The sequence below is a fragment of the Paenibacillus faecis genome, from assembly GCF_008084145.1.
Lineage (GTDB): Bacteria > Bacillota > Bacilli > Paenibacillales > Paenibacillaceae > Fontibacillus > Fontibacillus faecis.
This window is the reverse complement of the sequence record NZ_VSDO01000001.1, coordinates 1-57,671: the sequence shown is the minus strand read 5'-3', so window position 1 is coordinate 57,671 and position 57,671 is coordinate 1. Positions and strand designations below refer to the sequence as shown.

50 protein-coding genes, 1 rRNA gene, 1 pseudogene and 1 riboswitch are annotated in these 57,671 nt (G+C 54.2%); of the genes and pseudogenes, 32 read left to right on the top strand and 20 right to left on the bottom strand.

What is annotated here, in order from left to right; genetic code table 11:
- Positions 1 to 174 precede the first annotated feature (174 nt).
- The 4 genes from FRY98_RS00255 to namA all read right to left on the bottom strand — a co-directional run bounded on the left by FRY98_RS00255 (position 175) and on the right by namA (position 4,969).
- Entirely contained in the window at positions 175 to 1,365 is a 1,191-nt protein-coding gene (locus FRY98_RS00255; protein WP_170286984.1) for an IS4 family transposase, read from the bottom strand.
- 966 nt (positions 1,366 to 2,331) lie between these two features.
- Positions 2,332 to 3,162: a 1,4-dihydroxy-6-naphtoate synthase gene (locus FRY98_RS00250; protein WP_148449598.1), complete on the bottom strand. Its 831-nt coding sequence runs from the start codon at positions 3,160 to 3,162 to the stop codon at positions 2,332 to 2,334.
- Positions 3,159 to 3,890 (bottom strand): futalosine hydrolase, encoded by a 732-nt coding sequence (locus FRY98_RS00245; protein ID WP_148449597.1) that lies wholly within the window; start codon positions 3,888 to 3,890, stop codon positions 3,159 to 3,161. Before FRY98_RS00245 ends, FRY98_RS00250 begins: the two co-directional genes overlap by 4 nt.
- A gap of 71 nt (positions 3,891 to 3,961) precedes the next feature.
- Positions 3,962 to 4,969: an NADPH dehydrogenase NamA gene (gene namA / locus FRY98_RS00240; protein WP_148449595.1), complete on the bottom strand. Its 1,008-nt coding sequence runs from the start codon at positions 4,967 to 4,969 to the stop codon at positions 3,962 to 3,964.
- A gap of 153 nt (positions 4,970 to 5,122) precedes the next feature.
- Positions 5,123 to 5,227, top strand: a riboswitch (guanidine-I (ykkC/yxkD leader).
- 80 nt (positions 5,228 to 5,307) lie between these two features.
- On the opposite strand from namA, the gene FRY98_RS00235 reads away from it, so the two are divergent.
- A complete protein-coding gene (locus tag FRY98_RS00235) occupies positions 5,308 to 5,670 on the top strand; it encodes a DMT family transporter (RefSeq protein WP_276508676.1) in 363 nt (120 codons plus the stop codon).
- Between the two features lies 1 nt (position 5,671).
- Positions 5,672 to 5,986 carry a DMT family transporter gene (locus FRY98_RS00230; RefSeq protein ID WP_148449591.1) on the top strand — a complete coding sequence of 105 codons (315 nt, stop codon included), beginning with the start codon at positions 5,672 to 5,674 and terminating at the stop codon, positions 5,984 to 5,986.
- Positions 5,987 to 6,589: 603 nt separating this feature from the next.
- Here the strand turns inward: FRY98_RS00230 and FRY98_RS00225 are convergent.
- Positions 6,590 to 6,781, bottom strand: coding sequence for a hypothetical protein (locus FRY98_RS00225; protein ID WP_148449589.1), 192 nt, complete (start codon positions 6,779 to 6,781; stop codon positions 6,590 to 6,592).
- Positions 6,778 to 7,950: a DUF4062 domain-containing protein gene (locus FRY98_RS00220; protein ID WP_170286983.1), complete on the bottom strand. Its 1,173-nt coding sequence runs from the start codon at positions 7,948 to 7,950 to the stop codon at positions 6,778 to 6,780. The genes FRY98_RS00225 and FRY98_RS00220 overlap by 4 nt, the downstream gene beginning before the upstream one ends.
- Positions 7,951 to 8,161: 211 nt before the next feature.
- Here FRY98_RS00220 and FRY98_RS00215 point away from each other — a divergent pair, with 211 nt between their 5' ends.
- On the top strand, positions 8,162 to 8,758 hold the full coding sequence (locus tag FRY98_RS00215; protein WP_148449585.1) for a nitroreductase family protein: 597 nt from the start codon (positions 8,162 to 8,164) through the stop codon (positions 8,756 to 8,758).
- 111 nt (positions 8,759 to 8,869) lie between these two features.
- Here FRY98_RS00215 and FRY98_RS00210 read toward each other — a convergent pair whose 3' ends face one another.
- Positions 8,870 to 10,684: an SgrR family transcriptional regulator gene (locus tag FRY98_RS00210; RefSeq protein ID WP_148449583.1), complete on the bottom strand. Its 1,815-nt coding sequence runs from the start codon at positions 10,682 to 10,684 to the stop codon at positions 8,870 to 8,872.
- Positions 10,685 to 10,828: 144 nt separating this feature from the next.
- On the opposite strand from FRY98_RS00210, the gene FRY98_RS00205 reads away from it, so the two are divergent.
- Positions 10,829 to 11,008: a hypothetical protein gene (locus FRY98_RS00205; RefSeq protein ID WP_148449581.1), complete on the top strand. Its 180-nt coding sequence runs from the start codon at positions 10,829 to 10,831 to the stop codon at positions 11,006 to 11,008.
- Here FRY98_RS00205 and FRY98_RS00200 read toward each other — a convergent pair.
- The 3 genes from FRY98_RS00200 to FRY98_RS00190 are packed head-to-tail and all read right to left on the bottom strand — an operon-like array spanning position 10,983 to position 13,397.
- The gene (locus tag FRY98_RS00200; RefSeq protein ID WP_148449580.1) at positions 10,983 to 11,966 is read right to left on the bottom strand and encodes an electron transfer flavoprotein subunit alpha/FixB family protein; all 984 of its coding nucleotides are present in this window, start codon (positions 11,964 to 11,966) and stop codon (positions 10,983 to 10,985) included. The genes FRY98_RS00205 and FRY98_RS00200 overlap by 26 nt on opposite strands.
- 42 nt (positions 11,967 to 12,008) lie before the next feature.
- Complete coding sequence (locus tag FRY98_RS00195) at positions 12,009 to 12,776, bottom strand: electron transfer flavoprotein subunit beta/FixA family protein (protein WP_148449578.1); 768 nt, start codon at positions 12,774 to 12,776, stop codon at positions 12,009 to 12,011.
- A gap of 39 nt (positions 12,777 to 12,815) precedes the next feature.
- A complete protein-coding gene (locus tag FRY98_RS00190; RefSeq protein ID WP_148449576.1) occupies positions 12,816 to 13,397 on the bottom strand; it encodes a TetR/AcrR family transcriptional regulator in 582 nt (193 codons plus the stop codon).
- Positions 13,398 to 13,597: 200 nt separating this feature from the next.
- On the opposite strand from FRY98_RS00190, the gene FRY98_RS00185 reads away from it, so the two are divergent.
- The 8 genes from FRY98_RS00185 to FRY98_RS00150 all read left to right on the top strand — a co-directional run bounded on the left by FRY98_RS00185 (position 13,598) and on the right by FRY98_RS00150 (position 25,992).
- Complete coding sequence (locus FRY98_RS00185) at positions 13,598 to 15,772, top strand: (Fe-S)-binding protein (RefSeq protein ID WP_148449575.1); 2,175 nt, start codon at positions 13,598 to 13,600, stop codon at positions 15,770 to 15,772.
- A 31-nt stretch (positions 15,773 to 15,803) separates the two neighbouring features.
- Positions 15,804 to 18,200 carry a 3-hydroxyacyl-CoA dehydrogenase/enoyl-CoA hydratase family protein gene (locus FRY98_RS00180; protein WP_148449573.1) on the top strand — a complete coding sequence of 799 codons (2,397 nt, stop codon included), beginning with the start codon at positions 15,804 to 15,806 and terminating at the stop codon, positions 18,198 to 18,200.
- Between the two features lie 22 nt (positions 18,201 to 18,222).
- Positions 18,223 to 19,404 carry an acetyl-CoA C-acyltransferase gene (locus FRY98_RS00175; RefSeq protein WP_148449571.1) on the top strand — a complete coding sequence of 394 codons (1,182 nt, stop codon included), beginning with the start codon at positions 18,223 to 18,225 and terminating at the stop codon, positions 19,402 to 19,404.
- 24 nt (positions 19,405 to 19,428) lie between these two features.
- The gene (locus FRY98_RS00170) at positions 19,429 to 21,213 is read left to right on the top strand and encodes an acyl-CoA dehydrogenase family protein (RefSeq protein ID WP_148451129.1); all 1,785 of its coding nucleotides are present in this window, start codon (positions 19,429 to 19,431) and stop codon (positions 21,211 to 21,213) included.
- Positions 21,214 to 21,245: 32 nt separating this feature from the next.
- Positions 21,246 to 22,955: a long-chain-fatty-acid--CoA ligase gene (locus FRY98_RS00165; RefSeq protein WP_276508680.1), complete on the top strand. Its 1,710-nt coding sequence runs from the start codon at positions 21,246 to 21,248 to the stop codon at positions 22,953 to 22,955.
- A gap of 4 nt (positions 22,956 to 22,959) precedes the next feature.
- Positions 22,960 to 23,382 carry a PaaI family thioesterase gene (locus FRY98_RS00160; RefSeq protein ID WP_148449569.1) on the top strand — a complete coding sequence of 141 codons (423 nt, stop codon included), beginning with the start codon at positions 22,960 to 22,962 and terminating at the stop codon, positions 23,380 to 23,382.
- Between the two features lie 938 nt (positions 23,383 to 24,320).
- Positions 24,321 to 24,776: a MarR family winged helix-turn-helix transcriptional regulator gene (locus tag FRY98_RS00155; RefSeq protein WP_148449568.1), complete on the top strand. Its 456-nt coding sequence runs from the start codon at positions 24,321 to 24,323 to the stop codon at positions 24,774 to 24,776.
- Positions 24,777 to 24,801: 25 nt separating this feature from the next.
- On the top strand, positions 24,802 to 25,992 hold the full coding sequence (locus FRY98_RS00150) for an MFS transporter (protein WP_263639314.1): 1,191 nt from the start codon (positions 24,802 to 24,804) through the stop codon (positions 25,990 to 25,992).
- A 24-nt stretch (positions 25,993 to 26,016) separates the two neighbouring features.
- On the opposite strand, the gene FRY98_RS00145 is transcribed toward FRY98_RS00150, so the two are convergent.
- Positions 26,017 to 27,162, bottom strand: coding sequence for a hypothetical protein (locus FRY98_RS00145; RefSeq protein ID WP_148449567.1), 1,146 nt, complete (start codon positions 27,160 to 27,162; stop codon positions 26,017 to 26,019).
- A 133-nt stretch (positions 27,163 to 27,295) separates the two neighbouring features.
- Between FRY98_RS00145 and FRY98_RS00140 the strand changes: the two genes are divergently transcribed.
- The 3 genes from FRY98_RS00140 to FRY98_RS00130 are packed head-to-tail and all read left to right on the top strand — an operon-like array spanning position 27,296 to position 31,171.
- Positions 27,296 to 28,807, top strand: a complete 1,512-nt coding sequence (locus FRY98_RS00140) for a spore germination protein (protein ID WP_148449566.1) — start codon at positions 27,296 to 27,298, stop codon at positions 28,805 to 28,807.
- 12 nt (positions 28,808 to 28,819) lie between these two features.
- A complete protein-coding gene (locus tag FRY98_RS00135; protein ID WP_148449565.1) occupies positions 28,820 to 30,055 on the top strand; it encodes a Ger(x)C family spore germination protein in 1,236 nt (411 codons plus the stop codon).
- Positions 30,056 to 30,079: 24 nt separating this feature from the next.
- The gene (locus FRY98_RS00130) at positions 30,080 to 31,171 is read left to right on the top strand and encodes a GerAB/ArcD/ProY family transporter (protein WP_170286982.1); all 1,092 of its coding nucleotides are present in this window, start codon (positions 30,080 to 30,082) and stop codon (positions 31,169 to 31,171) included.
- Between the two features lie 19 nt (positions 31,172 to 31,190).
- On the opposite strand, the gene FRY98_RS00125 is transcribed toward FRY98_RS00130, so the two are convergent.
- Both FRY98_RS00125 and FRY98_RS00120 read right to left on the bottom strand, forming a co-directional pair.
- The gene (locus FRY98_RS00125; RefSeq protein ID WP_148449564.1) at positions 31,191 to 32,048 is read right to left on the bottom strand and encodes an SDR family oxidoreductase; all 858 of its coding nucleotides are present in this window, start codon (positions 32,046 to 32,048) and stop codon (positions 31,191 to 31,193) included.
- Between the two features lie 142 nt (positions 32,049 to 32,190).
- Positions 32,191 to 32,370 carry a hypothetical protein gene (locus FRY98_RS00120; RefSeq protein ID WP_148449563.1) on the bottom strand — a complete coding sequence of 60 codons (180 nt, stop codon included), beginning with the start codon at positions 32,368 to 32,370 and terminating at the stop codon, positions 32,191 to 32,193.
- A 342-nt stretch (positions 32,371 to 32,712) separates the two neighbouring features.
- Here FRY98_RS00120 and FRY98_RS00115 point away from each other — a divergent pair.
- Positions 32,713 to 33,855, top strand: a pseudogene (locus FRY98_RS00115) (family 8 glycosyl hydrolase); the annotation flags it as partial.
- On the top strand, positions 33,832 to 34,284 hold the full coding sequence (locus FRY98_RS28725) for a discoidin domain-containing protein (protein WP_225040749.1): 453 nt from the start codon (positions 33,832 to 33,834) through the stop codon (positions 34,282 to 34,284). The pseudogene FRY98_RS00115 and the gene FRY98_RS28725, both read left to right, overlap by 24 nt.
- Before the next feature lie 28 nt (positions 34,285 to 34,312).
- Here FRY98_RS28725 and FRY98_RS00110 read toward each other — a convergent pair whose 3' ends face one another.
- Both FRY98_RS00110 and FRY98_RS00105 read right to left on the bottom strand, forming a co-directional pair.
- Positions 34,313 to 35,164: an AraC family transcriptional regulator gene (locus FRY98_RS00110; RefSeq protein ID WP_148449561.1), complete on the bottom strand. Its 852-nt coding sequence runs from the start codon at positions 35,162 to 35,164 to the stop codon at positions 34,313 to 34,315.
- Positions 35,165 to 35,989: 825 nt separating this feature from the next.
- A complete protein-coding gene (locus FRY98_RS00105; protein ID WP_148449560.1) occupies positions 35,990 to 39,316 on the bottom strand; it encodes a DEAD/DEAH box helicase in 3,327 nt (1,108 codons plus the stop codon).
- Between the two features lie 155 nt (positions 39,317 to 39,471).
- Here FRY98_RS00105 and FRY98_RS00100 point away from each other — a divergent pair, with 155 nt between their 5' ends.
- From FRY98_RS00100 to FRY98_RS00070, 7 genes are all read left to right on the top strand, one after another.
- Positions 39,472 to 40,452: an aldo/keto reductase gene (locus tag FRY98_RS00100; RefSeq protein ID WP_148449559.1), complete on the top strand. Its 981-nt coding sequence runs from the start codon at positions 39,472 to 39,474 to the stop codon at positions 40,450 to 40,452.
- Positions 40,453 to 40,618: 166 nt separating this feature from the next.
- Positions 40,619 to 41,383: a MerR family transcriptional regulator gene (locus FRY98_RS00095; RefSeq protein ID WP_148449558.1), complete on the top strand. Its 765-nt coding sequence runs from the start codon at positions 40,619 to 40,621 to the stop codon at positions 41,381 to 41,383.
- 113 nt (positions 41,384 to 41,496) lie between these two features.
- Positions 41,497 to 42,900: a protoporphyrinogen oxidase gene (hemG, locus tag FRY98_RS00090; protein WP_148449557.1), complete on the top strand. Its 1,404-nt coding sequence runs from the start codon at positions 41,497 to 41,499 to the stop codon at positions 42,898 to 42,900.
- Positions 42,901 to 43,314: 414 nt separating this feature from the next.
- Positions 43,315 to 44,256, top strand: coding sequence for a glycosyltransferase family 4 protein (locus FRY98_RS00085; protein ID WP_148449556.1), 942 nt, complete (start codon positions 43,315 to 43,317; stop codon positions 44,254 to 44,256).
- A 42-nt stretch (positions 44,257 to 44,298) separates the two neighbouring features.
- On the top strand, positions 44,299 to 45,408 hold the full coding sequence (locus tag FRY98_RS00080) for a class I SAM-dependent methyltransferase (protein ID WP_249043302.1): 1,110 nt from the start codon (positions 44,299 to 44,301) through the stop codon (positions 45,406 to 45,408).
- Between the two features lie 18 nt (positions 45,409 to 45,426).
- Positions 45,427 to 46,122, top strand: a complete 696-nt coding sequence (locus FRY98_RS00075; protein ID WP_148449554.1) for a galactosyltransferase-related protein — start codon at positions 45,427 to 45,429, stop codon at positions 46,120 to 46,122.
- 23 nt (positions 46,123 to 46,145) lie between these two features.
- Complete coding sequence (locus FRY98_RS00070) at positions 46,146 to 46,910, top strand: glycosyltransferase (RefSeq protein ID WP_225040907.1); 765 nt, start codon at positions 46,146 to 46,148, stop codon at positions 46,908 to 46,910.
- A 79-nt stretch (positions 46,911 to 46,989) separates the two neighbouring features.
- Here the strand turns inward: FRY98_RS00070 and FRY98_RS00065 are convergent, their stop codons facing one another.
- Positions 46,990 to 49,548, bottom strand: coding sequence for a glycosyltransferase (locus FRY98_RS00065; RefSeq protein WP_148449553.1), 2,559 nt, complete (start codon positions 49,546 to 49,548; stop codon positions 46,990 to 46,992).
- A gap of 212 nt (positions 49,549 to 49,760) precedes the next feature.
- Between FRY98_RS00065 and FRY98_RS00060 the strand changes: the two genes are divergently transcribed.
- Together FRY98_RS00060 and FRY98_RS00055 are read left to right on the top strand one after the other, a co-directional pair.
- On the top strand, positions 49,761 to 50,492 hold the full coding sequence (locus FRY98_RS00060; RefSeq protein ID WP_148449552.1) for a hypothetical protein: 732 nt from the start codon (positions 49,761 to 49,763) through the stop codon (positions 50,490 to 50,492).
- A gap of 29 nt (positions 50,493 to 50,521) precedes the next feature.
- A complete protein-coding gene (locus tag FRY98_RS00055; protein ID WP_148449551.1) occupies positions 50,522 to 50,722 on the top strand; it encodes a hypothetical protein in 201 nt (66 codons plus the stop codon).
- Positions 50,723 to 50,742: 20 nt separating this feature from the next.
- Here FRY98_RS00055 and FRY98_RS00050 read toward each other — a convergent pair whose 3' ends face one another.
- From FRY98_RS00050 to FRY98_RS00035, 4 genes are all read right to left on the bottom strand, one after another.
- Complete coding sequence (locus FRY98_RS00050; protein WP_148449550.1) at positions 50,743 to 50,994, bottom strand: glycosyltransferase family protein; 252 nt, start codon at positions 50,992 to 50,994, stop codon at positions 50,743 to 50,745.
- A gap of 14 nt (positions 50,995 to 51,008) precedes the next feature.
- On the bottom strand, positions 51,009 to 52,061 hold the full coding sequence (locus FRY98_RS00045; protein ID WP_148449549.1) for a glycosyltransferase family 2 protein: 1,053 nt from the start codon (positions 52,059 to 52,061) through the stop codon (positions 51,009 to 51,011).
- Positions 52,062 to 52,230: 169 nt separating this feature from the next.
- Positions 52,231 to 53,463, bottom strand: coding sequence for an aminopeptidase (locus FRY98_RS00040; protein WP_148449548.1), 1,233 nt, complete (start codon positions 53,461 to 53,463; stop codon positions 52,231 to 52,233).
- 83 nt (positions 53,464 to 53,546) lie between these two features.
- A complete protein-coding gene (locus tag FRY98_RS00035; protein WP_148449547.1) occupies positions 53,547 to 53,732 on the bottom strand; it encodes a hypothetical protein in 186 nt (61 codons plus the stop codon).
- Between the two features lie 87 nt (positions 53,733 to 53,819).
- Here FRY98_RS00035 and FRY98_RS00030 point away from each other — a divergent pair, with 87 nt between their 5' ends.
- The 6 genes from FRY98_RS00030 to FRY98_RS00005 all read left to right on the top strand — a co-directional run.
- Positions 53,820 to 54,620 carry a sulfite exporter TauE/SafE family protein gene (locus tag FRY98_RS00030; RefSeq protein ID WP_148451125.1) on the top strand — a complete coding sequence of 267 codons (801 nt, stop codon included), beginning with the start codon at positions 53,820 to 53,822 and terminating at the stop codon, positions 54,618 to 54,620.
- 76 nt (positions 54,621 to 54,696) lie between these two features.
- Positions 54,697 to 54,966: a hypothetical protein gene (locus tag FRY98_RS00025; RefSeq protein ID WP_148449546.1), complete on the top strand. Its 270-nt coding sequence runs from the start codon at positions 54,697 to 54,699 to the stop codon at positions 54,964 to 54,966.
- A 45-nt stretch (positions 54,967 to 55,011) separates the two neighbouring features.
- The gene (locus FRY98_RS00020; RefSeq protein WP_148449545.1) at positions 55,012 to 55,437 is read left to right on the top strand and encodes a VOC family protein; all 426 of its coding nucleotides are present in this window, start codon (positions 55,012 to 55,014) and stop codon (positions 55,435 to 55,437) included.
- Positions 55,438 to 55,642: 205 nt separating this feature from the next.
- Complete coding sequence (locus FRY98_RS00015) at positions 55,643 to 56,167, top strand: TetR/AcrR family transcriptional regulator (RefSeq protein WP_148449544.1); 525 nt, start codon at positions 55,643 to 55,645, stop codon at positions 56,165 to 56,167.
- Positions 56,168 to 56,246: 79 nt separating this feature from the next.
- Positions 56,247 to 57,200 (top strand): NAD-dependent epimerase/dehydratase family protein, encoded by a 954-nt coding sequence (locus FRY98_RS00010; RefSeq protein ID WP_148449543.1) that lies wholly within the window; start codon positions 56,247 to 56,249, stop codon positions 57,198 to 57,200.
- A 399-nt stretch (positions 57,201 to 57,599) separates the two neighbouring features.
- Positions 57,600 to 57,671, top strand: a 16S ribosomal RNA gene (locus FRY98_RS00005); the annotation flags it as partial.

Below are 57,671 nucleotides of genomic sequence, written 5' to 3'. Positions count from 1 at the left end.
TTTTTAGCCACTAGCGTTGCATTAAGTAATTTGATTATGAATAATTCCCCTAAATTTACTTTTAATCAATATTTTTACATTATGTTTTTCTTGGTTAAACAAAAAAAGCTAAGGGGGAAAAGGCCCTACGCATTATCCTTTTTTTTGAAAATTACTATTCCTGTTCATTTGTCATTAGCGTATGATCAGTCTCGGCTCCATTGACTTCTTTGCTTTTTTTGGTGGCCTGCCATTTCGCTTGGTTCGCCCCTTCGAGGTTCGTGTTGGCTTGCGGTAGAGGGCTTTCATCAGATCTTCCCACGGCTTTTCCGCATAGATACGAATCAGTTGAAGAAGATCCCACATCGATTTTTTACAGTCCAGGGTCAACTTGACGAGCAAGCATAAAGCATAGGCGATTAAAGCGATATACATTTGGTTCCAGATGACTTCTGGCGTATATCCATGTGGTTTAACTAATCGAATATGCTGTTTGACCCACTTAAAAAACAACTCGATGTGCCAACGATTTCGGTAAATCTCAGCGATTTGGTGTGCAGACAAGTCAAAACGGTTCGTTACAAGGCGATAAGTACGCTTCTGGTCATCATAAAACTCAATTAGGCGAAAAACCCCAGGCAAGCCCGGAAGCTTCACATCAGCATCACGGATGAAACCCTTCTGTCTTTTGGGCAGTTCCCTTTCCCGGATGATCGTTAGCCGGCTATTTTCCTTGACGCGACATACAAATTTGATCTTGTCCTCTAGCCATTGTTGAAAATGCTCGTACACTTGGTAACCACGATCCATCACATAAGTCGCGTCTTTGTCGACCGTGAATTCAAGAGCCACTTCATGGTCCGCGATATCCTTGGTGGAGGCGATGATTTTACCCGGATACATGGTTTTGGAGTCCACCACGACCAAGGAGGTGTGCATCTTCGCGCCGTGATTGGTTTCTGAACAGTAGCACCATTTTGCGAGAATAGGTGGCAGAGTAACTCCCGTCGAATCTAAGAGATTTAGTTTACCAATACCCGGAGTAATTCCCTTCAAGTTCTTCGTTTGCTGCTTGATTCGTTCCATGATCGAGAAAAAGAGCGTTTGAAGATTTGCCATAGGCAGTTGCTTCATTTTTCGTGATAACTGGGCAGCACTGATACTTTCGAGTTGAAGGAATTTCTGAAAATCGCGATTGGCGGCTAAATGCTCTGCTATCACTTTATAGGAACCGCGCTGGTGCAACTGAGCCTCAATAAACAGAAGAGTCGCAGAACCGACAAAAAATTTCCGGGCACGATAATCCAAAGATGTATTACGAGAAGGGTCCACATTTAATAACTTTAGACATTGACAAATGACAGTTTGATTAGGTACGTTATCCATAGTCATCTCCTTATTGTTGAGGCGTTTTTATGGATAACGCGAGGGTAACTCAACAATAGGAGATGTCTTCTTTTTTGTCTGCGAAATTTAATGCAACGCTAGTGTTTTTTAGCCGCTATTTTTCCCGAAAAAGCGAATTTGGGTGAAATAGCAGCCCAAAAGGCCGCTATATAACGGGCGGCAAGTGAGATTGCGGGATGGGCAACACCATGTCAGGTTTAAAACAACGCCAGTGCTTTTTGACCGCTATTTTCTCAGTGGAGGCGAATCCGACCGGAATAACGGCCCAAAATGCCGCTAAGTCAGCAACAGCGGGAGCTGGGGAAATTGTGGTGGGGGCTTGAAGAATTGAGTCCGCTAAGCCGAGGCGAAAAATCTTAAAAAAACTCCTACTACAATGGGTGCTGGCAATAGGTGGAATACCTCCGGATAATCAACGAGGCGGTGTATCGTTATAATCCTCAAAGGGATATGAAATCAGATCTTATATGTAAAAAAGAAATGGCGACCATTTGGTCGCCATTTTGAACTAGTGCCCCATCAGATAACCTTGTTAACATAGAATTCCTGCAAATATGCATGCTTTTTCTTGTGCGAGAACAAAAAATGGAAAATTCCTGCGATTCTGCAGGAATTTTCGGCGAAACCGGCTCGTTTCTCTAAAATCGCAGGAAATGCCTGCAGATTTGCATCTTTTTTCGCAATCCCTCGTGAATCAGCCTAAAATACCTGCAGATTTGCATCTTTTTTTGGAGTTGGAGATGTTGGAAAGTTCGCCATGCACCTTGATCGGCGTGAGCCAATACGACTTGGATGTCTATGGGCGTGAAATTGCGTTTTTATCGAGCACCTCACTCCAAAGCATAGTTGTATTAGCGACATATTCTCATTTTCTCCACTACGATGTCTGATGAGGTATTAGAGCGAATCTCGTTATCTAACCAACATCCAAGGGGAATTTTTAATTTACTTTAACAAGGCGAGGTCCACTTCGGGCACCAAACCTTCGCGCGCGGCACGCGCCAACAGCGCGGTTACCGCAGCGTAGCCGTCCTCTCCCAGGTTTGCCGTGTATTCGTTAACGTATAAGTCGATGTGCGCGCGGGTTACGTCCGGCGACATCTCCTGGGCGTGCTCCAAAACGTAAACCGCGGAGGCTTCCGGATGCGCCCAGGCGTATTCGACCGAAGCGCGAATCCAGGCGGAAAGGGAAGCGAGATCCAAATCCCGCCGCGCGATAATCGCACCGAGCGGGATCGGAAGTCCCGTATCGGCTTCCCACCAGCTGCCGAGATCGGCCAGCATTTGGAGGCCATACGACGGATAGGTGAACCGCGCTTCGTGGATGACAAGACCGGCGTCGATGGAGCCGTTTTGCACGGCCGGCATGATTTCGTCGAACGGAAGGACGACGATTTCTCCAATCCCGCCGGGCACATGGCGCGCGGCCCACAGCCGGAACAGCAGGTAAGCGGTGGAACGCTCGCTCGGCACCGCGACGCGTTTACCGGCGAGGCTCTCGGCTCCTTGACCCTTCTCCCGGGTCAGGACCAGCGGGCCGCAGCCGCGGCCGAGCGCGCCTCCGCAGGGGAGAAGAGCGTATTTGTCCAACACCCAGGGGAGAGCGGCATAAGATATTTTAAGAATTTCGGGTCCCTGGCCTTCGGCCGCCAGACCGTTGGTAATGTCGATATCCGCATAGGTGACGTCGAACTCCGGGGCACCCGGAATCAGCCCATGCACCAGGGCATGAAAAACAAACGTGTCGTTCGGACACGGAGAAAACGCGATATTCATGATTGCAGCACCTCCGGTAAGTATGAGCAGGCCAGTTCCAACGCCTGCAGGGCGTCGCCGATCTTCCACAGCTCGCGCTGACGGGGGCCGACGGCGTTGGAAATCGCGCGGATTTCCAGCACGGGGAGGCCCAAACGCCGGGCCGCTACGGCCACGCCGAAGCCTTCCATCGCTTCGGCCGCAGCGCCGGGCACCCGCGCGGCCAGCAGTTCGGCGGTGGCGGCCGTGCCGGTAACCGTCGACAGCGTCAGCACGGGCCCGCTGCACACGGGCAGGCCGGCGGACTCTAGCGCCGCCGTCCAGCGCGCAGCCAGCCCTTCGGTGACCGGCACGCGTGCCGAGCCGAAGCCGAGCTCGTCCACGGCGGCGAAGCCGTCCGCCGTCTCCGCGCCCAGGTCGGCGGCGACGATGTCGCTCGCGACGACGAGCGAGCCGACGGGCGCGCGGCCGGGGAAGCCGCCGCCGATGCCGGCGCAGACGACGAGCTCATAGCCGCCGTCCGCGGCTAGCTCGGCGGCCGTCGCTGCGGCCGCCAGCGCGGAGCCGACGCCGGCGAGCCGCACGTCGAAAGCGGGCCCCCCGTCACGGGCGGGGGCCGAAGCTGCGCCGCCGCGGCTCAGCCCGCGCAGCACCGCGTTCCGCTCCGCTTCGACCGCGGTCATGATCAGCACGCGCCGCGGAGCACCCCCCTGCGGGGCCGCCGTTTCCTGCGTAGTGGAATCCTTCATCAGCTTTCTTCACTCCTTAGCATTGTCTTTGTTCCTTGCTACTCCTTGCTATGATTCCACTGCCAAACGGCCTAGGCCCGGCCATACGGCGCAGGCCGGTCGATCTCGGCCCCAAGCTCCTTGGCGGCGTTCCAGGCCCAGTAGGGGTTTCTCAACAGCTCGCGGCCGAGAAACACCAGGTCGGCCCGTCCGTTGCCGAGGATTTCTTCGGCTTGTGCGGCGGTCGTGATCAAGCCGACGGCACCGGTGGCTATGCCGGCCTGTTTGCGGATTTGATCGGCCAAATCGACCTGGTAACCCGGGAAAACCTCGATTTTGGCGGGAACGACCCCGCCGGAGCTGCAGTCGATCAGATCTACGCCCTGGGCTTTCATTTTACGGGAGTACTCGATATACTGCTCCAGCGAGTTTCCGCGATCGTCGTACTCCTTGGCGGAAAGACGGACGAAGATCGGTCCGTCCCAAACCGTTTGGACCGCGTCGATGATCTCGCCGAGCAGCCGGTACCGGTTCTCCGGCGTCCCGCCGTACTCGTCCTCGCGTTGGTTCACCAGCGGGGACAAAAACTGGTTGATCAAGTAGCCGTGCGCAGCATGCAGTTCGATAATATCGAAACCGGCTTCCTTGGCGCGGCGGGCGCCCTCCCGAAACCCGGCGATCACTTCGCGGATCTGTTCCCGGCTTGCCGGGGCGGGCATCTTCATTTCCGGAAACGGAACCGCCGACGGGGCGATAATCGGCTCTTCCAGCTTGGCTTTACGGCCGGCATGAGCCAATTGAATCGCCGCTTTGGCTCCATGCTGGTGGATCAAATCCACCACATTTTTCAGCCCGGGAATATGGTCGTCGGTCCAAATGCCGAGGTCGCGATAGGAGATACGGCCCTCCGGCAGGACCGCCGTGGCTTCCACAACAATTAGTCCCACCCCGCCGACAGCGCGGGTGGCGTAGTGGATCCGGTGCCAGTCGGCCACCTTCCCGTCATGATTCGGGGAAGAGTACATGCACATCGGCGACATGACGATCCGATTTTTTAGGGTAACGTTCCTCAGCGTGTACGGAGCAAACAGTTTGGCCATGTTGATTCCACTCCCTTTTTCACGAAATATATATTCAAAACGTGATTTTCTTCTCCTTGTATATGTTAGATCAAACCAAATACTTGTACAAGTCGAAGGGACAGCTAGCGCTGGGACCTTGACCTATGGCGCCCGGTCGTGTATTATATATTTCACTTTGTTCCCTAGGGTTCCGCGGCGACGCTTGCGCCGGTCCGGTCCGAGAGGGAGCGTGCGGCGAATACGCCGCGGACACGGAGGGATAAAAGCCCGGGAGGATATCGAAGGAGATATCTTCCCGGGTTTTTCGCTGCATGTGAATGAGAACAATTTTTAAAGGCAAAGAGGAGGGGGAGCTTGTGAATCGTTACTGGAATTTGATCTGGATCGCGGGTGCTTTGGAAATCGGATGGGTGATCGGGCTGAAGCATTCCTATAACGTCTGGACTTGGGGAGGAACGATCCTCGCTTTGGCGCTGAGTACCTATCTGTTAATCCGGTCGACCGCCAAGCTGCCGGTGGGGACGGCGTATGCGGTATTCACGGGGATTGGCACGGCGGGGACGGTGTTGGCCGAGATGGTCATTTTCGGCGAGCCGTTCCGTATTCTGAAAATTTTACTGATTTTGCTGCTTGTATCCGGAGTAATCGGATTAAAAGTCGTTACAGCCGACGGCGGCCCGGAATCGGGGCCTGAGGCTGAGCCGGGAGGGGGAAGATAAGATGGCTTGGTTATTATTGGTTTTGGCCGGCATGGGCGAGGTCATCGGCGTAGCCGGAATCAGCCGGTTAAATCGTTCCCGCGATCCGCTGTCCTTTGTTCTGCTGATCGGCGGCTTTGTCCTTAGTTTAACGTTTCTGTCGATCGCGATGCAGTCCATTTCGATGGGAACGGCCTATGCGGTTTGGACCGGCATGGGAACGGTGGGGAGCACGCTGGTCGGGATGTTTTTGTACGGGGAATCCAAGGACGCGAGGAGACTCCTGTTCATCGCCATGGTTTTGTCGGCGGCGGTAGGTTTGAAGTTAATCGCCTGAATTACCGAGTCATGTGGGAAGCATAACCACCCGTCAAACGTGGTTTGCTCTTAGGCTATAAGCCTTTATTACCGGTTCGAGTTTAAAGGCGCTAGCATTCACTTCGTTCAAGCTACTATGCCATTGCCGCTTTTGCCTACCCCGTCAGACAACCTTGATAATATACAATTCCGCATATGTGCATGTTTTTTTCTTGTTCAGGGCCTAACATTTCAAAATTCCTGCAAATCTGCAGGAATTTTTGACGAAACCGGCTCGTTTCTCTAAAATCGCTGGAAATTCCTGCTGATTTGCATCTTTTTTCGCATTCCCGTGGGGACCGGCCAGAAATACCTGCAGATTTGCATCTTTTTGGAGTTGGAAGCTTGGAAGCAAGCACACTAGGCGCCTCTTTGTATGTGACATCTCACTTCGATTAGTCATTAAGCCACCTTTTCGTTTCGGTATAAATAGTAGCTTGAACACTCCTATGATAACCAATCCATTAGCTGGTTTTTTGCTGCAAGCATCACTACGCACGCTTCGCGTGCTCAACTGGCTAATGCCAAACAAAAATAGCCCGTCCAGTGTCCCGGACGGACTATTCACCTGGCGGCCGCTAGGCTAGGCTCTCTTCGTGGCCTGGGCGAACCGGTCCTTGATCTGCTTGTTATTGCGCTTCATCGCCGTGCGCTGCTCGCGAAGGATTTGCGACGAGTTTTTCGACGCGGGAGCGAACAATAGCGCTTCTTTAGGCTGGGCTCCTACGGCTTTGCTGACCCGACCGTTTTTGGATACGAACACTCCGGCACTCATGGCTGCATTCCTCCCAAGCATAATTTGATCAATTCGATGATGAGCGGATTTTTACTCATTATAGCATGGTTGATACTCTCTTTGTAGTGGATGAATTTCTTATAATTCCAGTCCGGATCGGCCGGATAATGCAAGGTGATTACATAGGAGCCGGATCGGATACAGTGGTAGAACATTTTTTTCGCTTCTTTAAAAAACACCTGTTCACCAGGGTCCCCCAAGTCCAGCGTCAGTACGGCGTACGAACTTTTGTCGTCCAGTGAAAAGGCCGGTACGGATGCCGCATCGCCCGTTTTGGCGACCAAGCATAGTTCTCTATCCCGCAGTACATAAAGGGTTGCGGCGCAGCAATCCTCGTATCGGCCGACGCATTCGGACATATAGGGGCCGTAACGCTGCTCGATATCTCCGCCCTCCAGTTTGCCCACGACGAGCCCAAGAAATTTATCCGGTTGCCGAAGACCCGTAATATGAAGGGCGGGGAGTAATCCGGCCAGCAATTCAAAGGCTGCGTCAAAATCATCCAGCCTTGCGGCGTTCTGCTCAATGGACTCTTCCAAAGGAAGCAGGAGGGAGCCCCGGCGAAGCAAATCGCTGAAATAAGCTTTCCAGTCGATCGTTACGCCTAACGACAAGTCGTCGATATAGACCTTCCGCATCATCATGTCTTGGAGAAAATACCAAACGTAGGGATCGATCTCCCGGGGAACGCGCTCATCCCGCTTTAGCATTTCCATCATATGAGGCGGGGAGGGAAAACGGTCCTCCTTGGCAATGGATTGATCGATGTAGTGGTCCAGCAGAGGCTTCACCCGGCCGAAAAAAGCGGACTTCACTTCGACATCGCCGAACACGAGGATGGTTTTCTCCTGTTCGTAAGCTTTAATGAACTCCATATGGGTTATCGTTCGCATCGCTTTGGAATCGTATGTACCCGCCTTGCCGCCGATAAAGAGCAGATAAATGTCGCACTCCGCAACCGCTTCCAAACATCGGACCACCGGGTCGACATGGGCTGGCCAAGGCCCGAGATTCTCCTCCCACATCAGAGGCTCGTGTCCCATAGCCTCCAGCTCCTTGAATACTTTGCGACGAAGCGGTTTAAGACCATCTTCGTTGACGGAGCTGATGAATATTTTGGTTCTTGCCATCAGCAAGCTCCCTTCCATCGCTATTTCTCCCATTATAACCCAAATTCAACTGCCCGTTGAGATTAAAGTTTTTCAAAAAATAGACTTGCAAACCAAAAATAATTTAAGTAATATAATAACGTCAGCTACTAAATAAATGTAAGTATGAGTGGTACGAGTGAGCGGATGAAGATTAATCCTGGGCTCACTGGGTAAACTAACCTAAAATATCGAAGGAGAGATTGAAGAAATGAGCGAATTTTTGAATGCGATCAAAAAAAGACGCAGCGTATATGCGTTGAACCAAGAAATCCCGGTTTCCGAGGACCGGATTGAGGAAATCGTCAAGGAAGCCGTACTGCACACGCCGTCTTCCTTTAACTCGCAAAGCGCTAGAGCGGTCGTTTTGTTTGGCGAGCAGCACCACAAGCTTTGGGACTTGACCAAAGAGACGCTGCGCAAGGTCGTACCGGCCGACAGCTTTGCACCGACGGAAGAAAAGATGGCCTCTTTCCGCAGTGCCCGCGGTACGGTGTTGTTCTTTGAAGACCAAACGGTCATCAAAGGGCTTCAGGACCAATTTGCGGCCTACGCCGAAAACTTCCCGATCTGGTCCCAACAATCCAACGGCATGCTTCAATTTGTGGTATGGACGGCGTTGGCGCAAGAGGGCGTAGGCGCTTCCCTCCAGCACTACAACCCGTTGATCGACGAAGAAGTGAGCAAAGAATGGAATGTGCCGGCCAGCTGGAAGCTGATCGCGCAAATGCCTTTCGGCGGAATCGCCGCAGCGCCTGGAGATAAGGACTTCGCGCCGCTGGACACTCGCTTGAAAGTATTCAAATAAATTCGAGAAAAAAAGTTTCGAGCCTGCAAGGATCCGTACGGATTCTGCAGGCTCTTTGCGTTCGGACCAGGGAAGCCCGCCAGTTCTAATACGGGGAGATCCGGGAAAAATTTAGGCTGGAGCCGCATCCGGCTTCTCCGCCGTCGTCAGCCAAATGTTTTTAAAATCCATCCACCCCAAGTTATTAATGACGATCCCCCGGACGGAAGGATGGACGTAGGTATTCAATTGCCGGTGAACCAGGAACAGGATTTGCGCTTCCTCCTGCAGCCGGATTTCGATCTGCTCCAGCAGAGCCCGGCGTTTTTCTTTGGAGGGGCTCGCGTAAATATCGTTCACAACCTGATGAATCCACCTGCGGAGCCCGGGGGCGAGATGTTGGAAGATGACGCTGTTTTGCTGCAGTAAGCTCTCCAACTCGCAGATCTCGTCGTCGGCAAAAACGAGGCATATTAGCTGGGCGTCCGCTTCCTGAGCCGTTTCGATCCGCGCCAGCATGCCCCTGTCTCCGTAACGGATCTCCACCGGTATACCGATCGAAGCACATTGGCTGGCAATCCACTCGGCTTCATCCCGTTCCGCTTCGGACGCGATCAGCCGGATGGGGGACCCGTCGTAACCGGACTGTGCCAGCAGCTGCTTGGCCGCCTCCGGGTCGGGCCGGCGGTAACCGAGTGCGGCTTCTCCCATAGGCAGAAAGCCGCGGGCGGGATAACCGGGTCTACCCGTGCTTCGGATCAAATCGGACCGGTCGATGATCAGATTGACGGCCTGACGGAAGGAAAGGGACTCCTGCGGCCCGCCTTTGTTCCGGTTCCAACTGATCAGACTGCACCCTTGGCTGAGCGTTTCGATCCGCTGCCAGTCGCCTCCCGCATCGGCCGGTACCCTTGCGTCATTGGCGATCAACTGCTCCCATTTTAGTCGGGAAAGGTTCGGAATATTCTCCGGCATAAAAATCAGCTTAACCCCATCCAGATAAGGCCTGCCGAGGAAATAGCGCGTATGGACCTCCAGCTCGATTCCATTGCTGCCCCAATGGGTAATCCGAAAAGGTCCCGTTCCGCTCGGGAGCCGCCAGAAGCTGCTCTCGTCCAACCCGTTCAGGTCCGACGGGATAATGGAGGCGCAGGAAGAGCAGAGCAGGCGGGGGAACAGCCAGTTCGGCTGGCGCAGTGCAATTCGAACCGTGCGCGAATCGATCGCCGTTACGGTCTCCATCGTCTCCATCATCCAGGCGTTCATGGTTCCGTTCCGCAGCCGCTCCAACGTATAAACGACATCTTCCGCCGTCAGCACTTTTCCGTGGTGAAAGAGAACGCCTTTTCGAAGGTAAAACGTCCATAGACTGCCCGTGTCGTCGCTCTCCCAATGGTGGGCCAGCATCGGCTTGATTCTTTGCTGGTCCGAGTCATACTCCATCAGGCGGTCGAAACATTGCCTCACCAGATGGGAATCGAAGCCGAAGTACAGCTTCGACGGATCGAGCGTGAGCGGAGCGCGATAGACCGGGAGGCGGAACACATCCTTCGCCTGGGTTTCGGCCCCGACTTTTTCCATGCCGAATTGGCCGTTCAGCCATTGGAGGAACTGATCCAACACCGCCCGGTCCTCCTCGTGCTGATACAGGAATTCAAACGCGGAGCGGTATTCCCCTTTTTCCGTCAACCGTTTGGCGTACTCCAGCAAAAAAAGGTCGCGTTTGACCAGAAAGCGGATTTTCGACTTGTTTCCCCGGCCTCTGCCGGGCAGCCACTCAATCCAATGCTCATCCTGTAACCTGCGGACGATCAATTTGACATTTCGTTCCGTACAGTGGAAGAGCCTCGTCAGTTCCTCGAGCGCCACTTCGTACTCCTCCTGTTCCCGTGGAGCCGGCCCTACAAAATGATTGATCAAAGCCATGTAGCGTTCGGCCGACAACATGACACATCTCACCTCCGGTACACCGCCTTTCCCACTAAAAGGGGAAAATCGTTTTTCATAGTGTACACTTTTTCTTCCTATTTTCAAAGGGGATAATGAGACCAAGATCACACCCGGCCGGCAAAAGAAAGGGAGAGAGCAGGAATGAATTACGAAGAGCATTTCCGCAGGGAACTGGAATTACAAAAATTTCATCAGGCCATTCATGAGCCGTTTGCCTTTCATATCGGAAAGAGCGAAGCGGGAACTCCCCGGCTGATCAAAAAGAAAACCTGGATCACCAGGTTTTGGAAGGCGGTTATTGACGTGAAAGGGTCTGTTTGAATTCACGGGTTAAAAGGGGAACCACTTCGAACAAATCCCCCACGATTCCGTAATCGGCGATCTTGAAAATCGGCGCTTCGGGATCTTTGTTAATGGCGATGATGATCCGCGATTGGCTCATCCCGGCCAAATGCTGGATGGCACCGCTGATACCGCAGGCGATGTACAGCTCGGGGGTCACAACCTTTCCGGTCTGCCCGATTTGCAGCGCATAATCGCAGTAGCCGGCGTCGCATGCCCCGCGGGAGGCTCCGACCGCGCCTTGCAGCACCTCGGCAAGCTCCTCCAGCGGTTTAAAACCGTCCGCGCTCTTCACGCCCCGCCCGCCCGACACGACGACCTTGGCCTCGGTGAGGTCCACCTTGCCTGTCGTCTTGCGGACGATATCCCGGATTACGGTTTGAAGCGGGGTTCCCGACACCGTATCGCCGGCCGGCACGATTTCCGCGGGACTCGCGACCGGCCCGGCGGGAGGCAGGTTGTTGGGCCGCAGCGTGACGACGCCCCGGCTTCCGGTAAGCCGCTTCTTCTCGAACGCTTTACCGGCAAACAGCGGGCGGGTGAACAGGGCGCCCTCATCCGTTATTTCGAGCGCGGTCACATCGGAGATTTGACCGGCATCGAGCCGCGCGGCGAGTTGAGGGGCTAGGTCCCGCCCAACCGCCGTATGCCCGAGCAGGACGAGATCGGGCTGGTCCTCGTCGAGCAGCCGGGAAAAAGCGAGGTAGTAAGCCTCGGCCGAGTAGGTCTTTAAATCCGGGTGGTCCAATGTAATCACCCGGCCTTCGACGTGCCCGGCGAGTTCGCGGGCGGGAGCGTCAAGCCCGTGTCCCGGGAGGACGGCGATGATCTCGTCACCTTCCTCTTTGAGGGTGTAGGCCGCATGAAGCGCTTCCAAAGAAACCTGCCGCAGTTTTCCGTCCTTCGTCTCCGCCACGACCATCATCCGTTTACCCATCGTAAGTCCCTCCTTGATTTTCGGCTAAATCCGCCTATCGGCTCACATGAATTTGGCTTCGGTTTTTAACAGCGAAACCAGCTCGACCGCCTGTTCGTTCGGCGTTCCTTCCAGCATCCGTCCGGCTTGGCGTTTCGGGGGAGCGAAGAGGAGCGTGCGCTCCGTTTTCGGGGCGAGGTCCGCGGCGCTTACCCCAAGATCGCCCGGTTCGAGCCGCTGAAAAGGTTTCTTCTTGGCCTTCATAATCCCGGGCAGGGAAGGGTAGCGGGGTTCGTTCAACCCTTGCTGGGCGGTAAACAGCGCCGGCAGCGGGAGTTCGACCGTTTCCGAATCCCCCTCGGCGTCGCGGACCGCGACCGCTCGATCGCCGGAAACATCGAGCTTGACGATCGCCGACACATGGGGGATTCCGAGCAGCCGGGCCAACCGGACGGCCACCTGACCGGCGCCGTTGTCGACCGAAAAATAGCCGCCCAGGATGAAGTCGAAGCGCCGATCCCGGAAGTAGGCGGCCAACAATGCGGCGACGCCGGATTCGTCCGTCCGGATCCCGTCGTCCGAGATCAGCACGGCTTCATCGGCGCCCATGGCGAGAGCCGTCCGCAACGCTTCCGCGGCGCGTTCGGGACCGACGGACACCGCCGTCACGGTTCCGCCGTGCCGTTCTTTCAGGCGGATCGCCTCCTCCACGGCGTATTCGTCATAAGGGTTGATGATATGCTTCACACCGTCTTCACGGATTTCGCCGCCTTCTATCGTAATCTTTTCCTCCGTGTCAAAAGTTTGCTTCAGGATTACATAAAGATCCATCGTCGATTCTCCTTTCAACCTCGTATGGAGTGACCTTCGTTACTTTAAGCCCCTCAGGAAAAAATCCACCGTCTTGTCAACCTGGGCGGACAAGGAGTATTTCCGCCCGGAAATCAGCCAGGAGGTCACGACCTCGTCCATCGCGCCGAACAGAAGATGCCGGGTCAGCTTCGTATCGAGATCCGCGCGAAAGCTCTTTTCCGCGATGCCCCGAATCAAAATATTCTCGATCAGTTGGATGTAAGGCTTCACCGATAAGCCGATCGCTTTACGCAGTTCGAGTGAGCTTTGACGAAGTTCGATCTGCGTCACATAAGCCAGGTTGACATTTTGTTCGAGCTGGGTGAAGTGGATCTCACACACTTTGCGCAAGGCTTCGGCGGCCGTGCTCGATTCCTCGATGCTCGCGTTAAACAAAGCGACCAGTTTCCCCAGCCGATCTTCAAACAGCGAAATCAGAATGTCTTCTTTTTTCTTGAAATATAAGTAAATCGTACCGTCCGCAACTCCAGCCTCCTTGGCGATTTTGGAAACCTGGGATCCGTGGAACCCGTTTTCGGCAATGACTTTCTCCGCCGCATCCAAAATCATTTCAAATTTTTCCTGTTTCCTACTTGTCATGACGACACCTCAATGCTAAAATTTAAAACAACTGAATGAATACTCATTCATTTTCTATATCTTAGGAAAAACCGAGCGCTTTGTCAATAGAAGCGCCTTATAAAATCAAAGCATTGTAAACGCTTACCGGCGCTTGTCTATCTCAGTTTCATGCATTCATTTTTGACGGCTTATTTCATTAAGGAAAGGCGGGAGCAAAAATGGTGTGGCCGTTGATTCAATTCATGCTGTTTTTAGGCGTAACGGGAGTCGCTATCTATCTGTTCTGGAGAGTCGTGTATCACCGTTATTTGTATGTGCGGTCTGGACGTCCTTTCGATTTCCGCAGTCGCATGAAGGGAGGGGGGCGGGAGTTCGCAACTCAGGTTTTCGGTCAAAGCAAGCTGTTGAAGGACCCGAGGAGCGGGATCATGCACGCGGTGGTCTTTTACGGGTTCATCATTTTGCAGTTTGGAGCGGTTGACTTGATCGTTAAAGGGCTGACGCAAGGCGGGCATCTTCCGCTGCCGGCCTATGAGGCGTTCGGGTTCCTGCAGGAGTTAACCGTCCTGCTTGTTCTGGCGGCTATGGGCTACGCCGCTTATCGCCGTTACGGGGAGCGGCTTCCCCGGTTAAAACGAGGCTGGAAACCCAGTATCGTCATCCTCTTTATTTTCGCTTTAATGCTCACCGTCATCCTTTCCCTGGGTTTCGAGCGGCTGTGGCTCGGCATGGAGCCTTCCGCGCTCGCTCCGCTATCCTCGTTCATTGCGGCTGCGTTTGCCGGGTTTTCCGCTTCCGGCGCGGAAATCGCGTTCTATGTGTTCTGGTGGCTGCATCTGCTGACCTTGCTTTCCTTTCTCGTCTATGTCCCGCAATCGAAACACTTTCATCTCATCACGGCACCGCTCAATATCGGGCTCCGGAGGAGAGAGCCTGCCGGACGGCTCGTTTCGCTCGATCTGGAAGATGAGGAGGCGGAAAGCTTCGGTGCCGGAAAAATCGAAGATTTTACCCAAAAGCAAATGCTGGATTTCTACGCTTGCGTGGAGTGCGGACGGTGTACTAACGTCTGTCCCGCTTCGAATACGGGCAAGACGCTGTCCCCGATGCACCTGATCACGAAGCTGCGCGATCATTTGACGGAAAAAGGCGCAGTGCTCACCGGTAAACCGCCGTGGTCGCCGGGATTCGTCTTTTCGCCAGAGGGAGCCGTCACGCATGGCGTCTCGGCGGAAAACGCCTCTTCCGTCGATTGGGCGGAACCGGCTGAAGGGATCACCGATATCCGGCCGACCCTCGCCTGGCAGATGCGAAGCTGGGCGAAACGGGAATCCGGCACGGACCCCGCCGGCCTGGAATTGATCGGCGACGTGATGACGGAGGACGAAATCTGGTCGTGCACCACCTGCCGCAACTGCGAGGATCAATGCCCCGTCGGCAACGAACATGTCGATAAAATCATCGACCTGCGCCGCCATCTGGTATTGATGCAGGGGAGCGTCCCCCAGGAAGGGCAGCGGGCGCTGATGAACATCGAGCGTCAGGGCAACCCCTGGGGCATCAGCCGGAGCGACAGGGCCGAGTGGACGGGCGAAGTGGAAGGCCTTAAAGTGCCGACCGTCAAAGAACGCCCCGATTTTGAGTATCTGTTTTTCGTCGGTTCCATGGGCTCCTACGACCTGCGCAGCCGTAAAGTCACCCGGGCGTTTGTCCGGCTTCTGCAGCGGGCGGACGTGAGTTTCGCCATCCTGGGGAACGAGGAGAAGAACTCGGGCGATACGCCGCGGCGCATGGGCAATGAGTTGCTGTTCCAGCAGCTGTGCCGGGAGAACATCGACCTTTTTCGGAAATATGGCGTCAAAAAGATCGTCACGGCCTGCCCGCATACCTTTAATACGTTCAAAAACGAATATCCGGAATTCGGATTGGAGGGGGTGGAGGTGCTGCATCATTCGCAGCTGCTGGACCAGTTGATTCAAGCTGGCCGGCTGCGCCCCCAATATGAAATAAAGGAGCGAATTACCTATCATGATTCCTGTTATCTGGGGCGTTACAACAGCGTCTATGAACCGCCGCGAAATGTCCTGCGGGCGATCCCGGGCGCCGAATTGGTGGAGATGGCGCGTTCCAGGGAGAACGCCATGTGCTGCGGGGCCGGCGGCGGACTGATGTGGATGGAGGAAAGCGGCGGCAAACGGATCAATCTGGCCCGCACGGAGCAGGCGCTGGAAGCCAAGCCGGGCGTCATCAGCAGCGCTTGCCCTTACTGCCTGACCATGCTGGAGGACGGGACGAAAATGAAGGAGGTGGAAATGAACGTTCAAGCGAAGGATATCGCCGAACTGCTGGAGTTATCCGTATTCGGCTTCGGCGAAAGCTCCAAACCAAATTGAGTCCATTCATTAGAACGGAGGGTTCATGAATATGATGAGAACAATTCGGCAAGCCGCCGTTATCGGGTCCGGCATCATGGGGTCGGGCATCGCCGCCCAGTTGGCGAACGCGGGCATCCCCTGCCTGCTCGTCGATCTTGCGCCGACCGGGCTGACCCCGGAGGGGGAGGCCCGCGGCTGCACACTGCAGCAGCCCGCCGTGCGAAACCGGCTGGCCATTTCGGCGATCGAGCGGTTGACGAAGGCGTCCCCCGCTCCCTTGTACGACCGTGATTTTGCCGGCCGGATCACTCCGGGAAATCTGGAGGACGATCTTGCCCGGATCGGGGAGGCGGATTGGGTTATTGAAGCGGTGATCGAGAACCTGAGCGTCAAAAAAGAGCTCTTCTCCAAGCTGGAACCGCATCTGCGTCCGGGCACCATCATCAGCACGAACACTTCGGGAATTTCCGTCAATGCCATGGCCGAAGGGAGGTCTCCGGAATTCCGCAAGCATTTTCTCGGGACGCATTTTTTTAATCCGCCCAGATATATGCAGCTGCTCGAAATCATTCCCGGGGAGTCGACCGATCCCGGCCTGGTCAAGGAATTGAGCGCTTTTTGCGAATCCAGGCTGGGAAAAACCGTGGTGCGGGCCAAAGACACCCCGAATTTCATCGCCAACCGGATCGGCACCTACGGTTTATTAATGACGCTTAAAATCATGCTGGAAAAAGGCTACACCGTGGAGGAGGTCGATGCGGTGACGGGGCCGGCGCTGGGGCGGCCCAAAAGCGCGACCTTCCGCACGCTGGATTTGGTCGGGCTCGATACGTTTCTTCATGTAGTGAACAATGTGCATGCGAATACGGCCGACCCGGATGAAAAAGCTGCCTTTGCGGTCCCCGAGCTGATAAAGAGCATGGTAGCGCAGGGACGGCTGGGGGAGAAAGCGGGCCAAGGGTTTTACCGGAAGGAAAAGGGACCGGGCGGAAGCCGAATCCTGGCGCTCGATTTGAACAGCTTGGATTACCGGCCGCAAAGCAGGCCGGCCTCGGGTTCGTTGAAGGCGGCCAAATTGGCGAAAGGGGCTGCGGCCAAAACCGCCGCATTATTGGCCGGAAAAGACCGCTATTCGGAATTGGCCTGGGAAGTGCTGAAGCCGGTGCTGATCTACGCCGCCGGGAAACTCGGAGAGATCGCGGACAGTGTCCGGGATATCGATGAAGCGATGAAGTGGGGGTTCAATTGGGAAATGGGCCCGTTCGAACTATGGGACGCCATCGGATTGGAGCGCTCCGCTTCCCGGATGGAAGCGGAAGGGGCGGTACTTCCCGCCTGGGTGAAGGAATGGATTGCCGCCGGAAACCGTTCGTTTTACAAACGGGAAGACGGCAAGCTGTTCCACGTCAGCGAGGGCCGCTACAAAAGTGTGGAATTTCCGCCGGAGGTCATCTCATTGCGGGAGCTGAGGGAACGGAACAAGGTGGTCAAGTCGAATAGCGGCGCAAGTCTCATCGACTTGGGCGACGGGGTGGCCTGCCTGGAGTTTCACTCGCCGAACAATGCGATCGGAGCGGATATCCTGACGATGATTACGCAAAGCGTGGAGGAGGTTCGGCGGAATTTTACGGGCCTGGTCATCGCCAATCAGGGCAAAAATTTCTGCGTCGGAGCCAACTTGATGCTGCTGCTGATGGAGGCTCAGGACGAAGAATGGGATGAAGTGGATGAGATCATCCGGCTGTTCCAGAACACGATGTACCGGTTGAAGCGGTTCGAGAAGCCGGTCGTGGCCGCTCCGCACCGGATGACGCTGGGCGGCGGTGTCGAAGCCTGCATGCCCGCGGATCAGGTGATCGCGGCAGCGGAGACTTACTACGGCTTGGTGGAGGTTGGTGTCGGCCTCATCCCCGCCGGAGGCGGCTGCAAGGAAATGGCGCTGCGGGCCAGCGAGCGGGTCGGACTTCCCGAAGCGGATCTGCAGCCCTATCTCAGCCGGATTTTCGAGACGATCGGGACGGCGAAGGTGTCCACCAGCGGCCATGACGCCATCAAGCTCGGTTACTTGCGGGAAACCGACCGGGTCGTGATGCATCCGGACCACCGCATTTACGAAGCGAAGCGGGCGGTGCTGCGGATGGCCGCCGCGGGTTACGAGCCTATCCCCGAGAAGAAGATCCGCGTTATCGGTTCCGAAGGCAAGGCGGTGCTTCGCCTCGGCGCACTCGGCATGAGAGAAAGCGGGTTTATCAGCGATCATGATCTGCTGATCGCGGGCAAGCTGGCGCATGTACTCTCCGGGGGGGATGTTCCCGCAGGGTCCCTGGTGACGGAGCAGTATTTGCTCGATCTGGAGCGGGAAGCGTTCTTGAGTCTTTGCGGCGAACCGAAAACAAGAGAGCGGATGCAGCATATGCTTGCCAAGGGAAAGCCGCTGCGGAATTGATTAGTTTGGGGAGGATGATGAGATGAAGGAAGCGGTTATTGTTTCGCTGGCCCGGACTGCGGTAGGGAAGGCGAAGAGGGGCAGCCTGGCGCAAACCCGTGCGGACGATCTGGGCAAGGCGGTGCTGGAGGCGGTGATCGAGCGGGCGCCGGGGTTGGAGAAGGCCGACGTGGAGGATATCATTATCGGCTGTGCCATGCCGGAAGGAGAGCAGGGGCTGAATTTTGCCCGGATCATGTCGCTGTATGCCGGGTTTCCGGTAACCGTTCCGGCTATTACGATCAACCGGTTCTGCTCCTCGGGCCTCCAGTCGATCGCGTTCGCGGCGGAGCGGATCATGCTGGGGCACGCGGAGGTCGTTATCGCCGGCGGGGTGGAAAGCATGAGCCACGTGCCGATGACGGGGTTCAAGGTGTCGCCGAATCCGAGAATCGTGGATCAGATGCCGGAGGTATACATGGCGATGGGGCATACCGCGGAACGTGTGGCCGAACGCTTCGGCATCACCCGCGAGGACCAAGACCGGTTCGCGCTCCGCTCGCATCAGAAGGCCGCCACGGCGATTGCCGAAGGCAAGTTCAAGGAGGAGATCGTGCCGTTTCAGGCGGAATTTACGCAGATCGGCGATGCTGGAAAACCGGTGAAGAAGACGCTGACGTTCGATACGGACGAAGGCGTTCGTCCGGACACGTCCTTGGACGCTTTGGCGAAGCTAAAGCCGGGATTTAAAGCGGGCGGGACGGTGACGGCGGGGAATACGTCGCAGATGAGCGACTGCGCCGCGGCGGTCGCCGTGATGAGCCGGGAACGCGCCGATCGGCTGGGACTCCGGCCGCTGGCGACCTTTCGTTCCTTCGCCCTGTCCGGGGTGGAGCCGGAACTGATGGGCGTCGGGCCGGTCGAAGCGATTCCCAAGGCGCTGCGGCTGGCCGGCATCGGGCTTCAAGACGTTTCGCTGTTTGAAATTAACGAGGCCTTTGCCTCCCAAAGCCTGCATATTATCCGCGAGTTAAACCTTGACGAGGACAAAGTCAACGTCAACGGCGGAGCGATTGCGCTCGGTCATCCGCTCGGATGTACCGGCACGAAGCTGAGCGCCACCCTGATTCAGGAGCTGCGCCGCCGCGGGGGCGGTTACGGTGTGGTCTCCATGTGTATCGGCGGCGGTATGGGAGCCGCCGGCGTGTTTGAGGTTCATAGTTAATCCGAGACGAAGGAGAGGATCATGATGAATCATGAGACGATGAGCAAGGTGCTGGGCGGAAGCTTTGTCATTGAAGACGGCGATTACCGAAGCGTTGTCGTTCCCGAGGATTTTACCGAGGAGCAGCGCATGATTGCGGATACGACGGTGCAGTTCGTCGAGGGGGAGATCGTTCCCAGGGACGAGGCGATCGAGAATCTCGACTATGGGCTGACGGTCGAACTGCTCCGCAAGGCCGGGGATTTGGGGCTGCTCGGCGCCGATGTTCCCGAGGCCTATGGCGGGCTCGGATTGGATAAGGTCAGCACCACGCTGATCAACGAGAAGCTGACCAAAGCCTCCTCGTTTGCGTTATCCTTCGGCGCCCATGTCGGGATCGGCACGCTGCCGATCGTATATTTCGGGACGGAGGCCCAGAAACGGAAATACTTGCCGGAGCTAGCCAGCGGCGCCAAAATCGCCGCCTACTGCCTGACCGAGCCCTCTTCCGGCTCGGATGCGCTCGGGGCCAAAGCGACGGCGAAGCTGGCGGAAGACGGCACCCATTACGTGCTGAACGGAACGAAGCAGTTCATTACGAACGCGGGATTTGCCGATATCTTTATCGTTTATGCCAAAGTGGACGGGAAAGACTTCAGCACGTTCATCGTCGAGCGGGAGATGGAAGGCGTCAGCGTCGGACCGGAGGAAAAGAAAATGGGCATCAAGGGTTCGTCCACGTGCCCGCTGATTCTGGAGGATGTCAAAGTGCCTGCGGAGAACCTGCTGTGGGAGGTCGGCAAAGGTCATTTGATCGCCTTCAACATCCTGAACATCGGCCGCTTTAAGCTGGCGGCGGGCTGCGTGGGCACGGCGAAGGACGCCATCGAGCTTAGCGCCGCATATGCTAATGAACGGACCCAGTTCGGCCGGAGTCTCTCTTCATTCCCGCTCGTCGGAAGAAAGCTGGCCGAGATGAATATCCGCACCTTCGTCATGGAGAGCATGGTCTATCGGACCGCCGGGCTGTTCGATATCGGGCTGGCCGAGGTGAATTATGAAAGCCCGGACGTCGGATACCAATCGGCCAAAGCGATCGCGGAATATCAGCTCGAGTGCTCGATCAATAAAGTGTTCGCTTCGGAAGCGCTGGATTTCGTGGCGGACGAAGGCGTTCAAATCCATGGGGGATACGGGTTTACCCGGGAATACCGCATCGAGCGGATCTACCGCGATTCCAGGATCAACCGGATCTTCGAAGGGACGAATGAGATCAATCGTCTGCTGATCCCCGGGGCCCTGATCAAACGGGCGATGAAAGGGGAGCTTCCGCTGATGGAAAAGGCTCTGAAACTGCAGGCCGAACTGATGGAGCCGCTGCCCGCCAGGTCCTTTGAAGGAACGCTGGAACAGGAAACGCATCTGCTGGCCATGGCGAAAAAAATCTTCCTGATGGCCGGAGCCCAAGCGGTCCAGAAATACCAGACGAAACTGGATCAGGAGCAGGAAATTCTGGCGCATCTGGCGGATATGATGATTGCGATCTACGCGATGGAAAGCGCTCTCTTCCGAACCCGGAAAATGATCGACCGGTCCGGAGAGGATAAGGCGCGGCTGGCCATCCAAATGACAACCGCCTTCGTTCACGACCAGTTTGGCCTGATCGCAAGCGGTGCGAGGGAGGTGCTGTCGGCGATGGAAAGCGGGGACACCTTGCGAACCCAGTTGTCCATCCTCAAAAAACTGGCGAAGCAGCCGGCCGTGGATCTGCTGCATTTAAAACGGTCCATCGCCGAGCAGGTCGTCCGCGCGGAGAAATATGTGGTATAGAAGGAAGCTGATCTACGGGAGGGAAGGCGATGTTGTTCGACAAGCCCTGGTTAAGACATTATCCCGCCGAAGTACCACCGACCTACGCTTATCCTGAGCAAAATTTGGCCCAATTTCTTGTGCAATCCGCCGAAGCGAATCCGAAAGGATGCGCGCTTGATTTTTTCGGTAAAAAAACGACTTACGCCCGTCTGCTGGAACAGAGTTACCGCTTTGCCCGGGCGCTGCTGCGCCTCGGGATCGTCAAAGGGGACCGGGTGGCCGTGATGCTCCCGAATTGCCCCCAAGCCGCTATCGCCTATTACGGCACCTTGCTGATGGGCGGTATCGTGGTGATGACCAATCCGCTGTATATGCCCCGGGAACTGGAGCATCAACTCACGGATTCGGGGGCGCGTCTCATCGTGACGCTCGACGTTCTGGTCTCCAGAGTGAAATCGTCCATGCGGGATCGTCCGCTGGAGAAGATCATCGTTACCCGGTTGCAGGACTACCTGCCTTTCCCCAAAAATGCGCTATACCCGCTTAAGGCCCGCAAAGAAGGGATGAAAGCCGATGTGGAATACGGTGAAAAGGTGCTCTCCTTCACGGCCTTGTTAAGGCAATCCTCGCCCGACCCTGTCGAGGTGCCGCTAAAGCCGGCCGAGGATTTGGCGCTCCTGCAGTATACGGGCGGAACGACCGGTTATGCCAAGGGGGTCATGCTGACCCACAGCAACCTGGTCGCCAACACCTTGCAAACCCGGCTGTGGTTTTACCGCTCCCGGGCTGGGCGCGAACGGTATATGGCGGCGCTCCCCTTTTTTCATGTGTTCGGTATGACCGTTCTGCTTAACCAGGCCATTTCGCTGGGCTGTACCCTCCTGCTTGTCCCGCGCTTTGAAGTCGGGCAGGTGCTGCGGTTGATCGACCGAAAGAAACCGACGGTTTTTCCCGGAGCGCCCACGATGTACGTGGCTATGATCCATCACCCCGACATCGGCCGATACGATTTGTCTTCGATCCGGGTGTGCATCAGCGGGGCGGCGTCGCTGCCCCTTGAAGTGCAGTCCCGGTTCGAGTCGCTGTCCGGCGGGAAACTGATCGAAGGGTACGGATTAACGGAGGCCTCGCCGGTGACGCATGCCAATAATATCTGGGAGAAGCGCAAGAACGGTTCCATCGGCATTCCTTTCCCCGACACGGAGGCCAAGATCGTCGAGCCGGATACGTTAACGGAAGTGGCGCCCGGGGAGATCGGCGAACTGGCCGTGAAGGGCCCGCAAGTGATGAAGGGGTACTGGAATCAGCCGGAGGAAACCTATAAATGCCTGAAGGACGGCTGGCTTTTGACCGGGGACTTGGGGAGGATGGACGAGGACGGGTTCTTTTATATATTGGACCGGAGGAAGGACCTCATTATTGCCGGCGGCTATAACATCTATCCCCGGGAAGTGGAGGAAGTGCTGTTCGAGCATCCCGCCGTGGAGGAAGCCATTGTCGCGGGGGTGTATGATCCCTATCGCGGCGAAACGGTGAAGGCTTATATCGTACCGCGGGCCGGCGCCGTTCCCGATGAGGAAGAGCTGAAGCTGTGGTGCAAAGGCAAGCTTGCGGCTTACAAGGTCCCCAAAATCTACGAGTTTCGGGAGAGTCTTCCCAAGACGCTGGCCGGAAAGGTGCTCCGCCGTAAATTGGTCGAGGAAGAAGCCGCAAGGCTGCAAGGACCGAGCGACGATGAAATGGAGCGGAAAGGAGGGTGATGTTATGAAAACGAATACAGAAGGGCGGCATCCGGATTGGGAGATATGGGATAAAGCCGCTAAGGGCACTTTATGGGAGCTGCTCGGCTGCAAGCTGGAAGCCGCGGATGACCGGAAAGTTGTCGCTACGCTCGAGATTCAGCCGCATCACTTGAACATGATCGGAATACTGCACGGCGGGGTTCACGCGGCGATGATGGACTCGACGATGGGGCTGCTGGCGATGATCTTGAAACCGGGCGCGAGCGTCGTGACGACCAATCTCAATCTTAACTATGTGGCCAAGGCGGAGTCCGGACAGGGGCCGGTTACCGTCACGGCCGAGGCGATCCATGTTTCGCGCAAATCGGTTACCGCCCAAGCAACGCTTCATACGAGGGATGGGGACTTGTGCGCCTTTGGTACGGGGACGTTTCGGGTAACTTAGCGTCACTACTAGACTCGTCGGTCTTATGCCGAACGGGTCTTTTATTTGTGGCTTTAACCAGTTGAACTCGCGAAGCGTGCGAAACAAGAAAACACCTGCTATGTGGGTGGTATAGTGCTGCTAATAGCAAAAACACCTGATGGGGTCGTTATCAAAGGAGTGTTCAAGCTACGATGTATAACGAAAGGAAAAGGTGGCTTAATGGCTAATCGAAGTGATATGTCACATCCAAAGAGGCGCCTAGTGTGCTTGCTTCCAAGCTTCCAACGCTAAAGATGCAATCTGCAGGAATTTAGGCCGTTCCCCGAGGGGAAAGGTCTAATGGCCGTAATCTCGCCACCCTTAGAAGCCGGGCGAGTGATAAGGGCTTTTTGAGGCGCTATTTTGTCGAATTCGTCCCTTCGGCGAGAAATAGCGGTCCTTTGGGGCCTTATTTTAAGGAAAAGCGGGTCGAAAACCGATTTTTGGACTCGCACCAGAGAAATAAAGCCCTTTTTAGCCGCTATTTTCCCCGAAAAAGCGAATTTGGGCGAAATAGCAGCCCAAAACGCCGCTATTTTAACGGGCGGCAAGTGAGATTGCGGGGTCGGCAACACTATGTCAGGTTTAATGCAACGACAGTGGCAGATTTGCAGGAATTATGAAATTTTTGGCCCCAAACAAAAAAACATGCACATCATATGCAGGAATTTTATGTCGAGGTTGTCTGACGGGGTACCAGTATAATCGATCCCTGCAGGGGTAGGCAAAGCGGCAACGGCATAGTAGCTTGAACGTAGTAGAGCTAGCGCCTTTAGGCGCGAGCCGGTAATAAAGGCTTATAGCCTTAGAGCAAACCGCCCGTCAGATGGGGGGATGATTTTGACCTTCGCCGTTGACGGAATTAGTTGCTTTTGTTATAGTTGTTTAAGCAACTAATTTAAGAGAGGACGTTCTGTATGGAAGCGCAGGATACTCATCTGGCTATCGGTTTTATTATGGGCGTCACTTACCGGAAAATTGCTGGCCTCCTGCAAAGCAGGCTGCGGGAATACGATATCACGCCGGAACAGTGGTCCGTCCTGTTTCAGATCGACCGTGCCGAAGGCCTGATTCAGCGGGAAATCGCCCGCCGTACGGGAAAAGACAAGCCAACCACCACCCGGATTCTCGATCATCTGGAGACGAAGGGGTTGGTCCACAAAAAGGCGGGAATACAGGATCGCCGCTCCTTTCTCGTCTTCAGCACGGAACGGGGCAAGGCGCTGATCCGGGACACGATCGCCATTGAGGCCGGAGTCACCGAGGACGTAAAGGCGTGTATGACCGAGGAGGAATACGGGCAATTGCTCGAACTTCTCCTGCGGATTAACCGTCATGTAGGCAGCCTGATCGAGGCCGAAGGTACTTCTTAGACAAGATAGAGTGGGAGAGATCAACTTGAATCAAGAGTTACACGGGGACAGGCTATGGGGCAAATCGTTCATATCCTTGACGGTATGCTCCTTTTTATTGTTCTTGAATTTGCAAATGCTGTTGTCGTCGTTTCCAGCCTATGTCAAAAATGAATTTCATGCCGGGGATTTGCAGGTCAGTCTGGTCACGAGCGTTTTTGCGCTCTCGGCCATCCTTACTCGTTTCCTGACGGCGGCGATGTTAAAAAGATGGTCCAGAAACGCGCTGCTGTTTGCCGGTCTGATCATCGCCGCCGTCACGACAGGGATCTATGTATGGGCCGGGTCGGTCGAAAGCCTGCTGCTGATGCGCGCCGGTTACGGGGTTGGGTTCGGCATGGCCAGTACCATTTTACCGACCCTTGTTTCGCAAATCATCCCTCTTCGTCGTATGGGGGAGGGGATCGGCTATTTCGGCCTGTCCACGAGCCTGGCGATGTCGATCGGGCCGATGGTCGGTTTGAATGTGATGAAGCAGGCCGGATTCGGTACGCTTAGTGCGGCCGGTACGGTCACGGTCGCTTTGATCCTGCCGATCTTGCTGCTGACCCGCTCGATTCCCCCGGCCCCGCAGATCTCGAGTCCCGGAGGGGAGGCAGGGGAAAGAAAGCCGGCCAAATTCAACACGGAACTGCTGCTGCCGGCCCTGCTCAATGTGACGTTATCGATTACTTATAGCGGTTTGTTGAGTTTTATCGCTCTATACGGCGATTTCAGGCACCTTGCTCAAGTCGGATTGTTCTTTCTGTTTAACGCGGTGACGATCATCGTCATTCGGCCGGTTTCGGGACGCGTGTTTGACCGCAGAGGCCCCGCGGCGGTGCTGATACCGGCCGCGATCCTGGTCGTGGCGAGCATGACTGTGTTGTCGTACGCGGGATCGATGCCGCTGTTGATTCTGTCGGCGCTCCTTTACGGCTTGGGCTTCGGCGCCATTCAGCCGACGATTCAAGCCTGGATGCTTCGCTCTTCGGCTCCCGAGCAGTACGGCACGGCGAACAGTATGTTCTACAATTCCACGGATTTTGGAGTGGCCATTGGCGCCTTGATCCTCGGGGCGATTGCTTCCGCGACCGATTATGCGGTTATGTATCGTTATTCCGCCGGTTTTATGGTACTTTTTCTTGTGATGTTTCTGGCCTTTATGCTGGTCACCAGAAGTAAAAAGTCAGCTTGATTCCATCATCATCCAGAGCATGGATTACCCGCCCGCCGAATGCCTTTCGTTCCTGGCTCGGCGGGCTTTTCGTACTCGGGCGGCGAGCTGGGCCGCGGCGAAGCTGAGGCAGATGAACACCCCTACGGTGAGCGTGTCGATCCACGCCGCCTCGTAATACATAGCGGTGGATTTCCGAAACAGGCCTGAAACGGCCAGTCCCAAGGCCTGAACGGCATAGATCAGCAGCGTATCCACAAGCGGGCGGAACCAGCGCCGGGTAGCTCTCCAATACCTGCCGAAGATAAAGAGCGCGACCGTATTGATCAAGATGAACGTAAACGATGGCGAATTTTCCGAGAATACGTCTTCGGCCACCTCCCAATTCGGCATCCATAAGGCGGCGATCAGCAGGTTGACCATGAGAAGAACCAAATATAAAGGTTTAAACCATTTCTTATCGTGCTGTTGTCGCTTTAATTCCCGGGCCTGTTCCATTTCCGGACTGCGCCAAGCCGGGAGGTCTTTTCTTGTAATCGTTCCGATGTCATTCAAATCGGCTTCGCCCGCGTAAGATTGTTTCTCCAATTGCCCGTAACCGGTTTGGTAATCCGCAGGAGCGGCCAGGGAGACATTTGCGGTGGAAGTCATCACGGTCACCCCCTGGCTCAAAAATCGCCCGACCCATTGAATTACCTCCTCTTTGTTCTCCATCCCGAAAAAAGCGTAATCCGTTTCCCCACGCTTATCCTCCCACTGGATGATCATCTGGGCGCCAATACGGTAGGATCCCGGCCTGTTCCCGCCGGTGGGGAGATAGCGTGTTTTTCGGGCAATCAAAACCTCTCTCATGCTGCCGTAGGGAATCAGATGCTTCCTTTCCGTTCCTTGTTTCAGATCCTTGTAATAGCTGAAGAATCCCTCGTCATTCAGCCCCGTTTCAAACCGGTGATCGGTATATAATTTGCTGTTCTTCCATGTGAACCAGGCCGCCCAGGAGATAACGGCGCCGGTAACCAGGGACAGCAGCGCGCCGCCCCACAACCCCGTCCAAAGCAGATAAGCGCCTAATCCGAAGCCGCCGAGACTCAACAGGGCCAGAAAGAAGAAAATCACGAGATGTGCGATCTTCGCCCAGCCCGGAATCTGATTGGAGTAATTCAAACTGTCGCCTTTGCGCATTTCAATCACGGATCATTCTCTCCCTTTGACTTGTGTTGTTTCCATCTGATTATAACATTAATAGCGCTTGGCTTTTGAAGAATACCGTCGAAAGAGTGGGGTATATTACAAAATACGACAAATGCGGAAAGGGTAAGGGGTAATGGTGGGTAAAGGAAACCAGGATTCCAACGAAAACCTTCCTTCGGATCTATCGCAAAGCGTTGAGATCTTCCGGAACCGCCTGGGCAAAAGCTCCGATTTTAAAGCCCGGGAGATCATCTTGCCCGGAGAAAGCTCTCCCGTCGCGGCGATTTGTTATTTCAACGGGCTGGTGGACCTGAAGAGCATCAATAAAATGATAGCCACCGTCAACGATTTTTTACTGGGGGAAAATCAAGGGAAACCTTCCCCTTCCTCCATCGTGGATATCATCCCAGGTGATTTGAGAAAGTCGGGCAACATCGATAACTTGATTCAGGCCGTCCTTGACGGTTCAACGGTCATGTTGATCGACGGAATTCCGAGCGCGGCGATCGTTTCACTTCCAGGGGGAAGGAGGAGATCCGTAGAGGAACCTTCTTCGCAAACGGTGATCCGTGGCCCCAAGGAGGGATTTACGGAGGACGTCGCAACCAACATTGCGCTGATCCGGCGAAAAATCCGATCCCCGGAGTTAAGATTTGAAGACCGCACGATCGGACGCGTGACGAAAACGCGGGTCTCGGTGGCTTATATCAATGGGATCGCTAAAGATGAAGTCGTAAAAGAAGTGTTGACCCGGCTCGATCGTATTGATGTGGATAGTATCCTGGAAAGCGGGTATATCGAGGAGTATATCCAAGACACGACGGCTACGCCTTTTCCGACGCTTATTAACACGGAGCGTCCGGATGCCGTCGCGGGAAATCTTCTGGACGGTCAGGTCGCCATTCTGGTGGACGGCAGTCCATTTGTGTTGGTTGCTCCCGTGACTTTCTTCAAGTTCTTTCTTGCGAGTGAGGACTACTACCAGCGTTATGATATTTCCAGCTTTCTCCGTCTGATCCGGCTTTTTTCCTTCTTGGTGGCTTTGCTGCTGCCCTCGCTCTATATCGCGGTGACGACATTTCAGCAGGAAATGATTCCGACCACGCTGCTGATCAGTCTCGCCGCCCAGCGGGAGGGAACGCCGCTGCCGGCCTTGCTTGAAGCTTTGCTGATGGAGCTGACTTTCGAAGTCATCCGCGAAGCCGGCGTACGCATGCCTAGGGTGGTCGGGCCGGCCATTTCCATTGTCGGCGCGCTCGTATTAGGGCAGGCCGCCGTACAGGCGGGGCTCGTGTCCGCCGCGATGGTTATTATCGTTTCCTTTACGGCGATCTCGAATTTTGTGATCCCTTACTTCAGTATGTCCGCGGCGGTCCGGCTCGTCCGCTTCGCGCTGATGCTGCTTGCCGGCACTTTCGGACTGTACGGAATTCTGGCGGGCGGGATTCCCTTATTGATACACATGGTTTCGCTGAAATCGTTTGGAGTTCCCTATTTCCTGCCCCTTGCTCCGTTAAGCTTTACAAATCTGAAGGATGTGTTGATCCGGGCGCCTTGGCCGCTGCTTAAAACGCGTCCGTCCTACATTAGCTCGGATAATCGGGACCGCCAAGCCTCCAAAAAGCAAAGCAAGAATTCAAAATAAGGAGAACCTCAGATGCGCAGGATCCGAACTTGTTGCCTATTGGTGCTGTTATCCTTGTTTGTAACCGGATGTTGGAACCGGACGGAACTGAACGAACTGGGGATCACGGTTGCCACCGGATTCGACCGGGAGAACGGGAAATGGTCGATGTCGTATCAGATCGCCGTGCCGTCGGCGATGGGAACCGCTCAGAGCGGGAGCGGCGGTGGAGGTGGGGGAGGAAAGCCCAGCGTCCATGTATTTACGACCGTAGGCTCTTCAATTAGGGAGGCGGCGGATTTGGGATATGTGGAAAATCCGCGCAGACTGTATTTCGCCCATACGGATCTTTTGGTGATTGGACGAGAAGCGGCCGAATTCGGCATCAGTGAGATTTTGGGACTCTACTTTCGGAACAATGATGCGCGGGAGACGGTATTGGTCGCCCTGACGGACGGTAAAGCCCGCGATATTTTAACTAAAGTCGTACCTTCCGAAACGATGCCGGGTACGGCCTTGGCCGAAATTATTCAAAAAGAAAGCAACTTTTCCTCCATTTTTCCTAAAGTCAAAGTATATGAGCTCGCCCAAAAGGTACTTTCGGACGCGGGGGCGGCGGGCGTCCCCGTGTTAGAATTCACCGGCAAAGGACAAAGCGGGATGGAATCGTTGGAGCAGACGACATCTTCACCGGGTACGTTAAAACTCACCCGGCTGGGTGTGTTTCACCGCGATCGTTTCGTAGGCTGGATGAACCGGGAGGAGAGCTTCGGCATTTCCTGGCTATCCGATCACGTCAAAGGGAGTACATTGGCATTTGGTTGTTCTGAAGGGAGTCAGGAAAAAAAGCAGTCATCATTCCGGATCACCAACGCGAAAACAACCGTCACGCCGATCAAGTCCGGGGAGCATTTCAAAATGAAGATCAAGGTAAAAGCCAAAGGAGATTTACTGGAGTTCCAATGCAATGGCGATTTGACCAAACCGGAAGTGATCCGCAAGATCGAAAAAACGCTGGAAGAAGACATTCTCGCAATTATACAGGCCGGGTGGAAAGCAAGCAAACGGATGCGTGTCGATCTGCCGGGATTCGCCGATAAAGTACATCGTAAATACCCGAAAACATGGAGAGAGATCAAGGCTACCTGGGAAGACGAATTGGCTCACATCGAACTGGATACGGAAGTCCATGTTTCCGTACAGCGACCGGGACTCATCAAAAAATCGTTCGAGCAGCTTCAAAAAGAGACCGGAGAGCAGGACAGATAACAAGGTGGAAGAGGGGGGAGTAGGATGAACGAAGAGAGCAGATTAGCCGAATTGATCGCCTGTTTTATCCTCTTTGAAATCGGCAGCACCACCCTGTTTCAGATGGCTGCGGATGCCGGCCAGGATGCCTGGCTCTCCATGCTGATCGGGTCCGCCGTCGGCTTTATGCTGCTTCTTTTGTATCTCTGGATCCACAAGATGAATCCGAATCGAAGCCTTTACGAACTGTGCATCCACTTTTTGGGAAAGTGGATTGGTAAGGGCGTCGGTTTCATGTTGGTGTTCTACTTTGCCTACGAGTCCTCCCGGAACTTACGCGACCTAGGAGAGCTTGCCGCATTTGCGCTGTTGAATCGGACTCCGTTGGCGGTCCTCATGTTAATCGGAATTCTCGTCGTGGGCAACAGTGTCCGTTACGGGCCCCATATTGTATTTTTAGTTTGTCTCGCTCTGCTGCCTACCGTAATTTTAAGCTATCTGCTGCTGATCTTTATGATCATAGGAAAAGGAATGGTTCATCTTGAATTTATGCAGCCCGTTCTCGAGAACGGGTTAGGACCGGTTATTTCGGCGGCTTTACCTGAAACGGTCTCGTTTCCGTTCGGGCAGAGCTTGCTGTTCCTCGTCTTCTTCCCGTTGGTAAAGAAAGGTAAAAGCTTGGGAAAAGCCATGATGATCTCGTATATCTGCACCGCGATCGGGTTGACGATCATCAATCAAATCAATATTTTGGTGATGGGGCCGGCATTGACAAAAGTAATTATGTTTCCGCTGCTTCAAGTCGTGCAATTAATCGAAGCTGCGGAGGTTTTTGAACGAATGGACGTGCTGTTTGTCATCGTCCTGTTTGTCGGGTTGGGGGTTAAAATTCTCATGTTCTATATCGGAGCCGTTACAGGACTTGCTCAAATTACAAAAATCGGATACCGGAAATGGGTGATCCCGACCGGGCTGCTGATTTTTGCCGCATCCTTTGCCTCCCCGAACTTTTCGCACCATCTTTGGCTCGGCATCGACGTGGTCGTAAACCGGGTGGACCCCTATTTTCAGTTCGGGATGCCGCTTGTTCTGCTTAGCGTCATGCTGCTGCGGCGGAAAAAAAGAATGCAGAAATAACGCCGCCTAGTCGGGTTAGTTATTTGCCTTTTCGGGTGAGTTCCGTGAGGCGGTCCCACTCTTCTTTGGACAGCTCGGCGAGGTCGTTGAACTGGCCCGCTCCCCTCAACCATTCGCCGCCGTCGATGGCGATAACTTCGCCATTGATGTAAGAAGCGGCGTCGGAAACCAGGAAAGCGGCGAGATCCGCCAATTCGCCGGGCGAACCGGTTCGGCCGAGAGGCAGGCGCGCCCTCATTTTGGCCTCCAGCTCGGGGGTCGGGGAGAGGCGGGAGCCCGCGCCTTCCGTAGGGAAGACCCCGGGAGCGATGGCGACCTGGCGAATGCCGTAGGGCGCCCACTCGACCGCGAGGGAGCGGGTCAGGGCGAGGACGCCGGCTTTAGCCGCAGCGGACGGGACCACATAAGCGGAGCCCGTCATGGCGTAGGTCGTGACGATGTTCAGCATCACGCCTTGGCGTCGTTGCCCGATCCAGCGCTTGCCGACTTCCAGCGCCGTGTAAAAAGTCCCGTGCAGGACGATGCCCAGCACGGCGTCGACCGCCCTGGGGGACAGGCGCTCCGTGGGACTGATGAAGTTGCCCGCCGCATTGTTCACGAGCACATCGATGCCACCGTAACGGGTTTCCACCGCTTCCACCAGTTCTCTAACCTGATCCGGCTCCCTTACATCGCATGTCTTATAGAAAACGGGGCTGCCGTTTCGGGCTTCAAGCTCCTCGGCTGCCTGGCGCAGGACTTCTTCCCGTCGGCCGCAAATGGCCAGCCTTGCCCCCAGTTCCAAAAACCGGTTCCCCATCTCCAATCCAAGCCCGGTTCCGCCCCCGGTCACCAAGACGACTTTGCCTTGCAGCAGATTTTCCTGAAAGACGCCCATCTAAAGCTCCCCTTTCGGATTAAATTCGCATATTCTAGAAGTATTCGATCCGAAGGCGCTTTAAACCTTTATGAGTCATCCGAGTTTGCAACGAAAAAACCGCCCCGGAAGGATCTTCCGAGACGGCCTGGCCAAAGCGAGCTTATTCTTTTGCGGACTTGGAATCGGTAAAGGCTACCGGCTTGGCAACCCATTCATCGGCTTCCGGTTCGATATCCACACCGTTTTCCATCTTCTTCTTTTCTGCCATAGAATCTCCTTGATGCGGCTTATTGCGAAGTTCGGATTCATCGTGATATCGGTTATTCTCCTGATTAGGCATGGTCAAATCCTCCTTTAGGTGTCGGTTTCTGGGGTGACTCCTTATTTATAGTTACCCGTTCCGACTATTTACAAACATCTTTTCGATTCAAGATAAAAGCGCTTTAACTTTCGGTAAAAATGGTATATAATACCTTTGTAGGACATCCTTGTTAACACAGAATTCCGCCCTGCAGTTTCTATTATGAACACTTAAGGAGGAATGATCATGGTAAGGTCAAGGACAAATGGTACGAGACACGGCAAGAGGCAATGGAAGTGGATGAAAATTTTGTTGATGGTGGTGCTGCTTGTGCCAACGGTTTCTTTTTTATCCGAGAATGACGCCCAAGCTGCCGCGCCTAACCGGCCGTTTCCCCAGCAAGTGGATTACCCCGGCATCATAAAACCCGCCCACGTCACGCAGAGCGACATGAATCGATCCGTTTCCGCTTACTATGATTACTGGAAGTCCAAGTATTTGAAGCATGATTTGAAATCATTGCCCGGAGGGTTTTACGTCAAAGGCAATATAACCGGCGATCCCGACGGATTTAAGGCGTTAGGCTCGTCCGAAGGCCAAGGCTACGGGATGATCATCGCCGCCCTGATGGCCGGACACGATCCGGAGGCTCAAACGATCTACAATGGACTATTCAAAACTGCACGCGCTTACAAGAGCTCGGGAAATCCCAACCTGATGGGTTGGATCGTAGCCGATGACGTTCGGGCTCAAGGCCATTTCGGTTCCGCCACGGATGGGGACCTGGATATCGCTTATTCGTTGATCCTGGCCCATTATCAATGGGGATCGGACGGTGAGATCCATTATTTGAACGAAGCGCGGAAAATGATCAACGAAGGAATTAAAGCAAGCTACGTAACGAACCAGCGCCGGGTCAATCTTGGGGATTGGGATAGTAAGAACGCCTTGAATACCCGGCCGTCGGATTGGATGCTGAGCCATTTCCGGGCTTTTCACGAGGTTACCGGAGACCCGGTTTGGATCGAAGTGATCGATAATCTTTATCAGGTTTACAATCAATTCAGCTCGCGGTATTCCTCCGCAACCGGCCTGATTTCCGATTTTGTCGTCGAAGATCCGCCCAAACCGGCTCCGGAATATTACTTGGATGAATTTAAAGAAACGAACCAATATTACTATAATGCGAGCCGTTTTCCGCTTCGGATTGTGATGGACTACGCTTTCTACGGAGATCCCAGAGGGAAGGCCGTGGCGGACAAGCTGGCCAACTGGATCAAGTCCAAGAGCGGCAATAAGCCGGCCAATGTGAAGAACGGGTACAAGATGGACGGGACGCCGATCGGCGACTATGCGACCGCCGTGTTTGTCTCTCCGCTGATCGCCGCGGGAACGGCGAACGGGGCGCATCAAACCTGGGTAAATGCCGGTTGGGATTGGATGAAGAATAAGAAAGAGGATTACTTCAGCGACACTTATAATCTGCTGTGCATGCTTTATTTGTCCGGCAACTGGTGGATTCCGTCAGGGCAAGCCCCGGAGCCGGTCGAGAACCTGGCGCTGAACAAACCCGCGTTCGCCAGTTCGATCGAGGGAACGGGATTTGAAGCGGGCAAAGCGTTCGACGGCAATCTGGTTTCCCGCTGGGCCAGCAACGAAGGGACGGATCCCGAATGGATCTATGTGGACTTGGGCAGCACCCGCTCCGTTTCCGGCGTAAAGTTGAAATGGGAGGACGCTTACGCTATCCAATTTAAAATTCAGGTATCTTCCGATGCCGGCGGAACACCGGTTCATTGGACCGATGCGGCTACGATCTCTAATGGGGATGGAGGGGAGGACGAGATTACCTTCACTCCGCAAAACGCCAGGTATGTAAGAATGTATGGAATCCAGCGGGGGACGCCGTATGGCTATTCGCTGTACGAGTTTGAGGTGTACGGAGAAAACTAAAGATGTGAAAGAATCAGGAAGTCGGGCGCTAACGTCCGGCTTCCTTTGCATTTGCGGGAATGTTCCCGTGAGTCACGCCTAGCATGGCATCCCGATACCGGGACGGAGATAAGCCGGTTACACGCTTAAACATTTTTGAAAAGAGGAGCGGGTCGCTGTAGCCGACGGAGCGAGCGACATCGGCGATGGACAGGTTTAGCGACTCCAGCAGTTCCTTCGCTTTGTTCATGCGAAATTGCAGTAAATATTTCTGGGGCGATATCTTCATTCTTTCTTTGAACAAGGTGGAAAGGTAAACCCGGTCGATCCCGATGATCCGGGCGAGCTCGGTGATGCTGACCGGATTGGAGTAGTTCATCCGGATATATTCGATCGTCCGGTCCACATAGCGGGTTTTGGAAGCCGGTTGGGAGGCGTTTCCGACGCTCGAGAGCATTTCTCCCAACCAGTCGGCGAAAAAACGGTATAACCCGCTGCGCAGGGCCAATCCGCAGATCGGCTCGGGTCTGGCGGCGGCCGCCGCGAATTCGTCCAAATACGTATCGAACCAGGCGGGACGGGAGCAGGCGAATACGGGACGCTCCCGGCATAATCCCGCAGCCGAGAGCATCGTCTCCGCGTCTTCCCCCTCGAAGGCGATCCAGGAATAAACCCAAGGATCCGCTTCGTCCGCCCGCATGCAGCAGATCTGCCCGGGATAAACGGCAAATCCCGCTCCTTTTGCGAGTTCGTAGGTGTGACCGTTAAAGTCGTACCGGCCCTTCCCCTCATGGATGAACAGCAGCTTGTACTGCTCTTTGATGCCCGGGCCCCAGCAATATCCGCGCTCACAGTGCTGCTTGCCGTGGTAGCAGTAAGTTATCTCGTATTGCGTCGTCATGATTTGTACGCTCCTGTTCTTGAAGTGTAATTACATTATGCCATGAAGATTCAACATGCGGATATTTATTTATCGGCTTATTGCCCGGTATAATCAGGATGTAAACGTTTTTCTTATTAATATGATGACATGCGAAAAAGATCCTCCGGGGAGGATCTGAGTCATGCGGAGGTACATGAATAAGATCGCTCCGGGGAGGATCTGGGTCATGGGGGTGACTATGCCATCAGGGGAGTAAAGTGCCTAGCGCACTTTCAACCCTTCCAACTCCAAAAAGATGCAAATCTGCAGGTATTTAGGCCCGATCGACGAGGGAATGAGAAAAAAGATGCAAATCTGCAGGCATTTCTAGCGATTTTAGAGAAACGAGCCCGTTTTGTCGAAAATTCCTGCAGATTTGCAGGAATTTTCGAATTTTTGTTCCGAACAAGAAAAAAACATGCAGAAATGCAGGAATTAGAGCCTAGCTGTCGTTGCAATATCGGCATTTTGGGCCGTTATTCCGGCCCGATTCGCCTCCACTGAGAAAATAGCGGTAAAAAAAGGTCTTATTTCCTGCTTCAGGGGCCGATAATCAGGTTTTGACCCGCTTTTTCCTAAAATAGGGCCCTAAAATGCCGCTAATTCCCGGATCTAAGCCCAATTCGACAAAATAGGGGCGTAAAAGGCCGTAAAAGGCCGTAAAAGGCTTTTATCACGGTTCACCTACCCGGTTTTCAAAAGGAAAATGGGCTTAGGATAGGTTTTTGGCCTAGAGTTGCAGCGTGCAGAAATTTTACGCAAAACAAGGTTATCCGATGGATCCTTAGATCCTCCGGGGAGGATCTAGATCATAAGGATTTCGCGGATTTCTTGTTCCGTGAGACTGGACAAGGCTTCCTGGCCGGGCTCGATCACTTCGTCGATGAGGTCTCTTTTCTTCTGCTGAAGCTCGTACATTTTCTCTTCGACCGTATTTTCGGTGATCAGCCGAATGACTTGAACGACATTTTTCTGGCCCATGCGATGGGCCCGGTCGGCCGCTTGCTGCTCGACAGCCGGGTTCCACCAAAGATCGTAAAGAATCACGGTATCGGCTCCGGTCAGATTGAGCCCGGTGCCTCCGGCTTTCAAGGAGATCAGGAAGATGTCGCGCTCGCCTTCGTTAAAACGGGAACATAGCTCGACGCGTTCGGCAGGTGGCGTTTTACCGTCCAGATAGAAAAAGGGAGCGCCGCGATACCCCAATTCTTTGCCGATCATCCCGAGCATTTCGGTAAACTGCGAGAAGATCAGCAACCTTCTGCCGGCGCCGAGACACTCTTCCGTAATTTCCAGCAGCTGCTCGAACTTGGCTGAGCCGCCTTCGTAATCCTCGACGAACAAGGAGGGATGGCAGCACAGCTGACGGAGCCGGGTCAGGCCGGCCAGGATACGGATCCGGTTCTTCTGGAAGCTCTCTTCGTTCAGATGTTTTAAGGTTTCCTGCTGCAGTTGGGCCAAAAGGGCGGCATACAGCTTCTTCTGGTCCGGAAGCAGTTCCGAAGTTTGCACGGTTTCAATTTTTTCGGGAAGCTCCTTCAGGACATCGGTTTTCAAACGCCGGAGCAGGAACGGTCGGATCATTCTGGCGATCTGCTCCCGGCTTAACTCGTGAAACTGCTGGCGGCTCTGGAACAGGGACGGGAACACGACGTCATAGATCGACCAAAGCTCTTCCAGTTTGTTTTCCACCGGCGTTCCGGTTAAGGCAAAGCGATGCTTGGCCTGCAGCGCTTTGACTGCCTGCGCCGTTTGAGTAGCGTAATTCTTGAACGTTTGCGCCTCATCGAGAAACATGCTGTGGAACGCATGCTTGGCAAACTGCTCAATATCCATGCGCAGGACCGGGTAGGAAACGATCAGCACGTCGGTTGTCCCGGCTCGCTTAAGTACATCCAGCCTGTCGCTTTTGCTCCCGTCGGCTACCTCGCAACGGATGTCCGGAGCGAATTTGCGCAGCTCGTTCCTCCAGTTATATACGAGGGAGGCGGGAGCTACGATGAGAGCCGGCTGCTGTTGATCCCGAATTTCCGGAAGGACCGAGACGAGAAAAGCGATGCTTTGCAGGGTTTTCCCAAGGCCCATGTCATCGGCGAGAATGCCGCCGAACCGGTAATGGGCCAGCATTTTCATCCACTGGTACCCGTAAGCCTGATAATCGCGGAGCACGGACGACAGTTGCGGGGGAACCGGGAAATCGAGACTGTCCGGATTTTTGATGTGATGCAAGAGCAGACGGAAGTTCTTGTCCAGTTTGATGGAGCTGCCGTACTTGTGCTCGTCCAGCAGGTGCAAGCCCTTGGTCACCGGGACGCGAAATTCGTTTCCGGCTTCGCCGATCAGGTGTGGCCCCAAATCGTTCATCAGCGCGACGATTTGTTTGAAATTGTCATGATCCAACGGCAGCAAGGCGCCTTCGGGAAGCCGGTAGTATTTTCTTTTTACGGCCAAGGCCTGAATCACTCCCCGGATTTCCTGTTCCGATATCCCGCTTAAATCAATGGAGACCTCGAGCCAGTCCGTGCGCTCTCCCAGTTGAACCGAAACCTTCGGCGGGGCGGAAACCGGTACGATGCGGGTCTTTACCGCCGAGGTGGCATATACTTCAAGCAGTTGTTCGAGCCGGGGGACGATATGCACCAGGAAATCGTATTCCGCATCTTCATCGTCCAGAAAGTAGCCGCTCTCCGTTTTAACGAAGGAGCTTTCATCCATCATTTGCAGGATCCGGCTTTCCTGCTCTTCGTCGCGCATCAAAATGAGGTCGCTGCCACGGGCGGTTCCGCTTTCGAGCGGGTTGAGTACGATATCGCCGTACTGGAATTCCAATCCGGCCAGCAGCCGGTTGCGAACCCGATCCAGGTAAAGCCGGGCTTTCAGCGGGGATCTCACCATCCGCTCGGTAACGGCATCCGCGATTTGAACGGAGCCCATCCTTTGCAAACCCGGCAGAACCCGCTGCATGAACGGTTCCATTTGTTCGGCGGCGATATGGATATGATTCCTTCGGGAAGCCTCCAGCATGTTTTTGAGTTCCCGCAAGCGCCGGCATCGGTCGACCTGGAGATTCCGAAGGATGCCGTCCGCGAGAACCAGTCCGTAGCTTTCCAAGATTTTCAAATCGGCAAGCCCCTCGACATCGAGGCGGTAGCCGCCGTCTTCGGCCCGATCGAATCTATAATTCACCGGGAGCGGATCGTCCGAAATCACGAACGGCCGGGGCTTTCCGTGTCCGGGATCCAGCTTGACGGACGAGGGGGACGCCCGGAAGCCGCGGAGCAGCTCGGCCCAGGCGTAGGGAGGCAGGAGCAGGGTTCGGTTCTCCTTGTTGCGCCTTGCGGCTCCGCCGCTCCATCTGGCCTCTTCCTGGTAAAGCCGCTCGTTTCGCGATATCTCGATCAGTTGGCGCAGGATGACGTCCTGGCTTGGTTCGAAGCTATGTTGCGCCGGGTCATAACTGAACTGTTCGGAGAACGGATAGCTCTCCCCGCGTTCAAGATGGTCGAGAAAGTCGCGGATATGTTTGACAATATAAAGCCTGCCACCGCCGATCTTGAGTTCGACCCCGAACACGTACAGATTGGGTCCGATATACGAGGTTTTGAGAATAAATTCGGCTTGCAGCTGGATTCGGGCGTCAAAACGGGAACCCGCCGTTTTCCTGCGCACTCCGCCTTGCTCGAACAGACCCATCACATCCCGGGTTAACCACACATCCCGGGAGGAGCCGCCGGAACGGCGGCCGGACGGGTCGTACCGCTCCGTCAAGCCGGTGAAGGTACCGCCCGAAGGCCGGCCTTCGGGATGCAGCAGGGAAACGGATCGCGCCGGCATCCGGGAGCCGGCTTGCTGCTCCCGGATGCCGAGCAGGACGGCGGCGATATGTTTGCAATGGTTGTTATATAAAGCGTAAGCGGGACATTGGCATTCGGCGGACACATCGCCGTTCAGGTCGATATGAACGAACACGCGGTAACTGTCGGTTCCGCGGACGATGGCCTGATAATGACCGGTCTCCGGTTCGGTATGGGTGAAGGAGACTCTCTTCTGCCGGAAGTAGGCCTCGCCGCGATCGTACGCGATGCGGCCGCACAGCAGTTTGATCAGCCGCTCGGTTAAGGGTGAGCTCACAGGCGTACCCTCCTTAAAACCAGTAATTTAGACACTATTTCATATTACCAGAAACGCCGCGAGATGGAAGGGTGGTGATACTAACAGTTTGTCCGATGTAGAACGGCGGTATAGGCATTATGTTTTCGTTATAAAATGATGAGGAGTGAAAAAACATGAAATACAGCTATTTGGGGCGTTCGGGCTTAAAAGTGAGCCGCCTTTGCTTGGGGACGATGAATTTCGGGGTGGACACGGAAGAGCGCGAAGCGTTTAAAATCATGGATGCCGCGGTAGACGCGGGGATTAATTTTTTCGATACGGCCAACATCTATGGGTGGGGCGAAAACGCGGGCAGAACCGAGGAAATCATCGGAAAATGGTTCGCCCAAGGCGGGGGCCGGAGAGAGAAAGTCGTTCTGGCCACCAAGTTTCACGGGGAGATGGCCGACCCGAACGACGGGCCCAACAAAGCACCCGGGCTGTCCGCCTATAAGATGCGCCGCCATTTGGAGGGTTCGCTCCGGCGGCTGCAGACGGATCACATCGAGCTGTATCAAATGCACCATGTGGATCGCAACGTGTCATGGGACGAACTGTGGGAAGGCTTTAACGTAGCTTTGTACCAGGGAAAAATCGGGTACGTCGGCTCCAGCAATTTCGCCGGCCGAGACCTGGTGAAGGCGCAGTACGAAGCGAAGGCGAAAGGCATGCTCGGACTGGTGTCCGAGCAGCACAAATTCAGCCTGCTCTGCAGATTGCCGGAGCTGGAAGTGCTTCCGGCCGCCGAGGAGCAGGGCATCGGCGTGATCGCCTGGAGCCCGCTGGACGGCGGCCTGCTGAGCGGGCATGCGCTGCGCCCGGTGCCGGGCTCGAAGCGCGCGAACGATCCCGCCCGCGTGGAGAAGCATCGCGGGCAGTTGGAGGCGTTCGAGCGGTTTTGCCGCGAGCTCGGCGAAAGCGAGGCCAATGTGGCGCTGGCCTGGACGCTCACGCGTCCGGCCATGACCGCGCCGATCATCGGCCCGCGGACGCTGGAGCAGCTGGAGTCCGCGCTGCGGGTAGCGGACATCCAACTGGGCGATGCGGAGCTCCGGCGGCTGGATGAAATCTTTCCGGGGCCGGGCGGGGAAGCGCCGCAAGCTTACGCCTGGTAGGCGGCCATCCCGTAAGACGGCACTTGTGCCCGTCGGAGGTTCTTCCCGGCATCCTCTTGGATGCGGGAAGGACTTCTTTTTTTGCCTTCATGCCTAAAAAGTTGGAAAATAGGTTGACCTTCACGTAACGTTAAAGTGTACATTGAATTTGTCGGGAGGAGATCACATGGAATACACCATTCAGAAGCTCGGGCAGTTAGCGGGAGTCAGCACCCGGACCTTAAGGTATTATGATGAAATCGGCATTCTTAGGCCGGCCAGAATCAATTCGTCGGGATACCGGATATACGGTCGGGAGGAAGTGGATCGGCTGCAGCAGATTTTGTTCTACCGGGAGCTCGGTTTTTCCCTGGAACAGATCGGATCCATTGTCAATGACCCCTCCTTTGACGGGACCCGCGCTCTGATCGAGCACCGTGAACGACTCCTGGAACGAAGACAGCAACTCGACGCGTTGATTGCCAATGTGGATAAAACGATTGCGATGAAGGAAGGGAGATTCAAGATGACGGATCGGGAAAAATTCGAGGGCTTCAAGAAGAAGCTGGTTGAGGATAATGAAAGGAAATACGGCGAGGAAATCCGCGAGAAATACGGCGTGGATACGATGAACCGTTCAAACGCCAAGGTATTGAACATGACGGAAGAGGAGCATCATGAATTGCAGCGTCTGGAGCGGGAGATGTTCTCGGCCCTGCAAGCGGGAATGGAGGCCGGGGATCCGGCAGGCGAGGCGGCGCAAAAAGCGGCGGATTTGCATAAACGTTGGCTTACCTTTTTCTGGGACTCTTATTCCCCGGAAGCGCATGCCGGATTGGTTGAAATGTACGTGGCCGACGAGCGTTTTAAAGCGTATTACGACAATCAGGGTTCCGGAACGGCCGAGTTTCTGCGCGACGCCGTACTCATTTACACCGGAGCGAAAAACTGACGATTTGCTGAACCGCCGACCGATTATTCGCGATATCATTGTTTCCGCCTCCTCCTTTGGGTTATGATATTAGTTGGATTGTGAAAGAGTTCTCTAATCGAGGTGGAAGTCCATTGAAAACGGTCGTGATCATCGGCGGCGGAATTACCGGTCTGTCCGCGGCTTATTATTTACAGAAAGACATACGTTCCCTGGGGCTTGAAGCCCGGGTTGTATTGATCGAAGCCAGTGAACGGCTCGGCGGGAAGATTCATACGGTACGCCAAAACGGTTTTTTTATGGAAGCCGGCGCCGATTCGATCGTCGCCCGGAAGACAAATACGGCCCCTCTTGTGGAAGATCTGGGCCTGGCTGAAGAAGTTGTCTATAATGCTACGGGCAAATCTTACATTTATACCGAAGGCCGATTGAAGCTGATTCCGGAGGAAGCGGTCTTCGGGATACCGCTCAGCCTGGAAGCACTGGCCAATAGCGAGCTGATCTCGGCGGAAGGCAAGGTTGAAGCGTTGAAAGATTTTTACACCCCGAATGAGACGTTTACGAAAAACGACTCGGTGGGGAGTTTTCTGGAAGCCTTCCTGGGCAAGGAAATGGTGGAGAAACAAATCGCGCCGGTGTTATCCGGGGTGTATTCCGGTAAGCTGAGCGAACTCACGCTGGCTTCCACTTTGCCCTACCTCCTGGATTATAAGAACGAGTACGGCAGCATCATGAAAGGCCTGGCCGAAAACCGTCAGACCTTTAAGGGAAGCGGGGACAGGAAATTCTTCTCCTTTCGGGACGGCGTTTCCGCGTTGGTGGATCGGATCGAAGACAAGCTGGAGGATGTGGAACTGCTGAAGGGGATTTCGGCGCAAGCGATTTCCCGTGCCGGGGGCCGCTATCAGCTCCGGCTTTCGGACGGGAGCGAGAGGGAAGCCGATTTTGTTGTGGTCGCCACGCCGCACACCGCGGCTCAGGCTTTACTCAAGGATGGCCTGCTTGACGAGGATTTTTCCGGAATGCGCAGCAGTTCCATGATTAGTGTCTATTTGGGCTTCGATCTCCCCGACGGGGAATTGAAGGTCGACGGAACCGGCTTTATCGTGTCGCAATCTCCGGATGTCGTTTGTGATGCCTGCACATGGACCAGCCGGAAATGGAAGCATACGTCAAGGGACGGCCGTCTGCTGGTCCGGTTGTTTTACAAAAGTTCCGGACCGTCCTTCGAATGGCTTCAAAGTCTTTCGGAGGATGAACTTCTGGACACGGCTCTTAAAGATGTGGCCGCCAGCTTGGGTATTCGCAGCGAGCCGGTTACCCACATCGTAACCAAATGGCTGGATGCCATGCCGAATTACCATATTCGGCACCACGAGCTGGTACAGTCGCTGGAGCGAAAAATCGCCACCGCCTATCCCGGCGTTTACTTGGCGGGATGCTCTTATTACGGGGTCGGCATTCCAGATTGCATTGCCAACGGGAAACAAATCGCCGGTGAAATCGCCGGACGGATGGCTGAACGGGGGACGGTCTGAAATTTTTTATGGAAATATCGATATTCCCGTTTCATCCGCCTGGGGCGGGGTAAAGTAATAACAAGTGGGAAGTGGTAAAAGGAAAACACCAGACGGATGTCATGTTCCATGTCGATCCGGAAAGGCAGTTGATTTACCATGAACTCTCTTGCAAAAAGGAAGAGACGAAAGAAACTGCTTCGTTTCTTGTCGGGTAGAATACCCTAGCCTTTGGAAGATTGCTTAACATTTAAATATCGCTTCCCACAACAGAGGACTCTGCGGTTTTCAATCGCGGAGTCTTCTTCATGTTTGGGCGATCGCGCAGGACGAGGCTATTTCATCAATTTCGCCGCCCCCGTAACTTGGCGGGGCAAGCTCGAATATGATCAAATATGGCGGTACAGGCGAAGCGGGAGGTGAGCGTCTAGGGATATGAAAGACCTGCTTTTGTATGACGTGGAGTGGTGGATACTCGGAAAAACGGCAAAAACGATCCAGCGGCATCATCCCGCCCTCGATATCATGTCCGCCAGGGAACTGGACGATTATCTCCGGGAAAAGGGCAGTGCCGCTTTAAATGCGGAGTATCGGACGATTTCCGCGATGTGTCTCGGGATCGCCGCGTACGCCATCTTTAAACATGTGCGTATCGATTCCTCCGCAGCCGTCTCTTATTACTACTTCAGTAAAAACTACGAAACTTATCGGGAGTGGCAGGATGAACTGATTCCGGATCCGGAATTTTTGCGGCTGGTGATCCCGAGAATTTCCAAGATCGGCAGCATGAACCACAGGCTCGCGGAGAAGTTGAAGCAACTGGCGCCTCGGGCTGATATTGAGTATATCGGTCATTTTGTGGACCATGGCCTGTTTCGTCCCGACGAGCGTCCGAGATCTTCGGACGAACCTCTGGTTGTCGGGTGGGCGGGAGATCGGAACAAACGGTCCAAGAATTACGATACTTTGTTCGTCCCCATTCGCCGCCATTTTGAGCGGGATGCCATGGTGCGGTTTTTGGATACCCCGGGCCGGTATGCCCATGAGGATATGCCTTCCTTTTATCATTCCATCGATCTTCTTCTGATCACGTCCTCGAACGAGGGAGGCGGGGCCACGGCGCTGGAGGCGTTTGCCTGCGGCAAGCCGGTCCTTTCCACGGATGTCGGTTACATCCGGGAAGCCGCGCCTTCCGCCGCTCACGAACTGATCCTTCGCAGCGACAGCCCGGAGGCTTACATCGGGACAATTGACCGGTATAAAAAGGAGAGAACGGCTCTGCAAAACCTGGGTTTACGATGCCGGCAACAGATCGAAGACCATTGGAGAATTGATCAGGGGGCAGCCCGATGGATCCGGGTCCTGTTCGGTTTATGACGAATTACGGCGTATTACTATATGGAAACGGGGAGGATGACATTGACTGCCGAACAATACGTTACGACCGAGGTACCTATCGAGCTGGTGTTTACGGATGTGGATGTACGCACGGCGAAAAAAGAGTACACGATCCCCTCTTTTACGGAAGAGTGGTTTACCCACCATAAACTCCATTCCGACATCTCGTTGATGCGGATGGAGCCTCATCGAGAGTTGTTCCGCTATTTTTACGGCGAGTCCGGAGCCTCACCCGAACCCTATTTGGCTTGGTACGAGCGCATTCACCACCTTAGAGGCGTCGCGCCGCCGATGGACCGGGAAGGCCTGCTAAATCAGAAGCGGATGGAATACGTAAATATGCGCTCCTATCTGCAAAACGACCCGGGCTATTTCACGGAGAATCCTCCGCTCGTTACCTATCGTACGCCGGGGAGATTTAATATTCAAGACGGTCATCATCGGGCTGTTTTTCTGTATTGTTCCGGTTTAAGGCGAATCCCGGTCCGGATGACCCGTGCGGATTATGAAACCTGGCTGAACCCCGAGGCACTGGAAGACACGGTGCAGATGGTAGCTTTGCAGCAAAGGAATCTCATTTATACGCCGATCCTGCATCCCCATTTCTACGGAAAGAGAAGCGAGCGGGATGAATTTTATAAAACCAGGCTGGATGTAATTCTGGAGTACCTGGGCTCCCGGGACTTGAAACGAACGAAGGTGCTTGATATCGGCTGCAATATCGGTTATTATGCCCGTCACTTCACGCGTGAAGGCGCTCAGGTGACCGGCATTGAGCCCGACCCGCTGCATGCGGAATTGCTGATGCGGTTGAACCGGTTGGAGCGGGCTGAATTTGAACTGGTTCGCGAACCATTCGAGCGTCTCGTCGGACTTCAGGGATACGAAATCGGGATTCTGCATACGGTATTTTACCACTTAATGGGGGATTCCGGCCTCAGCGAACGATTTCTTAGTACGCTAGATTGTGCGGTTCATGGATTGCTGTTCTGGGAATCCGGTGACCGGATCGAAGAGGAGAAATCCCTGTTGTTCAAGCATACGGGGTTTGAAGAGTACGTAAAGCTGGCGGATACGTTCGGAACGGGAAAGTACCGCGAACTCGGTGTCTTTCTGAAGCGGCCGAGATAAGTTTGGAGGGATGGACATATGTTTCAGGATGTATCCGTACTGATGCCGTATAAGCCGGATGACGGGCCTAGAGATCAGGCCTTTCAATATGTCAGGCGGTTCTATGAACGCATGCTGCCGGGGGCGCAGTTATGCATCGGCGAAGACTTGGATGAACCTTTCAGCAGATCAAAGGCGATCAATCGCGCCGCTTCTCAAGCCAAAGGACGTGTTTTTGTCATCGCGGACAACGACCTTGTCTATAATCCCGAGCTTCTGCTTCAATCTGTGCAGCTCCTGAGTGCGGACCGTTGGGTCATTCCGTTTGCGCGAATCAACCGTCTGTCCAAAGACGTTTCGCATCGGCTCGTACTGGAAGGGAGCGGCAGTTGGCCGCTGCCGGTTCAACCCGATACAAAACCGGCCGAAGCGTCTTATTTCGTAGGCGGGATGAACGTGCTGCTGAGGCAATCCTTTGAAAGCGTTGGCGGTTATGATGAGCGCTTTATCGGTTGGGGCGGTGAGGATGAAGCGTTTGCCTACTCCGTGGATACTATGGTAGGCAAACACATACGCCTGGAAGGGGAATTGTTTCATTTCTGGCATCCCTTTGTCGGCCCCGGCGGGAATCCGCACTATGACGAGAACTACAAGCTTTACTTGCGTTATAAAGCCGCGTGGGGGAATGAGAGGGAGATGCGCCTGCTGCTTGAGGAGAAACGCAAAAACATGTAGAAGAAAAGGAGCAGATGGGGAAGATGGGAATGAAATTATCGGTGATTGTTCCTGTCCTGAATGAAGCTACGTTCGTTCCGCTGTATTTGGAGAGCGTGGGCGCTTATGCCGATGAGATCATTATGGTCGACGGAGGCAGCACGGACGGCACGCTTGACATTATTGAAAGCTTTCAACAACGGAGTTATCCGATCGAATTGTTCGCTATGCCGCAAACCGGTCTTCCTTATACGGAAGATTGGGATGAATCGCGGGTGCGCAATTTTTTGATCGATCAGGCCACCGGAGACTGGATCATGAATTTGGATATCGATGAAATCGTGGATGACCGGTTTAAGGAAGCACTTCCGGAATTGATGAGCCGCCAGGAGGTGCATATCTACCAGTTTCCCTTCGTGAATTTCTGGGGAGATCCCCAGACGCTGCGCGTGAACAGTCCCGGGGATGAAAGATGGTCGAATGATATTACCCGGATGTGGCGTTCCGGCATCGGCATCCGTTACCGCGACGAGAAGCACCATTGTACGCTTGAGGGACCCGGAGGCCAAAGCATTTGGCAGATTCCGCGAGGCAGGGTCGAAATCCCCATTTACCATTACCATTACGCCTTGGGGAAAAAAATCAAGTTTAACGATAACCGGCGCGGCGACGTCAATCTGCATGAGAATCAGGGCGAAGCGGATTGGAATTACGCCCATCCCGAGTATACGATTGCCACCACGGAATTTAAAGGGGAGCACCCGGCTGTGATTCGGCGTTATTTGCAGCAGTCGGTCCACGATAGCTAATCGAATCGAAAGAGAGTAAAGCCCTCCAGCGTATAGGATTGCCGTTTTGGCAAATAAACGCGCCGGAGGGTTTTCGCATTTAGCTGGAGCTTTGAACCAAGGGGCGGAATTCGAGCGCTTCCTCCTTTAGCCGTCGGGCAAAATCGGCCGGATCGCGGAACACCCATCGCTCCAAGTCGGGCAGGGCGGCGGAGAGTAGTCCGAGCCGGTCTTCGGGATAGGCGAAGCTGTCGGCGATAAGACGTTTGGCTCTAACGGGGATCGGTGCCGGCTCGCCGCAGTAGATCACGGCGTCCAGGTTCGCTTCCGCCAGCAAATCCATCCGGTTCGTCAAATAAAGCAGATGCCCGCCTTTTCGAAAGCCCATGATAGACCGGTTATAATGGCGGAGGGTGTTAATAATCAGGAGACAGTTTTGACTCGAAGCGAGCTCCCTGACGAGGTATTGCCATCGCGCGGCCTGCGCCGTCCATTTATTTTCACCTAAAATCAGAATGCAGGGGACGCCGGCCTCACGGATTCGTTCCGCTGTCTGACCGGGAGTTTCCGTCAAAGCGAAGAGGTTGTCTGGCCGCGAAGGAGTCCGCCAGGCTTTGCCCCATTTCCGCTCGAAATAGCTTTTGTTTTTCTCCCAAAGTTCGTTATAGACATCCGGCTGCATTTTCCGCATGGTGGCGCTCCCGTGGTGATACACAAAGGCATCCTCCACCACAACCAGACGATATCCGGCGGCCCGCACCCGCTCGCAGTAATCGTCATCTTCGAACATCCCGATGCCGTAGCCGGTATCCAGCGGACCGACCTTCTCCCAAACCTCCCGTTTCATAGCCACGCAAAAAAATCCCAGCAAATCGGTGGCTCTTGCGCGTCCCTGGTTAAAGCGGTAAAAATCCTGAAGCCAATCGGGATGGGCTCCGGAGGCCGGGTTCCCCACGAAATGGTCCAGCGCCTGGTCATTGCCGACAAAGTTGGACATCGGCCCGGTCATTCCGACGTCGGGATGTTCCCGCAGTGGACGGAGGAGGCGGGTAATCCAAGTGCCATCCGGGACGATCGTATCGTTATTGAGCAAAATGTAGTATTTTCCCGTCGCCAGCTCGATTCCCCGGGAATTTCCCGCGGCGAAGCCCAAATTCCGCTTCGAAAGTATGATTTTAATTCGGCGGTCCCGAATCCCTCCCAATCGCTGGGCAGTTTGATCGGTGGAGGCGTTGTCAACCACGACGATCTCCAGATTGGGATAATGTCCGGGGCGGAGAAGGCTGCGCAAACACTGCTGGGTATACGACCAATTGTTGTGGGTCACGACAATGACGCTAACTTTGGGATACATTTGTTGAACGATGAGTTCGTGAATGTCCGCGTAACGCTGCTCCCAGGAATGCCTGCGGGCAAACTCCCGGCACTCCTTCTCCCGTTCGGCGGTTTTGTTTCTCAATGCGGTTTGAATGGCCTGCTCGAAAGAGACCGGGTCCGCAGCCATCTCGACGAGTTGGGGGGACACCGCAGCGACCTCGGGCAGTTCCGTGGAAACGACCGGTTTGCCTGCCGCCAGATATTCATAAAGCTTGACCGGGTTGGTCGCCTTCGTCAGACGGTTCTGTTTAAAAGGGATCATCGCAACATCGAATCGGCGCAGATACCCGGGGAGTTGGTCATAAGGTTTTTCGCCGAGCAGCAAAACATTCTTCAAACGCTCCACTTTTGAAATATCGCAGCCGAAGGTATGCCCGATGAGGATGAAAGTCCAATCTTTTCTTTTTTCCGCCAATTCCCGAATCAGATCGATGTCAAACCAGTCGGAGATGGCGCCGTAGTAGCCGATCACCGGGCCGCGGATCTCTTCCAGTTCGGCAGCCGTCGGAACCTGGGCCGTCTGGGCAAAATGGCCGACATCCGCCGCATTGCGAAGCAGGGACGCATCGGGACGGAGACTTTGAAGCTTCTCCAGAAGTCCTTGAGAGGAGGCAAGCACCAAGTCGGCGCGGCGGATCATTCTTTCCTCTAGTTGCAGCATGGAAGCAGCGTTTGTGGAGAACCCCTCATGGTCGTCCATGCAATCATAAACGGTCGTGTGCTGCGTCAAATTTTCAACGAGCGGTAACCAAAACGGAAGATCCACGATGGACACCATCTCGGTGATGCCGAACTTCTCCTTGACGACTTCGACGGACAGACGCAAAAAATCCACGTCCCTTGGACTCATTTGGTCCTGATACAGGTTGAGTCTGGCGTGGGAGCAAAGGGTTACGTTCCACACTCTCGGCGCGATTTTTTTGATTTTGACATAGCGTGCGAGTTCCTCTTTGGTTACGGCTTCCAAAGGGAGCGGAATCATTTCCGTCGTGACGTAAAAAACGCGATGCCCCTGGTTGGCAAACTGTCGGGATATCTGCTGCGGACGCTGCCATCGGAAATGCCAATCAATCACCGGGAAGCGAAAAACATCATACAGCTCGCTAGTTGTACCGCCGCGGTTCCCGGATAAAGGGGGAGATATTGCCGGAGGGACGGCGTGCGGGACGGTCTCCCGCGGAAGTATTTCTCCGGCTCCTGCCCTTAAGTGCGCCGATATCCCGGCTTTCATGGAAAGTTGGTTTCGAACCGGTTCGCCGATGCGAGTTTCTTTTGTATTCAACAGAGCTCTCCTCCCTAAACCAATGTCTAAGTTAAATTATGAGGGAAGCGGAGTCTCCGCATGGGGCGAAAGCCCGCCTGCCTAAAATATCCGGCAATTCACTCCCCGCAATTCACTTCGCGCTTAGGCCTTTTCCTTATCTTTGCCAAGATAGGTTGCCGTACGGAGGCGAATGACATAAGTTACCGTATCAAAGTGAGGAGGTAGGAAACGTGAGAGTGTTATGGGGGAAAACGCATGTTTCGGATTACGGAAAACCGGAACACAAGAGACGGATATTGAAGCGTAAACCCAAACTGGGGATATGGACGGGGAAACGCGGCAAAGTTCGTCATAGTCTAAAGCGCAAATTTATTCGCCTAAAGTTGCAGGTCGGTCAACTTAACGGAAATGTGAGTGAACTGAACGTCCGGGTGAACACCTTGCAAACGCAGGTCAGCCAGTTGGCGGCCCAAACCGCGGCCAAACCGCAGCCGCCGTCTCCTCCAGCACAGGCACCGGGCACAGGAGCAGGAACCGGAGCGGGGACGACTACCGGCGGAAACGCCGTTCAACATACGGGAAAAACGAACGATAGCTTAACACGTGGAGGAGGCGGCGCTCAAGACTCACTGGAAAACGCAAATGCCCGGATTACCGCATTGCATCAATTAGTCGACGGCATCCTTCGGCAAGTTAATTCGCAGCAGCGGCAAATCGATGACGCTTTTTCCAACATCAACGCCTTGAGACAGCAGGTTCAACAATATACGGGGCCAGAGGAAGAATACGAGGGGCTCATTACTTTGCTGACTCCTTTGTTAAATACAAGCATAACGATCGACACCGCCGCCGGCCCGATTTTCGGTACCTTGGTGGCGATCGGGTTGGACTATATCGAAATTGTGGAACCGGACGGCAGCATTGTTCTCATTCCGTTTGATCAAGTTTTATCGGTATCTTAAGTGGTGAAATAGAGGAGGGCGTAAAGCGAATGGATTTCGAACAAAGGTTAAGTGCATTTATCGGAAGATCAATTGAGGTGATCTTCACCAACCAATTTTTGCAGGGTCAGATTCTGAATGTTTTCGACGAGACGTTTGTCGTCCAGGCCGAGAGCTCCAATTATATTCCCGAGCCTCGTCAGGTCACCGTGGTCTCGAACAATGTGATTTTCGTGCGGATTCCGCAGTAGTGCATAAAGAGCTTATTCCACTAATAGAAGTCCAACTTATCCCGCATCCAGGACTCCCATTTAATGTAGGTCTCTTGCCGCTGCCGATGCGTAATGCTCCCTCTTCTAATCCGTCTGTGATAAAGAGGTTTGGGGACAAAGGAAACTGGAGATTGCCGCACGATGCGAAGGAGCAGCTCCAGATCTTCGTAAAGTCGTCCGGCAAACGGGGCTGCCGTGTTCCAGCCTCCGAGCTCTCTTAACATCGCGGTTTTGAGCAGTCGCGGAGCCAAAGGTTCCGCCCGGATCAACAGATCTTCGGGCTCATGACGGGAGCTTGCCGGGAAACGGAACGAAGCACCAGCTGTTTGTTCGCCCGCTCCTGCCATTGTACATGCTGCGCCCAAACGACGGCAGCGTCCGGCATCGCTTCGGCTCCTTCAAGCAATTCGGCGCAGCACCCGGGCGCAAGCCAATCGTCGGCGTCCAGTTCAAGAACCCATTCTCCTCGAGCTTCTCGGAGAGCTTGATTCAGCGCATGCGACTTACCTCGATTTTCGGGCAATGTAAGCCCGCGAATCCGCGAGGTGATCCCGGAAAGCCGCTGGATGATTTGAGCCGTATCATCGGTCGATCCGTCATCCACGAGGATCAGCTCCCATTCCGAGAAGGATTGGGCCAGCACGGAACGTACGGACCAAGGCAAATAGGCACCGTCATTATAGGAGGAGATGACGATACTGATTCGCGGGGGTTGGCGGTGGGAGTCGTGGCCCACCGTCTCATCGTCGTGATCATTAGCGAGCAGGAGCGGGAGAATCCATTTTCGCGTTTCGGGCTCTTTAAGCCAAGGAGGCGGCGGCAATGGACTCGGGATCAAGAGCTCTTCGCGGAGCGGCCGCCATTTCCATTTTTGGGAAACTTGATGCTGCTTATCGATGAAAAGATACTGATCGAACGGGCATTCGGACCGGGTTGGAAATCCGGGGAAATGGCCGCTCCAAACCGCTTCTTTTCGCCAAAGTACAGGACCGCGGGGAACGGATGCTTCCGGAAGGAAACTCGAGGGGCTTCCTGAAGCATCGTCCAGAACCGCTCCCGCCGTATCGCTATGAACGGTACGGAGCCAGTGTTCCAATTGTCCGGCCAACGCCGGCTTGACGATTTCTCCGGCAATGAACGTAAGGAACCAGTCTTCGCCGGATGCGGCCAAGGCGTTGTTGATTTGTTCCCCGCAGTCCCCGCCTTGAACCGTCGAGATGACGATAATCTTGATCCCGGGCAGAACAGAGAGCAGGGAACGTTCGGTCTGCCGATATAGATAAGGCGGTGTATCTCTCGCTAATATAAACGCCAGCATCGATGTCACCTTTGTATTGTTTTTTTCAGGATATGCATATATCGACAGGGATGCCCCCGCCCCAACCGGTTTAATTCGGGATTCAACCTAAAAAAAAGATCATGATTAACGCTAATCTTAGGGATCAGGCGTTACATGATCTTTTTTGGTTAGAGCAGCGGCTAAAGCATTATGCCCAGTTTCCTTTGCGGAATACAGGCTCGATCGTACCGTCTTGAAGTTCGCCGTCGATCTCAAGCTCGGCCGATCCAATCATGAAGTCGACGTGAGTCAAACTGACATTGGCCCCTTTTTGCAGCAGTTCTTCTTTGGTGAGCTTTGTCCCCCCCTTGATATTGACGGGGTAGGAGCTCCCTAAGGCAAAGTGGCAAGAGGCGTTCTCGTCGATCCCCGTATTGTAGAAAACCCGGTTCATTAAAGAAATCGGGGAATGATGGGGCACCAGGGCCACTTCGCCCAGATAGGAGGCGCCGTCGTCCGTAGCCAAGAGGGCGGTTAGATGCTCACGCCCGGTTTCGGCATCATATTCCGTGACCTTACCGTCCTTGAAGGTCAAGCGAATGCCTTCAACCAACCGTCCGTTTAAATTCAGCGGGAGCGTGCTCGTCACCGTCCCGTTTACTCCGGTTCTGAGCGGCATCGAATAAATTTCCTCCGTAGGCATGTTGGCCACGAAGTATACGCCGGATTCGTTATGGTCTCCTCCGCCAAGCCATAGATGTCCTTCGGGCAGTTCGACCTTCAGGTCCGTTCCCGGCGCGCGGTAATGCAGGCTCTTATACCGCTTTTTGTTCATATACTCCTGTCTTTCCTTAAGTTCGGCAATATGTCTTCGCCAAGCCTCAATGGGATTTTCGTTTTCGCTGACACGGTTCATCCGGAAGATCGCTTCCCACATCGCCTCAATCCGTTCGTTTTCGGGCAGGTCGGCGAACACCTTGTTGGCCCAGGCCCGAGTCGGAGCTTTGATCAGCGACCAGCTGATTTTGTTGGTTCGGATATAGCCCTGGAATTTCTCGCGAGCCACCGCCGCTGCTTTTACGGCTGCAGCGACTTTGCTGCCGTCCACGCCGCTGAGCAGCATCGGGTCGGGAACCTTGATGTTCAGCAAAGCGCCGCCTCCCTCGGCCAATTGTTCAACCATGTCCGCCTGCCATTTCGGATAGTAGCCGAAGGAATCGTCAGGCGCTTTCTCGTAACGCATTTTGGTAATTGCCTCGTCATCCCATTCCACCTGGACGTATTTTGCCCCGGATTCATAGGCTTTGGCGACGACCAGGCGGGTAAATTCAACGGTCTCCAACGGTGCTTGAACAATCAAAACCTGACCGGGCTGTATATTCACGCCCACTTTTACAACCAGTTCGGCGTATTTCTCCAGTAAAACTTCAAAATTCTTCACAGATGTGTCCTCCCCGATAATTCTTCTATCCAATCCATTATATAGGAAAGGGGAGAGGCGTAGCAAAATAGGGCATTCAGGAATTACTCCCGTTGTTCATTGGAGTTATAATGGTAGGTAACCCGGACACCGAGCGTGTAGTAACTTTCCTCACGGTAATGGCCGTCCGGGCATTTTTTGACGTGGCATACGGGTTCCCGGTCTGCGGCGAGCGGTTTTTGGCATACGGGACATTTGGGGGCAAACCATTTTTTGAACAGACCGGACATCCGTTAATTCCTCTTTTCTGATTAATTTACTTGGTATTATTATAACGGATTCGATTCGGTTCGTATATGGCTTTTATAAGGGACGTGATCAGCATTTTATTACTACTTGTCATGGTTCTGCTTGGAGTGGCGGGATCGTTTCTGGCGGGCATGTTCGGGATCGGCGGGGCGATCATCAATTATCCTTTGCTGCTTTTTGTACCTCCGGCTCTGGGGCTTGCCGGGTTTACCACGCTGGAAGTTTCGGCGATCAGTATGTTTCAGGTGTTCTTTTCCGCCTTGTCAGGAGTTTTTGCTGTGCAACTAACGCGTAGAAAGAAGCCGGAGTCTCCGGGAGTTCACCGAAAACTTGTAATTTATATGGGAACGAGCATACTGGCCGGAAGTTTGCTGGGCGGACTAGCCTCCGGTTTTGTTGCCGGGAATCTTATTAATCTAACCTATGGCATACTTGCAATTTTGGCTATGGCCTTGATGTTGGTCCCACCGAGGGGAAACGCTCCGGAGATCGGGGAAAACGCGGATTTTCCCGCATATGTAGCCATGGTTCTGGCCTTTCTCGTCGGGATTGCCTCGGGGATCGTGGGGGCCGGCGGGGCGTTCCTGCTCATTCCGATTATGCTGACCGTTCTGAACATACCGGTACGGACAGCGATAGCCTCCTCGTTGGCGATTGTCTTGTTGTCGGCCGTAGGCGGAGTTGCCGGAAAGCTAGCGGCGGGCGGAATCCCGGTCCTGCCCACCGTATTTTCGGTTATCGGCTGTTTGATCGGGGCGCCGCTCGGCTCCCGGGTTGCGGCCAAAATGGATACCGGCGTCCTTCGGTACGGCTTGGTGGCCATCATCGCCGTCACCGCCGTAAAAGTGTGGTCCTCCGTTCTTTTTTAAAAGGGTATAATCCGCGCCGGTTTGCTTCAAATTAGGATTACAGGATGAACCAAATCCATATCCTTAGGAGGCTATAATGAAAGAAAATCCCTTTTCCAGTTTGCAATCGCAGAACCCGATTTCGCAGGCTCAGGAATCCGTCGAAAATGTGCGTCGCGCTGTAAATCAGGCACAGTCCCATCCGAGAGAGGAGACGATTCAAAACGCCCGCAACGCGATTAAAAAGGCGGAAAACGCCATCGCACAAGCCGAGGGACGCATGAACCAGGAACCGATCGATCGGGCGAAGGAAAGTCTGGAGCAAGACCGCGCGGATTTGGAACATGTGGAAAATCAGTTTAAATAAATGTATGATAGCCGTGGATACCTTAAATGAAGGAGTGTGAAATTCATGGCTCTACAGTTGAATTCCTATTTAACCATGGATGGTAGTGCGAGGGAAGCGATTGCCTTCTATATACAAGCGCTGAAAGCCGAGGTGCTTTTCATCCAAAGCTTTGGTGAGATGCCGGAAAATCCCGAGTTCCCGCTGCCGGAGGAAGTGAAGGAACGCATTTCGCATGCGACCTTAAAGGTAGGAGACTCGGTCCTGATGTTCTCCGACTCTTTTCCCGGCAATCCCCCGCAAAAAGGAAGCATGCTTTCCATCTGTATAACAACGGATGATTATGCGGAGTCCGAACGGATCTTTAACGCGCTTCAAGAAGGCGGAGAGGTGGAGATGCCGCTGCAGCAAACGTTTTTCAGTCCGGGCTACGCCATGGTTACCGATAAGTTCGGCGTACTGTTCCAAATCTTTACCAAGAGTCCGCAATAGGACTTGAAGCAAGAGGGGACTGTAGGACAAACTGTCCGAAAAATCCGCGGGTAACGCGGATTTTTTGCGTTTTATGCTTTTTATTGAAAAAAAGAGTTGCTTAGGGAGGAAGGATCAGGTAATATAAAATCAAAATTAGTGATTGGTCAATCAATAACAATTCCGGCGAGTTGCATTAACTCAGGAATGAAGGAGGTACCAAACCATGGCAAAGAGAGCGGCCTCGGCCAATCGGCGCACCGACATTGTTAACGCAGCGATTGAAGTATTTGCGGAAATCGGGTATTACCGGGCAACCACCGCGCAAGTGGCGGAACGGGCGGAGATTTCGCAGCCGTATGTTTTCCGTTTTTTTAATAAGGAGACGTTGATGGTCGCCGCGTTGGAAGTTTCATTTCAAAGGATACAGCAGGCTTTTGAGCGTACCATTCAATCGGCGGGTAAAGAGCATTTGGAGGCAGGCTTAATCCGGGACTATGAAGGAATTATGGAGAGACATCGGAATGAGATCCTGCTCCAGATGCAGGCGCAGACGATTCAGGAGGAACCGATCCGCGAAGCGATGCGTAAAGGGATGGCGGAAATCCATCACATAGTTTTGCGTGCGTTTGAAGAAGCGGGAATCGAGCAGCCGCAATGGCGAACCGAAAATTTTATGGCCAGAGGCTTGTTGTGTAATTTGACGATGGCTTTGGATCTTCCGCAGCTGATGAAAAAAGATCTTGGTTGAGGGGATCTTTTTTAAAAGAATTTGTGATTGATCAATCACTAACAAAAATTATATATCAATTGAAGGGAGTAATGTTAAGATGAAAAAAGCGATTGTATTGGGTGCGACCGGGGGCGTAGGCCATCCATTAACCGCCGAGTTGGTCAAACGGGGAGTAGAAACTATTGCGTTCGGGAGATCGATGGAGAAATTGAAGAGACTCGAACAAGAGATCGGTCCTACCCCTTTGTTGAGTTTGTATACTGGGGATGCGTTTCGGACGGAGGACATCGTGAAGGCTGCCGACGGGGCGGATATTATTTTTCATAGTGCCAACATCCCCTATCATGAGATGGAGACCCGCCTGCTGCCTTTGGGCGAAGCGGTAATGCAGTCCGCCGAACGTCTGGAGGCTAAAGTGGTGGTTGTCGACGGGATATACCCTTACGGCAGAAGAACCGTGGAAAAAGCGACGGAAGAACACCCCAAAAATCCGCATACCCGCAAGGGGAAGACCCGTCTAGCCTATGAGAAGATGATTCTAAGTTCACGTTGGGAAAAAGCTCGCCCGCTGATCGTCCGGCTGCCCGATTATTACGGGCCCACAGCTCAAGCTTCATATCTTTCCTTAACCATGCAGGCCATTGCGGCCGGTAAGGGTACCGTTTTTATCGGTAACATGAAGGTCCCTCGGGAATATGTTTACCTGCCCGACGCGGCTAACATGATCGTAAATATTGCGGAGCGGGATGCCTCTTACGGACAAAACTGGCACATTCCCGGACCGGGGCTGCTTTCGGGGCGCGAGCTGGTCGGATTCGCCCAGAACGCCAGCGGACGAAAAAAATCGGTGGTTCCGATGGGGAGGATTAGCCTGACCCTGGCGGGGTGGTTTAATCCGGTGATGAAAGAGGTTGTTGAGATGCTTTATTTGACGGAAGAGCCGTTTGTCCTGAGCGGGGAAAAATATGAAAAGCATATCGGACCTCTCGTTTGGACCCCTCACGAAAAAGCGATTCGCGATACCATTGTGGCGCTACAGGAGCAGTTGTAAAAAACAAACGCGGTAAATTATGAATCATTTTCCTTGGATATCTTTATATATGGATATCCTTTTTTGTTCGTGGTAAGATAAGTGTCCGGTCGGTTGTGGCGAAGCTTTTAGGAACGATTTGAAGCATCGAAACTGAACCTTCTGGAAAAAGTTATCACTTGTAGGTGGTTGCGGAATATGATATATTATTACTCCGGCCGCTTCGACGGCGGCACGGTAAGCAAACTGGTAAGAATTAGTTCTTGCAATCAGGTTTGCTGATGTGATAAGATATAAAAGTTGCCGCTGATGAGGCGATAACGAAATGAACGAAGTTGATCTTTGAAAACTGAACAACGAGTGAGTATTAAATGAGAATTAAAATTCTCGTCAGTTTTTTAAATGAGCAAGTCAAACACTTTATTGGAGAGTTTGATCCTGGCTCAGGACGAACGCTGGCGGCGTGCCTAATACATGCAAGTCGAGCGGAGT

What these genes read in the sequence shown, in the direction of transcription:
- FRY98_RS00180 (WP_148449573.1), top strand. Translation starts at nt 15,804, where the DNA reads ATGATGAGAACAATTCGGCAAGCCGCCGTTATCGGGTCCGGCATCATG.
- FRY98_RS00045 (WP_148449549.1), bottom strand. Translation starts at nt 52,061, where the DNA reads ATGCTGGCGTTTATATTAGCGAGAGATACACCGCCTTATCTATATCGG.
- FRY98_RS00120 (WP_148449563.1), bottom strand. Translation starts at nt 32,370, where the DNA reads ATGCCTAATCAGGAGAATAACCGATATCACGATGAATCCGAACTTCGC.
- FRY98_RS00035 (WP_148449547.1), bottom strand. Translation starts at nt 53,732, where the DNA reads ATGTCCGGTCTGTTCAAAAAATGGTTTGCCCCCAAATGTCCCGTATGC.
- FRY98_RS00010 (WP_148449543.1), top strand. Translation starts at nt 56,247, where the DNA reads ATGAAAAAAGCGATTGTATTGGGTGCGACCGGGGGCGTAGGCCATCCA.
- FRY98_RS00255 (WP_170286984.1), bottom strand. Translation starts at nt 1,365, where the DNA reads ATGGATAACGTACCTAATCAAACTGTCATTTGTCAATGTCTAAAGTTA.
- FRY98_RS00070 (WP_225040907.1), top strand. Translation starts at nt 46,146, where the DNA reads ATGGGAATGAAATTATCGGTGATTGTTCCTGTCCTGAATGAAGCTACG.
- FRY98_RS00185 (WP_148449575.1), top strand. Translation starts at nt 13,598, where the DNA reads ATGGTGTGGCCGTTGATTCAATTCATGCTGTTTTTAGGCGTAACGGGA.
- FRY98_RS00095 (WP_148449558.1), top strand. Translation starts at nt 40,619, where the DNA reads ATGGAATACACCATTCAGAAGCTCGGGCAGTTAGCGGGAGTCAGCACC.
- FRY98_RS00085 (WP_148449556.1), top strand. Translation starts at nt 43,315, where the DNA reads ATGAAAGACCTGCTTTTGTATGACGTGGAGTGGTGGATACTCGGAAAA.
- FRY98_RS00225 (WP_148449589.1), bottom strand. Translation starts at nt 6,781, where the DNA reads ATGAGTGCCGGAGTGTTCGTATCCAAAAACGGTCGGGTCAGCAAAGCC.
- FRY98_RS00175 (WP_148449571.1), top strand. Translation starts at nt 18,223, where the DNA reads ATGAAGGAAGCGGTTATTGTTTCGCTGGCCCGGACTGCGGTAGGGAAG.
- namA (WP_148449595.1), bottom strand. Translation starts at nt 4,969, where the DNA reads ATGGCCAAACTGTTTGCTCCGTACACGCTGAGGAACGTTACCCTAAAA.
- FRY98_RS00190 (WP_148449576.1), bottom strand. Translation starts at nt 13,397, where the DNA reads ATGACAAGTAGGAAACAGGAAAAATTTGAAATGATTTTGGATGCGGCG.
- FRY98_RS00210 (WP_148449583.1), bottom strand. Translation starts at nt 10,684, where the DNA reads ATGTTGTCGGCCGAACGCTACATGGCTTTGATCAATCATTTTGTAGGG.
- FRY98_RS00100 (WP_148449559.1), top strand. Translation starts at nt 39,472, where the DNA reads ATGAAATACAGCTATTTGGGGCGTTCGGGCTTAAAAGTGAGCCGCCTT.
- FRY98_RS00125 (WP_148449564.1), bottom strand. Translation starts at nt 32,048, where the DNA reads ATGGGCGTCTTTCAGGAAAATCTGCTGCAAGGCAAAGTCGTCTTGGTG.
- FRY98_RS00160 (WP_148449569.1), top strand. Translation starts at nt 22,960, where the DNA reads ATGAAAACGAATACAGAAGGGCGGCATCCGGATTGGGAGATATGGGAT.
- FRY98_RS00025 (WP_148449546.1), top strand. Translation starts at nt 54,697, where the DNA reads ATGAAAGAAAATCCCTTTTCCAGTTTGCAATCGCAGAACCCGATTTCG.
- FRY98_RS00155 (WP_148449568.1), top strand. Translation starts at nt 24,321, where the DNA reads ATGGAAGCGCAGGATACTCATCTGGCTATCGGTTTTATTATGGGCGTC.
- FRY98_RS00215 (WP_148449585.1), top strand. Translation starts at nt 8,162, where the DNA reads ATGAGCGAATTTTTGAATGCGATCAAAAAAAGACGCAGCGTATATGCG.
- FRY98_RS00170 (WP_148451129.1), top strand. Translation starts at nt 19,429, where the DNA reads ATGAATCATGAGACGATGAGCAAGGTGCTGGGCGGAAGCTTTGTCATT.
- FRY98_RS00015 (WP_148449544.1), top strand. Translation starts at nt 55,643, where the DNA reads ATGGCAAAGAGAGCGGCCTCGGCCAATCGGCGCACCGACATTGTTAAC.
- FRY98_RS00245 (WP_148449597.1), bottom strand. Translation starts at nt 3,890, where the DNA reads ATGAAGGATTCCACTACGCAGGAAACGGCGGCCCCGCAGGGGGGTGCT.
- FRY98_RS00020 (WP_148449545.1), top strand. Translation starts at nt 55,012, where the DNA reads ATGGCTCTACAGTTGAATTCCTATTTAACCATGGATGGTAGTGCGAGG.
- FRY98_RS00250 (WP_148449598.1), bottom strand. Translation starts at nt 3,162, where the DNA reads ATGAATATCGCGTTTTCTCCGTGTCCGAACGACACGTTTGTTTTTCAT.
- FRY98_RS00220 (WP_170286983.1), bottom strand. Translation starts at nt 7,950, where the DNA reads ATGGAAGGGAGCTTGCTGATGGCAAGAACCAAAATATTCATCAGCTCC.
- FRY98_RS00230 (WP_148449591.1), top strand. Translation starts at nt 5,672, where the DNA reads ATGGCTTGGTTATTATTGGTTTTGGCCGGCATGGGCGAGGTCATCGGC.
- FRY98_RS00135 (WP_148449565.1), top strand. Translation starts at nt 28,820, where the DNA reads ATGCGCAGGATCCGAACTTGTTGCCTATTGGTGCTGTTATCCTTGTTT.
- FRY98_RS00205 (WP_148449581.1), top strand. Translation starts at nt 10,829, where the DNA reads ATGAATTACGAAGAGCATTTCCGCAGGGAACTGGAATTACAAAAATTT.
- FRY98_RS00130 (WP_170286982.1), top strand. Translation starts at nt 30,080, where the DNA reads ATGAACGAAGAGAGCAGATTAGCCGAATTGATCGCCTGTTTTATCCTC.
- FRY98_RS00075 (WP_148449554.1), top strand. Translation starts at nt 45,427, where the DNA reads ATGTTTCAGGATGTATCCGTACTGATGCCGTATAAGCCGGATGACGGG.
- FRY98_RS00110 (WP_148449561.1), bottom strand. Translation starts at nt 35,164, where the DNA reads ATGACGACGCAATACGAGATAACTTACTGCTACCACGGCAAGCAGCAC.
- FRY98_RS00140 (WP_148449566.1), top strand. Translation starts at nt 27,296, where the DNA reads ATGGTGGGTAAAGGAAACCAGGATTCCAACGAAAACCTTCCTTCGGAT.
- FRY98_RS00195 (WP_148449578.1), bottom strand. Translation starts at nt 12,776, where the DNA reads ATGGATCTTTATGTAATCCTGAAGCAAACTTTTGACACGGAGGAAAAG.
- FRY98_RS00055 (WP_148449551.1), top strand. Translation starts at nt 50,522, where the DNA reads ATGGATTTCGAACAAAGGTTAAGTGCATTTATCGGAAGATCAATTGAG.
- FRY98_RS00200 (WP_148449580.1), bottom strand. Translation starts at nt 11,966, where the DNA reads ATGGGTAAACGGATGATGGTCGTGGCGGAGACGAAGGACGGAAAACTG.